Source organism: Xanthomonas bonasiae (genome assembly GCF_017163705.1).
GTDB classification, from domain to species: Bacteria; Pseudomonadota; Gammaproteobacteria; order Xanthomonadales; family Xanthomonadaceae; genus Xanthomonas_A; species Xanthomonas_A bonasiae.
On the sequence record NZ_JAFIWB010000029.1, the window covers coordinates 1 to 56,549 of the forward strand.

Consider the following 56,549-nt stretch of genomic DNA (forward strand, 5'->3'; position numbering starts at 1 on the left):
GCCTTCTTGCCGGGCAGCTGCGCCAGCGGCGCGTCGAAGTTGCCGCGGCCGAACTCGGCGACCACGCCCATCGCCAGCTTCTTGACCGCGATGTGCCCGCCGACCATGCGGTTGATGCCGTCGGCCATGCCGCGGAAATCGCCCTGGAACTGCGCGCTGTCGATGACCGCGTCGATCTCGCCGGCCTCGTGCTGGTCGGACATGCGCCGCATCTCCGCGTTCAGGCCGGTCAAGTTGCGGCGCACCTGCTCGATGGTGTCGTTGATGAAGGCCTTCTTGCCCGGGAACGCGGCCAGCGGCGCGGCGAAGTTGCCGCGGCCGAATTCGGCCACGCAGTCGATCGCCTGCTTGTTCACACCGATGTGCCCGGCGACCATCTTGTTGATGTTGTCGGCCAGGTCGCGGTGGGTACCGGGCCAGCGCGCCAGGTCCAGCGCCACCTCGCACTCGCCGGCGGCATGCGCGCTGGCCATGTGGACGACGTCGGTGTGGAACTGGCGCAGGTCGGTCTGCGCGGTGCGCAGCAGTTGCGTCACTTCGTTTTCGGTGGCGCCGGCTGCCGGCACGATGCGCTCCAGGTCGCCGCGCACCAGCGCGTCCAGCCCGGCGGTGGCCACATTCAGCGTGCGCGCCGCGGCGAGCGCGGCCCAGCCCAGCACGCCGGCGCAGGCCAGCGTCGCGGCCGCGACCAGGGCCAGTGCGGTGCCCTGCGCGAGCGGCAGCAGCAGCGCCGTGGCGGCGGCAGCGGCGGGCAGGGCGACGGCGATGGCCGTCGTAGTCAACAAGGTGGTCGCGATCCGTGAGCGATGAGACATGGCAGCGGTTCCTGGCTAGCGTCTATGAGTGGCGTGGGTGCGCAAGCGCACCCGCGGGGCGGCGTCAGGCCGCCAGCGAATCGGTGGAAGGTTCGACTTGCGACAGCAGCGAGGGCACGTCCAGGATCAGCGCGACACCGCCGCTGCCGAGGATGCTCGACCCGCTGATGCCCTTGACCCCGGCGAACACCTTGGCCAGCGGCTTGATCACGGTCTGCCATTCGCCCAGCAGCGTGTCCACGACCAGGCCGAAGCGCTGCGCGCCCTGGCGGATCACCACGATGCTCTCGCGCGCCGGCGGCGCGCCGGCGATGCCGAACAGCGAACGCAGGCGCACGTACGGCAGCACCCCGCCGCGCAGGTCGATGTAGTCGCTCTGGTAGTTCGGCGCGAATTCCACGCATTCCTCGACCACGTCCAGCGGCACCACGAACACCGACTTGCCGACGCCGACCTGGAAGCCGTTGATGATCGCCAGGGTCAGCGGCAGGCGCACCGAGATGGTGGTGCCCACGTCCTGCTGGCTGCTGATGTCCACGCTGCCGCGCAGCGCGGCGATGTTGCGCTTGACCACGTCCATGCCCACGCCGCGGCCGGACAGGTTGGTGACCTTCTCGGCGGTGGAGAAGCCCGGCTCGAAGATCAGCGCGAACACCTCGCGGTCGGACAGGCTGCGGCCGGGCTCGATCAACCCGCGCTCCAGCGCCTTGGCCAGGATCCTGTCGCGGTTCAGGCCGCCGCCGTCGTCGCTGATCTGGATGACCACGCTGCCCGAATCGTGGAACGCGTTGAGCCGTACCGTGCCGCGCACCGGCTTGCCGCGCGCCTGGCGCAGTTCGGCCGGCTCGATGCCGTGGTCCATCGCGTTGCGCACCAGGTGGGTCAACGGATCGGCGATCTTCTCCACCACCGACTTGTCCAGCTCGGTGTCCTCGCCGTTGACCACCAGCACGATGTCCTTGCCCAGTTCGCGCGCCACGTCGTGGACCACGCGGTGGAAGCGGCTGAAGGTGCCGCCGATCTTGACCATGCGCAGCTGCAGCGCGCTCTCGCGCACTTCCTCGACCAGCCCGGCCAGGATCGAGGTGGATTCGAGCAGTTGCGCGTCGCCGGTGCGCTGCGCGTTGGCGCCGGTGCTGGCGACGGCGATGATCAGCTCGCCGACCAGGTCGATCATGCGGTCGAGCTTGTCGGCATCGACGCGGATCGAGCCGCCCTCGCTGCGTGCGGCGGCGGGTGCCGCCGCGGCCGCGGCGGCCTTGGCCGGCGGCGCCGGCGCGGGAGCAGCCGCGGGTGCGGGCGCGGCCGGCACCGCCGCCGGCTCCGGACTGCCGAAGTTGGCGAAGTCGTCGGCGTGGCCATGGCCGCCGGCCTCGGCGACCAGCAGCGGCAGCTCCAGATTGGCGGCGTCGCCGTGCGGATCCACCGCCAGCACCTGCAGGTCGCAGTCGTCGCGAACGAATTCGAAGATGTCCTCGATCGCCGATTGCTGCGCGTCGGAGCGCAGCAGGATGTCGAAGCCCAGGTAGCAGGCTTCCGGATCCAGGTCCGGCAGCGCCGGCACGCGCTCGTGGCGGGTGCGGACCGCCTCCAGCGTGCCCAGGCTGCGCAGGCAGCGGATCAGGTGCAGCGGCGAGTTGCCGAAGCGCAGCGCATCGCTGAACAGCTGCAGCGAGATCCGCCAGTAGCCGGTCTGCGCCGCGGTGGTGGCCACGGCTGCGGCGGCGGCGGCCGGCGCGGCGGCCGGCTGCAGATAGGTCTGCAGGCGCGCCAGCAGCGGCTCGCCCTCGGCGGCGAGCACCGCTTCGTCGGCCTCGGCACCGGCCGCCGCTTCCACCAGTGCGCGGATGTGGTCGCAGCAGGCCAGCATCAACTGGATCAGCTCCGAATCCAGCGCCACCGCGTTCTCGCGCACCAGGTCCAGCACGCTCTCCACGACGTGGGTGAAGCCCACCAGTTGCGCCAGGTCGAACAGTCCGCCGGAGCCCTTGATGGTGTGCGCGGCGCGGAAGATGGCGTTGACCGCGTCCGGGCCGGCTTCGCCGCGTTCGGCTTCCAGCAGGTTGCGTTCCATGTCCTCGAGCAGGTCGCGGCTCTCGGCGATGAAGGTCTGCAGCAGTTGAGCGAAATTCATGAGCTGGCGCCGATCAGTGGAAGGTGTCGCTGGCGCCGGGCGCGAGCGTGTCGCGCAGGCCGAGCAGGTCGAGCGCGTCGTTGACCGGCGCGCTGCAGCCGTCGAGCTGGAACGGCCGGCCCAGCGCGCGCAACGCGGCCTGGGTGGCGAGCAGCAGCTGGATGCCGGTGGCGTCGATTTCGGTGACCGCCTGCAACTGCAGCTGCAGGCCGCCGGGGTGTTCCAGCGCCGGCAACAGCAGCGGCTTCAGTTCGCCGGCGCGGCGGATGGTCATGTCGCCGTCCAGGCTCAGTTGCAGCGGCGGGGGCGGGGAGTCCGGGAGTTTCGAGCGCATGGCATGTCTCCGATTCGAGCAGGGGAACGTCGCGAAATCCCGGTCGCGGCGCGGGTGCGAACAAGCCGGTCGGGCTTGCTGTAAGCAGATATCGGCGCCTTTTCGGAATATTTAGGCCGAAAGACGCATTTGTCTCGCAAATCCTTGACACGGATGAGCGGTTCAGGCTGGTGAGCGGTAACCCATTCCAGTTGTGGGCGAGCGCCATCCGCTGACAGGTAACGGATGCATGCGCCGTGCCAACGTCGCGGTAGCGCTACCACAACAGAAAACGGCCGGGAAACCGGCCGTTTTCGCAACGTTCGCATTGTGTGCAGCCTCGGTGCGCGACTGCCTGGAGGGCATGCCGCCCTTGGCGCAGGCGTCCTGCGCGCAGCTCAGTGCCTGGCGGTCAGCGCGGCGACAGCGCCGCCAGCAGGCCGCGCGCGGCGTTGAAGCGGTCCGCCGCTTCCGGCAGCGGCAGCTTCACCTTCAGCTTGTCCGGGCCGTCCATCGCGTACAGCTTGGGCTGCTTCTGGATCATCTGGATGATGGTCATCGGATCGACGTCGGGCTTGGCCTCGAACACGATGCGGCCGCCGTTCTCGCCCAGTTCCAGCTTGCGGATGCCCAGCGTGTTGGCCTGCAGCTTGAGCTCGGCGATCGCGAACAGGTGCTTCACCGCATCCGGCAACAGGCCGAAGCGGTCGATCATCTCCACCTGCAGTTCGCGCAGCTGGTCGCTGTCGCGCGCGCTGGAGATGCGCTTGTACAGGGTCAGGCGGGTGTGCACGTCGGGCAGGTAGTCGTCCGGGATCAGCGCCGGCACATGCAGTTCCACCTCGGCGCCGCGCGCTTCCTCGCCGGCGTCCAGGTCCGGCAGCTTGCCCTGGCGGATGCTGCGCACCGCGCGTTCCAGCAGCTCGGTGTACAGGCTGAAACCGACCTCGGCCATCTGCCCGCTCTGGTCCTCGCCGAGCAGTTCGCCGGCGCCGCGGATTTCCAGATCGTGGGTGGCCAGGGTGAAGCCGGCGCCGAGTTCGTCCATCGAGGCGATCGCGTCCAGCCGCTTCTGCGCATCGCCGGTGATGCTGCGCCGGTCCGGTACCAGCAGGTAGGCGTAGGCGCGGTGGTGCGAGCGGCCGACGCGGCCGCGCAACTGGTGCAGCTGGGCCAGGCCGAAGCGGTCGGCGCGGTTGATGACGATGGTGTTGGCGTTGGGGATGTCGATGCCCGATTCGATGATCGTGGTCGACAGCAGCACGTTGAAGCGCTGCTTCTGGAAATCCAGCATCACCCGTTCCAGCTCGCGCTCGGGCATCTGCCCGTGGGCGATGCCGATGCGCGCTTCGGGCACCAGCTCGCTGAGCTCGCGCTGCATGCGGCCGATGCTTTCCACGTCGTTGTGCAGGAAGTACAGCTGGCCGCCGCGCGCCAGCTCGCGCTGGAACGCTTCGCGCAGCAGCGCGTTGTCCCAGGCGGTGACGAAGGTCTGTACCGCCAGCCGGTTCGGCGGCGGGGTGGCGATGATCGACAGGTCGCGCAACCCGGCCATGGCCATGTTCAGCGTGCGCGGGATCGGCGTGGCGGTGAGCGTGAGCAGGTGCACGTTGGCGCGTAGCGCCTTCAGCGCTTCCTTCTGGCGCACGCCGAAGCGCTGTTCCTCGTCGACCACGACCAGGCCCAGGTCCTTGAACTTCACGTCCGGCTGCAGCAGGCGGTGCGTGCCGATGATCACGTCGATGCCGCCGTCGGCGACCTTCTCCAGCTCGGCCTTGATCTCCTTGGCGCTCTTGAAGCGCGACAGCACTTCCACGCGCAGCGGCCAGTCGGCGAAGCGGTCGCGGAAGTTCCGGTAGTGCTGTTCGGCCAGCAGCGTGGTCGGCACCAGCACCGCCACCTGCTTGCCGGCGCTGGCCGCGGCGAACGCGGCGCGCACCGCGACCTCGGTCTTGCCGAAGCCGACGTCGCCGCAGACCACGCGGTCCATCGGCTGGCTGCTGCCCAGGTCGCGCAGGGTGGCCTCGATCGCGGCCAGCTGGTCGGTGGTTTCCTCGAACGGGAAGCCGGCGGCGAACGGTTCGTACATGGCCCGGTCCACCTGCAAGGCCAGGCCGGCGCGGGCGCGGCGCCGCGCCTGGATCTCCAGCAGTTCGGCCGCCACGTCGCGCACCTTCTCGGCGGCGCGGCGCTTGGCCTTGGTCCATTGCTCGCCGCCCAGCGAATGCAGCGGCGCGGTTTCGGCCGAGGCGCCGGAGTAGCGGCTGATCAGGTGCAGCTGCGCGACCGGCACGTACAGGCGGTCGCCCTTGGCGTATTCGATCTCCAGGAACTCGCCGGGCATGCCGCCGGCATCGAGCACGATCAGCCCGCGGTAGCGGCCGACGCCGTGATCCTCATGCACGATCGGCGCGCCTTCGGTCAGTTCGCCGAGGTCGCGGATGATCGCTTCCGGCTCGCGCCCGGCGCGACGCGTGCGCCGCGGCTGGCCGGCGCGTTCGGGGAACAGCTGGCGCTCGGTGAGCACCGCGATGTGCGGCTCGTCGAGGGCGAAGCCGTCGTCCAGCGGTGCCACGGCGATGGCGAACGTAGCCGGCATGGCCTCGACGCCGGCAGAGTTGAGCCCCTCTCCCCCCGGCGACCGAAGGGAGTCCCCGTGGGAGAGAGGGGTTGGGGTGAGGGTACGGCCGCTCGCGGTCTGCTTCCGCGCGGCTGTTGAGGACGCGGACGAAGCAGCAGCCTTCTTCGATGGGGATGGCGCGCGCGCCGTCCCCTCATCCGGCGCTTCGCGCCACCTTCTCCCGGTGGGAGAAGGGAGGAATGTCGCGAAGTTTGGGATCACCTCGGGCTTCAGCCCCGCCGCGGCCAGCACTTCCAGCAGCGCTTCGCGGCGGCCCGGCGAATCGGCGGCGATCAGTACCCGGCCCGGGTAGCTGCCGAGGAAGCTCTTCAGCGCCTCGGCCGGGGCGGCGTCCTTGGCCGCCACCGGCAGCGGCGGCAGCGGCTGGTCGCCCAGCGCCTGCGCCTCGTCGATGCGCGCATGGTCGGCCGCCCACACCTCGATGCGCGGCAGGCCGTTGAGCTTTTCGCGCAGCGTGTCCGGCGCCTGGTACAGCTCTTCGGGCGCCAGCAGCGGGCGCTCCACGTCGTGGCGGCGCTGCTCGTAGCGGTTTTGGGTCTGCGCCCAGAACGCATCGGCGGCGGCGCCCACGCCCGGCGCGAGCAGCGGCAGCACCGACTCGCCCAGATAGTCGAACAGGGTGGCGGTGGCATCGCGCGCCGCGGCGCCGGCGCCGCGCGCTTCCTGGAAGAACAGCGGCAGGTAGTATTCGATGCCCGACGGCGCCAGCCGCGCCTTCAGGTCCTGGTACAGCGCGCTGCGCCGGGTGTCCACGTCGAAGCGTTCGCGCAGCGTGGCCAGCACCCGCTCCACGCTGGCATCGTCCATCGGCACTTCGCGGCCGGGCAGCATCTTCACCGCCTGCACGTGGTCCAGCGAGCGCTGCGATTCCGGGTCGAAGGCGCGGATCGAGTCGATGTCCTCGTCCAGCAGTTCGATCCGCAACGGCGTGTCCGAGCCCATCGGGTACACGTCGAGCAGGCCGCCGCGCACGGCGAAATCGCCCGGGTCCATCACCTGCGGCACGTTGCGGTAGCCGGCGCTTTCCAGGCGGCGCTTTTCCGCCTCCAGGTCCAGGCGCTGGCCCACGTGCAGGTCGAAACTGCCGCCGACGATGTAGCGCAACGGCGCCACCCGCTGCATCAGCGTCTGCACCGGCACCACCACGATGCCTTGTTGCAGCGTCGGCAGCCGGTGCAGCGCCGACAGGCGCTGGCTGACGATGTCCGGGTGCGGGCTGAACTGGTCGTAGGGCAGGGTTTCCCAATCCGGGAACGGCACCACCGGCAGGCTGTCGTCGCCGGCCAGCAGCGTGTGCAGGTCGGCCTCGATCTGGTGCGCGCTCTGGTTGTCGCGCGCGACCACCAGCAGCGGCCCGCGATGCGCCGCGGCGGCGCAGGCGATGTGCCAGGCCAGTGCGGTCGGGGACGCAGGGGCGCGCCAGAAGGCGCGGAGCTGGCCGGATTTGGGCAGCGGCGGAACGGGGAAGGAAAGAGGCGCCATTGACCGCTTAGTCTAGCAAGCCGGGATTGGGGAGTTGGGATTGGGGAGTGGCTGCAAGCCTGTGCGCGGTGTGACGTGTCGCATGGCCTGGCGGGGAAGGCCAGCGGGGCAGGCTGTTGATGTCCCCGCTGCGCTGCGCAAGCCGCCGGGCATTGCGCACCTGCGGCGGTTCGCGGTGCGCCGCTCGGGCGCGCGCCGCGCCGCAGTCCGCGCGCGGCCGGCTTCGCTCAGTTGCCCAGTTCCAGCACCACGCGCACCAGCCCCGGGGTGTCCGGATGCGGCATCGGCTGGAAGCCCAGCGATTCGGCCAGCTGCAGCATCGGCAGATTGCTTTCGAGCACGTCGCCGTACAACCGGTCCAGGTACTTGCGCCGCGCCCACTTCACCAGCTTGCGCATCAGCTGCCGGCCCAGGCCCTGGCCGGCGACGAAGCTGCTGACCAGGATCGCGTACTCGGCCTCGCGGGTGCCGGGCGTGATCGCCGCGCGCGCCACCGCGCCGACCACCGCTTCGCCCGGCGGCAACGGTTCGGCCGCGACCAGGGTCAGTTCGGTCTTTGGATTGGGATGGGTCAGGCGCTGCGCCATGTCCTCGGTCAGTTCCTGCACCGAATGCAGGAACCGCTCGCGGATCTCGGTCGGCCCTAGCAGGCTGAAGGCGCCTTGCAGCGGCGCACTGTCTTCCGGCCGGATCGGCCGGATCAGCAGCTCGCGGCCGCTGGGCAAGGTGAAGTTTTCATGCCACGGAGGCATGCGGTTGCGGGTAGCCATGGCCGGATGATCCTCGACGAAGCCTCGATTCTCGCATTACCCGGGGCCGCTGCCGTGAACGCTGCGCTCACCGCGTTTGCCTACGCTAGGCGACGGTTTTCGATCAGGAGAGGCCATGTCCGGCAGCGGCGATTCGCGACGCGCCATTTTCTTCGCGCTCGGCGCCAACCTGGCCATCGCCCTGGCCAAGGGCGCGGCCGCGCTGGCCACCGGCTCGGGCGCGATGCTCGCCGAGACCGTGCACTCGCTGGCCGACTGCGGCAACCAGCTGCTTCTGCTGCTGGGCATGCGCCAGGCCAAGCGCCCGGCCAGCGCCGAATATCCGCTGGGCTATGGCCGTGCGATCTACTTCTGGTCGTTCCTGGTGGCGGTGATGCTGTTCTGCATCGGCGGCATGTTCTCGGTGTACGAAGGCGTGCACAAGCTGCTGCAGCCCGAGCCGCTGAGCAGCTGGGGCTGGGCGGTGGGCGTGCTGGGGTTCGCGCTGGTCGCCGAGGGCGTGTCGCTGCGCACCTGCCTGCAGGAGATCGCAAAGGTGCGCGGCGGGCGTTCGCTGTGGACCTGGTTCCGCGAAAGCCGCCAGGCCGAGCTGATCGTGATCTTCGGCGAGGATCTGGCGGCGTTGCTCGGCCTGGCGCTGGCGCTGGCCGCGGTGCTGCTGACGGTGCTGACCGGCAACCCGCTGTGGGACGCGCTGGGCACCATCGCCATCGGCGCGCTGCTGATCGTGGTCGCGGTGCTGGTGGCGATCGAGATCAAGGCGATGCTGATCGGGCAGAGCGTGGACCCGGCGCTGCAGCGGCAGTTGCATGCGTTCTTCCAGGGGCAGCCGGAGATCGAGCGGGTGATCCACCTGATCGCGGTGCAGCTCGGCGAGGACGTGATGGTGTCGGTGCAGGCGACGCTGCGCCAGAAGCACGACGCGGCGGCGTTGCTCGCCGATATCACCCGCATCGAGCGCGGCCTGAAGCGGCAGTTCCCGGCGGTGCGCTGGAGCTTCTTCGAGCCGGAGGCGGGCGCCGCCGCGGTCGCTTCCGGCAACTGAGCGGCATTGCTACAGTGGCGCCCGGTCCATCGCGGGCGACAACGGAATGAAGACCTCGAACGCTGTGCTGCTGTCCACCGTGATCACCCTGGCGCTGGTCGCGGTGCTGGGCGGGCTGGTGCTGGGCGGGGGTTGGTGGCTAAAGCGCAATGCGCAGGTGTCGCTGCCGCCGGTCGCGCCATCGCCCCACGCAGCGCCCGCCGCGAAGGCGGAGGTGAAGGCCGACGCGGTACTGGCGCCGTACCGGCAACGCCTGGACGCCACGCGCAAGCCGGTGGCGCAACTGCGCCTGCAGCCGATGGCGCAGGACGATCGCCTGGCCAGCAAGGTCGGCGGGCGGCCGTACTGGACCGCGGACAAGGCCTACCCGCGCGACGCTGGCGGCCAGCCGCTGGCGCTGCTGGCGCAGCTCGACCTGGCCAAGATGCCGCCGCTGCCTGGCTATCCCACGCACGGCATGCTGCAGTTCTTCATCGGCAGCGACGATTTCTATGGCGCCAACTTCGACGGCGCCACCGACCTGGCCGCATTGAGCGCGCAACGCAATTTCCGCGTGGTGTATTGGCCGCGGCCCGAGGCCTCGGCGCGGCAGGTCGAGGTGCCGTTGCCGGCCGCCGACACGCTGCCGTTCGATCCGGCGCATCCGCGGGCGATGCATTTCGCTGTCGGCGAAGAAACCATCGGCAGCAGCGACGTGCACTTCGAACAGGCGCTTGGCCGGCCATTGGACGAGGTTACCGCCGCCTACGCCGGCCGCCATGCGCTGCCGCAGGACGACGTGGACGAGGCGCTGTACGACGCATTGAATCGCAGCGGGCACAAGCTCGGCGGCTACCCGGAGTTCACCCAGGAGGATCCGCGCAAGCCGCAGGATCGGCAGGTGCTGCTGCTGCAGCTGGACAGCGACGACGACATGATGTGGGGCGACAGCGGCATCGCCAACTTCTTCATCGATCCGGCCGACCTGCAGCGCGGCGATTTCAGCCGGGTCGCCTACAACTGGGATTGCTATTGACCCAGCGCGGTGCGCGGTTGCCAGGTGGCGGGAGCCCCACGCGCCGCCTTACTCCTCGCGCTTGAGCCACTCCAGGCGGGTCGATGCGCCCGCTTCGCCCAGGTGCGTCTTCAGCGCCGGCAACGCGCTCGCCAAGGCCTGCTCGAACTGCCATGGCGGATTGAGCAGCAGCATGCCGCTGCCGTTGAGCCGCAGCGGCGAATCGTCGGGGCGCACCTGCAGTTCGGCCAGCAGCACCGACTTGGCCGGCATCGCCGCGGCCTTGCGGAAGAACGGCTGCAGGCTGCGGCGCTGCTTGATCGGATACCACACCGCGCACATCGCCTGCGGCCAGCGGGTCAGGGTCTCGCGCAGCGCCGCGGCGATCAGCGGGTACTCGGCGTCCTGCGATTCGTAGGGCGGATCGATCAGCACCAGGCCGCGGCCGATCTTGGCCGCGCCGGCCTTGGGCGGCACGAACGCCTTGATCGCCGCATAACCGTCGCCGGCATGCACCTGCACGCGGCGGTCGCTGGCGAACAGCGCCTTCAGTTCGGCCGCTTCCTCCGGCTGCAGTTCGCAGGCGGCGAGCCGGTCCTGTTCGCGCATGGCCTGGGCGACCAGCAGCGGCGAGCCGGGGTAGGCGAGCAGCGCGCCCACGGGGTTGTCGGCCTGCACCGCGCGCAGGTAGCGCTCCAGCACTTCGGGCAAGGTGGGCTGGCCCATCAGCTTCAGCACCCCGGCCGCGGCCTCGCCGGTCTTGCGCGCCTCGCTGCCGGCGAACAGGTAGCGGCCGCGCCCGGCATGGGTGTCGAGCACGAAGAACGGGCTGTCCTTGCGCTTGAGCGCATCGATCAGCGCAAGCAGCACGGTGTGCTTGAGCGCGTCGGCATGGTTGCCGGCATGGTAGGCGTGGCGATAGTTCATCGGCGCAGTGTACGGGGCGCATCGGCGCGGAGCCATGCCGGCACGCGCCGGGCGCTGCGGCGGTCGAGCTGGCATGGCGGGTGTCGGTCCGCCAGGAACGCGCCGCGGCTCGCCTGCGCGGGTCCTCGCGGCAGCACCGCCGCGCATCGCGTATGGTCGCGGCCATCAGATTCCCTTAAGCCCGGCCCGCTATTTTTCCCCGATGCGCATCCTCCTGGTAGAAGACGATCTCTCGCTCGGCGACACCCTGCGCGCGTGGCTGAAGCTGGACGGCTACACCGTGGACTGGCTGACCCGCGGCGACGAGGCGCGCACCGCGCTGCAGGCGCAGCCCTACCAGTGCGTGCTGCTCGACCGCGGCCTGCCCGGGCTCGACGGCGACGCCCTGCTGCGCACGCTGCGCGCGGCGCGGGTGACCACGCCGGTGCTGATGATCACCGCGCGCGATGCGCTGGAAGACCGGGTGCAGGGCCTGGACCTGGGCGCCGACGACTATCTGGTCAAGCCGTTCGACCTGGAAGAGCTGTCGGCGCGCATCCGCGCCGCGTTGCGCCGGGGCGGCGGCGATCCCGCGGTGTTGCTGTCGCACGGCGAGGTGACGCTGGACCCGGTGGCCAAGCGCGTCACCCGCAACGGCGAGCCGGTGGCGCTGACCGCGCGCGAGTACGCGGTGCTGCATGCGCTGCTGGCGCGCAAGGGCCATATCGTCGGCCGCGACCAGCTCGAGGACGCGCTGTACGGCTGGGGCGAGGAAGTGGAGAGCAACGCGATCGAGGTGCACATCTCGCACCTGCGCAAGAAGCTGGGCAGTGCGTTGATCACCACCATCCGGCGCCAGGGCTACTGCCTCGGAGCGCCGCGATGAGGTGGCCGCGCTGGCGGCGCGCCGCGGCGGCAGCGCCGCAGCCGGCGGATGCGCGCTATTCGCTGCGCCGGCGGCTGATCGCCACCACGCTGGGCTCGAGCATCGCCTGCTGGCTGGTCAGCCTGGCGGTCATCGTCGGCGTGGCCTGGACCGAAACCAGCGACGTGTTCGACGATGCGCTGGAAGAAAGCGCGCGCCTGGTCGCGACCTTCGGCCCCGGCCTGTTGCACGGCGCCGCGCCATCGGAGGACGGCGACGTGGCGGCGGATACCGACGGCGGCGTGCGCCTGTACTACCAGATCGTCGATCGCCACGGCACGGTGCTGCGCAGCTCGGCGGACGTGCCGCGGCAGCCGTTCGTGCCGCCGGGCCAGGTGCACGACGACGACATCACCACCAGCGTGCGCCACGCGCAGCGGCTGTGGCGCGTGCACGTGCTGCACGCCCGCGCGCAGGATCTCTATGTGCAGGTCGCGCAGCCGCTGGAGGAGCGCACCGAACTGCTCGAGGACATGGCCGAGAACCTGGTGTGGCCCGCGTTGGCGCTGCTGGTGTTGCTGGCCGCGCTCAACTGGTGGGTGATCCGCCGCCAGCTGCGGCCGCTGGAGCGCCTGGCCGAGGACATCGGCCGGCAATCGCCGCAGGCGTTGAACGCGGTGTCCGCGGCCGGCCAGGCCGACGAGCTGCGCCCGATCGTGCAGGCGCTCAACGGCGTGCTGGCGCGGCTGGGCGAGGCGCTGCAGTCCGAGCGCCGCTTCACCGCCGATGCGGCGCACGAACTGCGCACGCCGCTGGCCGGCCTGCGCATGAAGATCCAGCTGATGCAGCGCAGCCACGCGGCGACCCTGGACCTGGCGCAACGCCAGGACCTGGCGACGCTGCGCGCCGACGTGGACCGCGCCACCGCGTTGGTGGACAACCTGCTGATGCTGGCGCGGCTGGATCCGCAGCAACCCGGCAGCCTGGCCTGCGCGGCCGTGGCGTTGCCGGCGCTGGTCGATGCGGTACTGGCCGACATCGCGCCCGCGGCGTCGGCCAAGCGCATCGGCCTGCATGTGGACATCGGCGTGGACACGGTCTGGGCGCATGGCGAATTGCTGCGCAGCGCGCTGCGCAACCTGCTCGACAACGCGGTGCGCTACGGCAGGGCGGAAGGCCAGGTCCGCATCGACGCCACCGCGGTGCGCGGCGCCGCGGGAGCGCCATCGGCAGTGCGCATCGTCGTGCGCGACGACGGCCCCGGCGTGGCGCCGGGCGATCTTCCCCGGCTCACCCAGCGGTTCTTTCGCGTGCTCGGCAATGCCGGGCAGGGCAGCGGGCTGGGCCTGTCGCTGGTGGAGCGCATCGTCGCCCTGCACGGCGGGCAACTGCGCCTGGACTCCGGCGGCGAGGGCATGGGCCTGGCGGTGCGCATCGAGCTGCCGCAGCGTGCGTCGCCGGCGGCCGGCTAGGACGCGGCGTGTCGCAAGACGCAGTGCTGATCGCGCGCGCGTCGCGGGCGTGGTCTCGTTAGGCGGGCGATCGCGAACGGTGGCGTGTGCGATGCGCAACGCGAACCCGCCGGCCCAGGCGGCGCGTCGCGTTTTGCGCCATGCCAAGTCCGGGCGCGACACACGCCGCCGCGGGCGAACGTGTTCCAGGAACGCCAGAGGCCATGCGTGCCGTCGACGCTGCGCCACGAGCATGCCGGTCGCCGCCGCTTCGATCCAGGCGGCGTGCCTGAATCGCGGCCCGAGGCATCAGATCCACTTCAGGTTCGCCCGTTCCAATGGCGTCCATGGCGATCGGCCATGACATCGAACCCGAGGAGCACTCCATGCGCAAGACCCTTCTTTCCACGTTTGCCGCCGCCATCGCCGTTCTCGCCAGCGGCCAGGCAGCGGCGCAATACACCGGCCCCAGCAGCGTGCCGGTGATCACGGTCAAGCAGTTGCTGGAGCAGGGCAAGGACGAGCAGCAGGTGGTGCTGCGCGGGAACATCGTGTCCCACGATGGCGGCGACCGCTACACCTTCCGCGATGCGACCGGCAGCGTGAAGGTGGAGATCGATGCGCACCGGTTGCCGGCCGGGCGTGCGTTCGACGACAAGGCCCAGGTCGAGCTGCTGGGCGAATTCGACAAGGACTTCCGTTCCGCCGAAGTGGAAGTGGACGAGGTGCGCTTCCTGCGCTGAAGCGGCGCAGCGTCGCGGCCTTGGCCGCTGCGCTGCGCGGCGGCGGCCATGGCTGCCCGCGCATCGGCGCCGGCGGCATGCGCCTGACCCGGATCGCACGCGATGCCGCGTTTTCGCGCGGCGGCCGCTGCACGCCGCGCCCCGCTGCGGCTATGCTGCGCGCCATGTCCGCGTCCGCCGCCCCGTGTGTCCTCGTCGTCGAGGACGAATCCGCCATCGCCGATACCGTGCTGTACGCCTTGCGCAGCGAGGGCTACCAGGTGCGGCACTGCCTGCTCGGGCGCGAGGCCTTGGCGCAGGCGCGCGCCGGCGGCATCGACGTGGTGGTGCTGGATGTCGGCCTGCCGGACCTGGGCGGCTTCGAGGTGTGCCGCGAACTGCGCAGTTTCAGCCAGGTGCCTGTGATCTTCCTGACCGCGCGCAACGACGAGATCGACCGCGTGCTCGGCCTGGAACTGGGCGCCGACGACTACATGGCCAAACCGTTTTCGCCACGCGAACTGGTGGCGCGGGTGCGTGCGCGGCTGCGGCGGCCGGCGGCCGCGGCGAGCGCGGAAGCGGAGCCGGGCTGGCAACGGCACGGCGCGTTCGCGATCGACCGCGACGGCCGCCGCATCCACTACGGCGACGCCGCCCTGGACCTGACCCGCTACGAATACGCGTTGCTGGCCGCGCTGCTGCAGCGGCCGGGCGCCATCCTCAGCCGCGCGCAACTGATGGACCGCGGCTGGGACAGCAGCGCCGACAGCGCCGACCGCACCGTGGATACCCACATCAAGACGCTGCGCGCCAAGCTGCGCGCGGCCGGCGCCGCGCACGACCCGATCCGCACCCATCGCGGCCTCGGCTACGCGCTGGAGCAGTGAGATGCGGCTGGGGCTGAAGCTGTTCCTGGGCTTCTTCCTGATCGTCGGCGTCGCCGCGTTCTTCGTGATGCGGGTGTTCGTCAACGAGGTCAAGCCGGGCGTGCGCCAGGCGATGGAATCGACCCTGGTGGACGCGGCCAACGTGCTGGCGCAGATGGCCGCCACCGACCTGAAGGCCGGGCGCATCGACAGCGGCGCGTTCGCCCGCGACCTCGGCGCGGCGCAGCGGCGCAATCCGCGCGCGATGGTGTGGCGCTTCCCCAAGCGCAGCGTCGACTACCGGGTCACCATCACCGATGCGGCCGGCGTGGTGGTGTTCGATTCGCGCGGCCAGGACCTGGGTCGCGACAACTCGCGCTGGAACGACGTCTATCGCACCCTGCGCGGCGAATACGGCGCGCGCTCCAGCGCCGAGGGCGACGGCGACCCCAACCACACGGTGATGCACGTGGCCGCGCCGATCTACGACCCGGACGACGCCCGGCGCCTGATCGGCGTGCTGACCCTGTCGCAGCCCAACCGCAGCATCGAGCCGTTCATCGTCGCCAGCCAGCGCAGCATCCTGTTGCGCGGCGCCTGGCTGATCGGCATCTCCGCGCTGATCGGGCTGCTGATGACCTGGGGCCTGTTGCGCGGCATCGGCCGCCTCAACCGCTACGCGCAGGCGGTCAGCGCCGGCGAGCCGGTACCGCCGCCGCCGCCGCGCCGCGACGAGATCGGCGATCTGGGCCGCGCGCTGGAGACGATGCGGCGCAAGCTCGAGGGCAAGGCCTATGTCGAGCAGTACGTGCAGTCGCTGACACACGAGATGAAGAGTCCGCTGGCGGCGATCCGCGGCGCCGCCGAACTGCTGCAGGAACCGCTGCCGGACGCGGAGCGGCAACGCTTCGTGCGCAACATCGCCGAGCAGCAGCAGCGCCTCACCGAGACCATCGACAAGCTGCTGGCGCTGGCCGAGGTGGAACAGCACGGCTGGCTGCAGCGGCGCGAGCGCATTGCGCTGGCGCCGCTGTTCGCGCAGCTGCAGGAGGCCCTGGCGCCGCAGCTGCGTGCCAGTGGCGTGCAACTGCAGGTGCAGGCGCCGGAGGAGCAGCTGGCGCTGGTCGGGGATCCCTATCTGCTGCGCCAGGCCCTGCACAACCTGCTCGACAACGCGATCGCGTTCTCGCCGGACGGCGGGGTCGTGGTGCTGCGTGCCGAGCGCGACGCGGACGCGCGCATCGCGCTGCTGGTGGAGGATGCCGGCCCCGGGGTTCCCGATTACGCGCTGGAGCGGGTGTTCGAACGCTTCTATTCGCTGGCGCGGCCGGCCACCGGGCGGCGCAGTTCCGGCCTGGGCCTGCCGTTCGTGCGCGAAGTGGCGCGGCTGCATGGCGGCGAAGCCAGCCTGCGCAACCGCGCGGTTGGCGGCGCGGTGGCGCGGCTGTCGCTGCCGGCCGCCTGAGCGGGGCCTGGATCCAGCGCAGGATCGGCTCCGGCGTGGTCCCAAGCCATCGGTTCCGATGGTGTGCGTGACCGCTGTGGCGCAAGGCTTCGCTCGTCGCGACTGAAGTCGCTCCCACAAGGGACTCGCGGCCAACTGGATGGGTGCACTGTAGGAGGGGCTTCAGCCCCGACAGATAGCCGGCAGCATTGGTATGCCTGACTCCGCTCGTCGCGGGTGAAGCCGCTCCTACAAGGGGCTTGCGGCCAGCTTCCTGGGTGCACTGTAGGAGGGGCTTCAGCCCCGACAGACAGCCGGCAGCATTGGGATGCCTGGCTTCGCTCGTCGCGGCTGAAGCCGCTCCTACAGGGGGCTTGCGGCCAGCTTCCTGGGTGCATTGTAGGAGGGGCTTCAGCCCCGACAGATAGCCGGCAGCATTGGGATGCCTGACTCCGCTCGTCGCGGCTGAAGCCGCTCCTACAGGGGGCTTGCGGCCAGCTTCCTGCGTGCACTGTAGGAGGGGCTTCAGCCCCGACGCTGTTCGCCGCCGATGCTGGTCCCGACATCGCTCGCAAGCGAACGCCTTGCGCGATGGCGTTTGCGGCCCGCCTCAGGCACGCACGTCACCCACTTCACACTCGCTTCAAATTCGCCTCAAACCCCGCACACGCAGGCGCGGCACCCTGGCGTCCTCCATCACCGAGGACCGCCGATGAAATCCCTCAAGCTCGTTCTGCGATTCGCCACCATCGGCGGATTGATCCTGTTGCTGCTGATCCCATTGTTGATGATCCGCGGCACCGTGCAAGACCGCCAGCGCTACCGCGACCAGGCGGTGGAACGCGTGTCGCAAAGCAAGGCCGGCGAACAGCGCCTGCTCGGTCCGCTGCGCGTGGTGCCGTGGACGCAGGTGCGCGATGTCGCGGTGGTCGATGCCGACGGCAAGCGCAGCGTCAAGCGCGAAACCGAAAGCGGCTACGACCTGCAGACGCCGAGGCACCTGGCGATCAGCGGCGAGCTGAAGCCGTCGCAGCGCAGCATCGGCCTGTTCAAGGTGCAGGTGTACAGCTGGCATGCGCGGCTCAAGGCGCAGTTCGACGATCTCGACTATCAGGCGGTCGAAGGCCGCAGCTATGGCCAGCCGTATCTGGTGGTCGGCATCCAGGACGTGCGCGGCCTGGTCGGCACGCCCAACCTGCGCACCGACGGCAAGGCGCTGGCGCTGCAGCCGGGGGCGCTGGCGCTCGCCGGCCAGTCCAAGGGCGTGCATGCGCTGCTGCCGGCGCTGGCGGATACGCGTCAGGGCACGCTCACCGACCTGCACAGCGTGGAAATGGAATTCGTGCTCGACGGCACCCAGGGCCTGTCGATCGTGCCGGTCGGCGACGACAACCAGATCGCGCTGACCTCGCCGTGGCCGCATCCGCTGTTCGGCGGCCGCTTCCTGCCCAACGAGCGCCGCATCACCGAGCAGGGCTTCCAGGCCAGCTGGGCGCTGTCGTCGCTGGCCACCGGCGCGCAGGCGCAGCTGTTCTCCGGCGGCGACATCGATGCGCTGCGCGTGGACCTGGTCGATCCGGTCGACGTCTACACCCAGGCCGATCGCGCCAGCAAGTACGGCATCCTGTTCGTGGTGCTGACCTTCGTCGCCTTCGCCCTGTTCGAACTGATCAAGCGCCTGCCGATCCATCCGCTGCAATACCTGCTGGTCGGCCTGGCGCTGGCGATCTTCTTCCTGCTGCTGCTCAGCCTGTCCGAGCACATCCCGTTCTGGCAGGCCTACCTGGTCTCGGCGGTGGCGTGCATCGGCCTGCAGTTCTTCTACCTGTCCGGGGTGTTGCGCAGCCGCGGCCGCGCGGCCGGCTTCGCCAGCATGCTCACCGTGCTGTACGGCGCGCTGTACGGATTGCTGGCGTCGGAAGACAACGCCTTGCTGATGGGCTCGCTGCTGCTGTTCGGCATCCTCGCCGCGATCATGTGGATCACCCGCAAGATCGACTGGTACGAACTCGGCGCGGCGTTGCGCTGAGCCGGCACGCGACCAGGACTCCGCCATGTCGGCACATACCCATCTGCATCGTCGCGTCCAGGCCCTGCTGCCGGACGCGCTGGACACGCGCGGCCTGCATCGCGGCAACGCCGGCGCGAGCCTGGCGCGCAGCGCGCAGGCGGCGCTGGTCACCGCTGCCGACCGCGGCGGCGCCCTGTGGTTGCGGCTGAGCGAGCGCAGCCGCGATGCGCTGGTCGCGCAGGGCCTGGCGTTCCTGGCGGCGGCGCAGCAGGCCCGCGCCGCCTTGCCCGGCGAGGCCGAACCCTGGCGCTACTGCGCCTGGCGCGCGCTGCGCCGCGATTCGGCCTGGGCGCAGGCCGCCGGGCAGGCCGCGCAGGCCAGCCATGGCCCCGGCTTCGTGACCTGGGAAGCGCAGGGACGCGCGCGGCTGCTGGTACTGCCGGCGCACGCGGCGCTGCTGTGCCGCTGGTGGCGGTGAAGCGATCACCGATGCGGGCCAAGCGCGGCTTCGCGTGCCGCCCTCGTTCCCGGCATCGCGAGCGTCGGTCGTGGTCGGGCTGGCGAGCGGAGGCACAGGCAGGCGCAATCGCGACGGCGTAGCGGCCACGGACGCCGCGACGGGACGCAGCAACGGACAGGAAGCACGACGCCAGGGACGGCGGCATGGATGGATCGAGCAGGAAGGCGCGATCGTGCGCGGCAATCGCGGCCAAGGACGCCGCCGCAGGACGCAGCAACGGGCAGGAGGCCCGGCGCCAGGGAAGGCGCCATGGATGGCATGGGCAATCGCGATCGCGCGACGCCATCGCGGCCATGGAGGCCGCGGCAGGACGCAGGACCGGGCAGGGACGCCCAGCGCCACGGATGGCGACAGGAGTGAATCGACCAGGGCATCGCCAAGCCGGCAGCGCCACGGAAACGCCTGCGGTAGAGTTCACGGATGGACTCTCCGCTTCCCATCCAGCGCCTGCGCGGCGCGCAGATCGCCCCGTTCCTGGACGATGTCGCGCGGCTGCGCATCGCCGTGTTCCGCGACTGGCCGTACCTGTACGCAGGCGACCTGGACTACGAGCGCGAGTATCTGTCCGCCTACGCCGCCTCGCCCGACAGCGTGTTCGTGCTGGCGCGCGACGGCGACCGCGTGATCGGCGCCTCCACCGGGCTGCCGCTCGCCGACGATGCCGAGGCGTTCGGCGCGGCCTTCGCCGGCAGCGACATCGCGGTATCGGAGGTGTTCTATTTCGGCGAATCGGTGCTGTTGCCCGCGTATCGCGGCCGCGGCGTCGGCCATGCCTTCTTCGATCATCGCGAGGCGCATGCGCGCGCGCTCGGCCGCTTCGCGCTGACCGCGTTCTGCGCGGTGGACCGCGATTCCGACGATCCGCGCCGCCCGCCCGGCTACCGCGGCAACGACGCGTTCTGGCACAAGCGCGGCTACGTGCGGCAGCCGTCGCTGCGCATGCAGCTGGCGTGGGACGAACTGGAGCGCGGCGAGATCCTGCATACCCTGAGTTTCTGGACCCGCCCGCTGGAGCCCGCCGCATGAAGATCGCCGTCGCCAAGTACCCGATCGGCGCGCCGGTCGATTTCGCCGCCTTCGCCGACAAGCAGGCGGCCCTGATCGGCCAGGCCGCGCAGGCCGGCGCGCAGCTGGCGGTGCTGCCGGAATACCTGTCGCTGGAACTGGCCGCGACCTTCGCCAGCGCCGTGTCCGAGGACCTGCCGGCCTCGCTGGCGGCGATCCAGGCACTGCATCCGCAGTACCTCGCGCTGTTCGCGCAGCTGGCGCAGCGGCATCGCCTGCATCTGGTCGCCGGCAGCTTCCTGCTGGCCAGCGGCGAGGGCCGTTACCGCAACCGCGCCTACTGGTTCGCGCCCGACGGCAGCCACGGCTGGCAGGACAAGCTGCAGCTGACCGGCTTCGAGAAGGCCACCGGCCTGATCGACGGCGGCGACGCGCTGAAGGTGTTCGCGGCGGGCGACGGCGTGCGCGCCGGCGTGGCGGTCTGCTACGACAGCGAGTTCCCGCTGCCGGTGCGCGCCCAGTACGAGGCCGGCGCGCGGCTGCTGGTGGTGCCCAGCTGCACCGATACCGAGGCCGGCGCCACCCGCGTGCGCATCGGCTGCCTGGCGCGTGCGCTGGAGAACCGCATCTTCGTCGCCCAGTCGGTCACCGCCGGCCTGGCCGAATGGAGCCCGGCGCTGGACGTGAATACCGGCGAGGCGGCGATCTACGCGCCGATGGACGCCGGCTTCCCGGCCGACGGCATCGTCGCGCAGACCCGGGGCGAGCAGGTCTGGGCGCTCGCCGAGCTGGATTTCGCCGCGTTCGAGGCCAGCCGCGCCCGCGCCCAGGTCGCCAACGACCGCGACTGGCGCGGTCAGCTGGCGCCGGCCATCGTGCGCGCGGAGCTGGGCGGCTTCGAGTAGCCGGCTGGTCGGCGCCAGGCTCGGCAGGCCGTCGCCGCTGCCGCGCCAGCGCGCCATCCGCCTGGCGCGGGACCGGTCGGCCGCCGCCGCTGGCGTGGCTTTGCGCCCAAAGCAGTCACCGACAGCGCCGAGCCAGCGGCCGCGCGCCGAGGCCATGGCGAAGGCCGCGGCGCGCGAACTGCCGCTGCCAGCCGCCGCGGCACGCGTTGCGCAGCACACGCCATCCGAACGCACGATGCGCTCTGCTGTCGCTTCCGCTCCGCTACCGGCCTACCGCTCCGATGCCCAAGACCCTGCTGCCGCACGCCGTGCGCCTGGAATTCGCGCCCGGCGCGCTGGTCCACGCCAACCTCTCCGGCGCCGCCTTCACCGACGACTGGCTGTGGGTGGCCGGCGACGAAGCCTGCGCGGTCGATCGCCTGCATGCGCTGGCGCCGGTGGGCGGCGAGGCGCTGCGTTTCGGCGAAGGCCGCAGCTTCGCCCTCGGCGAGCTGCTCGACCTGCCCGGCGACCACGACGAGGAGGCCGACCTGGAAGGCATGGCGCTGTCGCCGGGCTATCTGTGGGTGGTCGGCTCACATGGCATGAAGCGCAAGAACGCCAAGCCCGACCGCGACGACGCCGACAACGGCAAGCGCCTGGCCAAGCTCAAGCTCGACGCCAACCGGCGCCTGCTCGCCTGCCTGCCGATCGAGCGCGATGCCGACGGCGCGCCGCAGCTGGTGCGCGACACCGCCGATGGCCGTCGCGCGCTGCGGCTGAAAGGCGACGCCAAACACAACCAGCTCACCGAACTGCTGCAAGACGATCCGCACTTCGGCGCCTACCTGAAGATCCCCGGCAAGGACAACGGCTTCGATATCGAAGGCATGGCGGTGGACGGCCAGCGCCTGCTGCTGGGCCTGCGCGGCCCGGTGCTGCGCGGTTGGGCCGGATTGCTGGAGATCGCGGTGGAGGCGCACCACGACCATCTGCGGCTGGTGCCGCTGGACGCGCAGGGCACCTTGCTGCGCAAGCATTTCCTGCAACTGGGCGGGCTGGGCGTGCGCGACCTGCACTTCCACGGCGAGGACCTGTACCTGCTGGCCGGCCCGACCATGGTGCTGAACGGCGAGATCCGCCTGTTCCGCTGGCCCGGCGCGCGCGCGGCGCTGGCCGCCAACCGCGAACCGGTGCGGTTCCAGCGCGAGCTGGTCAAGTCGCTGGTGCTGCCGCACGGCGAGGACAGCGACCGCGCCGAAGCCCTGTGCAACCTGCCGCCGGCGCTGTCCGGCGGCGTGCCGAGCTGGCTGGTGCTGTACGACGCGCCGGGGCCGGCGCGCAGCGACGGCGAGTGCGTCGTGCATGGCGATCTGCTGCGTTAGCGCCTGTCCCAATCGTGGTGGCAGGCCCTGCCAGAGTCTTTTGTAGGAGCGGCTTCAGCCGCGACAGGTACTCTCCGGTAAGGTCATGTCGCGGCTGAAGCCGCTCCTACAATGGAAACGCCCAGGCACGGCGCCGCACCGCCGCTCCGGGCAATGCAGGGCACGGCGGGGTAAAATCGCCCGATTCCCGTTTGCTCCGAGCGTTCCATGGCCTGCCGCACCCGTTTCGCCCCCAGTCCCACCGGTTATCTGCACATCGGCGGCGCGCGCACCGCGCTGTACTGCTGGCTGGAGGCGCGCCACCGCGGCGGCGAGTTCGTGCTGCGCATCGAGGACACCGACCGCGAGCGCAGCACCCAGGCGGCGATCGACGCCATCCTCGAAGCGATGGACTGGCTCGGCCTGGACTACGACGAGGGCCCGGTCTACCAGACCCAGCGCATCGCCCGCTACCAGGAAGTGGCCGAACAGCTGCTCGCCGCCGGCAAGGCCTACTACGCCTACGAGACCCGCGCCGAACTCGACGCGATGCGCGAGGCGGCGATGGCCAAGCAGGAAAAGCCGCGCTACAACGGCGCCGCGCGCGAGCAGGGCCTGCCATACCGCGACGATCCGAACCGGGTGATCCGCTTCAAGAACCCGGTCGGCGGCAGCGTGGTGTTCGACGACCTGATCAAGGGCCGCATCGAGATCGCCAACAGCGAGCTCGACGACATGGTGATCTTCCGCCCCGACGGCTACCCCACCTACAACTTCGCGGTGGTGGTGGACGACTGGGACATGGGCATCACCGAGGTCATCCGCGGCGACGACCACATCAACAACACCCCGCGCCAGATCAACATCTACGAAGCGCTGGGCGCGCCGGTGCCGAAGTTCGCGCACATGCCGATGATCCTGGACGAGCAGGGCGCCAAGCTGTCCAAGCGCACCGGCGCGGCCGACGTGATGCAGTACAAGGATGCCGGCTACCTGCCGCACGCGCTGATCAACTACCTGGCGCGGCTGGGCTGGTCGCACGGCGACCAGGAACTGTTCGGCCGCCAGGAGCTGATCGACCTGTTCGACGTCAAGGACGTCAACTCCAAGGCCGCGCGGCTGGACATGGCCAAGCTCGGCTGGGTCAACCAGCATTACCTGAAGACCGACGACCCGGCCACGATCGCGCCGCAGCTGGAGGATCAGCTGGCCAAGCTCGGCATCGACCCGGCGGCCGGCCCGGCCGCCGCCGACGTGGTGGTGGCGCTGCGCGAGCGCGTGCAGACGCTGAAGGAAATGGCCGAGAAGGCGGTGGTCTGGTACCGGCCGCTGGAGGTCTACGACGAGGCCGCGGTGGCCAAGCACCTGAAACCGGGCGCCGAACTGGCGCTGGGCAAGGCGCGCGAGCTGCTGGCCGCGCTGGGGCAGTGGAGCGTGGACGGTGTGTCCGCCGCGCTGCACGACGCCGCTGCGGCGCTGGAGATCGGCATGGGCAAGGTGGCGCAGCCGCTGCGCGTGGCCATCACCGGCACCCAGGTCAGCCCGGACATCTCCTACACGGTGTACCTGGCCGGGCGCGACCAGGCCTTGAAACGCATCGACGCCGCGCTCATCAAGATCCCAGCGGGAAGCTGATTCCCCGGAGAAGCCCATGTCCAGCAAGAAGACCGCCTGCACCGAGCCGCACCACCACGTCCACGACGCCGACGACTTCGTCAAGGTGGTGGAGCGGGTGAGCCGCGAACGCGGGCTGCGGCTGACCCCGATCCGCGCCAACGTGCTGCGCCTGATCGCCGAGGCGGGGCGCCCGGTGAAGGCCTACGACCTGCTGGAATGGGTGCGCGAGGGCAAGAGCGTGGGCGCCGATGCGCCGCCCACCGTGTACCGCGCGCTGGATTTCCTGATGGCCAACGGCTTCGTGCACAAGCTCGAGTCGGTCAACGCCTTCGTCGCCTGCCACCATCCCAGCAGCGCGCAGCACTCGGTGCCGTTCCTGATCTGCGACCGCTGCCACAGCGCGGTCGAACTGGAAGACCGCGACGTGGTCGCGCAACTGGAACAGCGCGCCAAGGCGCTGGGCTTCCAGCCGCAGGCGCAGACCCTGGAAGTGCACGGGCTGTGCGCGCGCTGCGCGGGGTAGGGCGCTGCGCTGTCGGCGGCGCGGATGTCCATGGGTTGCAGGGCGGCGCCGGCATGATGCGATTGCCGCGCACGCGCGGCGGCGACGCTCCGGCCGCCGATCGCCGTCGCTGACCCCAGCCACCGCCGTCGCATCGACAGCCGATGGCGGCGGCCGAGGCCGGCACTCCGCTAGGAAGGTCGGCTAGGCGTAGCCTGCGGCGCATGCCGGTGCGGCCACCGGCATCAGCCACGCTCCAGCACATCGCCGAAGCGAAGCCGTGTCCACGCTTCAGCCGCCGCCTGTGCGAGCGCAGACGAACTGCTGCTGCCCTCGGCCAGGGTGGTATCGCCGCGCGGATCGATGACTTCCCATTCCCAGGTCCGTGTTCGCTTGGGCAGCCATACCGCGAGCAGCAACGCAGGCAGTTCCGGTTTCCCGGTGCTCACGTCGCAGCGCCAGATCAGCAGGTCCGCCAGCGTGTCGCGCCGCCAGTCGGCCTCGGCTAGCGCCGTGTCGCCCGCAGCGGCATTGCGCATTGCGGCAGGGCGGGCGCGCTCCAGCGACGCGGCGAACGCGTGCGTACCGTGCGGGGTGGGACTCGGGTCGTTGGTCTTGTGCATGCTCGCTCCTTCTGGGTCCTAGAAGGCGTGCCGGGAGACCTGCGAGACCCCATCGGACACACCTGCATCGACCGGCGCTGCCGGTGGCTGGTGTCGCGGGTGCCCGATTGGCTGAGATGTCGCCGCTGATGCGGCGACGGCCGGGCTACCATCCGGCCTGCTCTCTTTCGACCGCCGCAGCGTACCCATTCCAGGGTGCCGCGACAAGCGCTTTTTCTCATTTCAAACTATTGTTTTTGAAGGAAATGTGTGCGCAATCCGGGCCTGCTGCGCCTGTCCGCCAGGGCCGTTCGCCTCCGCGTTGAGGCTGTCGGCTCGGCACGCGCCGACGCGATCGCTTGCGTGCTTGCGCCGAGGGTGCGCGCCGCACGGCCGCGCAGCCAGCACGCCCGATGGAACCGCTCTCGCTGCGCGTGCGCGCGCACGCTGACCATCGGCCTCCCTTGGCTGCGGGCGACGCGCGCCGCCGCCGCAAGAGCCGCACCGTGACCCGCACCATGCCGTGCAGCGGCGCGCTGCGCCGCTGCGCACTCTCCTGGACAGCGTCGCGGGGCCGAGCCTAGTGCTTGTCCTTCGATTTGGGGGGAGCGGCATCGGCGCCGGCAGCGTTGCCGCGGCCGGGAGCGTCGGCGATCTTCCTGACCTCGTAGTTGCCCTCCGGCAAGGCGAATCCCCTCTTGCTGCGTGCCGACACGATGACGGTGCAGGTGACCGAGCCGTCCGGGTTGCTGGACATGCCGCCGCCGGCATGTTTGCACCACGCGTCGCAGACCGCTTCCGAGCCAGGTTGGCAGTCGACTTGCGTGCCTTTGGCGCCGGCCGGTGCGGCGAAGGTCGAGGCGGCGAACAAGAGGGTAGAGAGTGCGGCAAAGCGTGCGTCCATGGTGTCGGCTCCGGATGTAGGCGAGGTGGCAGAGGCGTGGCGCTTCTGGTTGTCTGCCACCAGGACCAACGCGCGCAACGCAGGCGAGCGGACAGCCATGCTGCGTTTGTCTACCGAACGGCGACGGCTAGGCCGCCCACACCATTGCGGCCTGGGCGAAGAGCGGCGAGTTGTCGGCGTAGCCCCGCCGATGTAGAGCGCGATCCGGCGCAGTACCGGATCGCTGTAGCGCGCCTGGTGGCGGTGCTCCCTGTCGGTCTCGCCGACCGTCGCAGCTAGGCGCTTGCCTGCGGCGGCGTCCTCGCGCCCCACAGCGCATAGAACAGCACGTACAACTCGCACGCGGCGGTGAGCAGGAAGGCCTGCTGCAGCCCGACGTGATCGGCCAGCCAGCCTTGCACCACCACCAGCGCGCCGCCGGCGATGGCCATGATCAGCAGGCCGGAGCCCTCCTCGGTGAGCGGACCCAGGCCCTTGATGCCGAGGGTGAAGATGGTCGGGAACATGATCGAGTGGAACAGGCCCACCGCGATCAGCGACCACATCGCGACGTGGCCGCTGGTGAACACGGTCAGCAGCATCACCGCGAACGCGCCGATCGAGAACAGCGTCAGTACCGTTTCCGGCGCGATGCGGCGCATCAGCGCGCTGCCGGCGAAGCGGCCCACCATCATCCCGCCCCACAGCAGGAACAGATAATGCGACGCCTGTTCGTGGGTGAGGTTGCCGATGTGCGGCTGCGACACGAAATTGATGAACAGGTTGGACACGCCGATCTCGGCGATCAGGTAGATGAAGATCGCCGGGATGCCGAGCACCAGGTTGCGATGCCGCCACAGCGAATGGATGGCCCGCTGCGCGCCGGTGGCGCGCTGCGTGGCCTGGCCGAGCGCGGGCAGCTTGAAGCGGGCGATGACCACGGCCAGCAGCACCAGCACCACGGCGACGATGAGATAGGGCAACTGCACCGATTGCGCGTCGGCCAGGCGTTCGGCCTGGGTCAGCACCGCATCGCCCTTGGCGGTGCCCGAGGCCGAGCGGCCGAGGATCAGGTAACCGCCGAACAGCGGTGCCAGCGTGGTGCCGACCGAGTTGAACGCCTGCACCAGATTGAGCCGCGCCGAGGCGGTGTCCGGGCTGCCGATCACCGCGACGTAGGGATTGGCCGCGACCTGCAGCAAGGTGATGCCGCTGGCGATCACGAACAGCGAGCCGAGGGTGATGCCGTACGAGACCAGGCGCGCGGCCGCGATCATGCCCAGCGCGCCCAGCGCCATGATGCCCAGGCCGATCACCAGCGCGCGCTGGTAGCCGATCCGTTCGATCAGCTTGGCCGACGGCAGCGAGGCGAAGAAGTAGGCGATGAACCACACCGACTCGATCAGCGTGGCCTGGGTATAGCTCAGTTCGAACACGCTGCGCAGGTGCGGCAGCAGCGTGTTGTTGATGACCGTGATGAAGCCCCACATGAAGAACAGAGAGGCCAGCAGCGACAGCGCGGTGCGGTAGGACGGCGCGTTGCCGGCGAGCGGTGCGGAGTGCGAGAGCGGAGCCGCCGGCCCCATCGGTCCTGCCATCGTGGGTGTGTCCTCTGCGCTGTTGCGGGGTCTGTCGTTGGGGCATGCGCGGAGCGTCTGCCTGCGCTGCAGCGCCGCAGCTGTCGCGCGGGTTGCGGCGGTGTCGCGCAGCGCCGCAAACGATGTCGCGGCGCCAGCGCATGGGCGAGGATAGGCGCCGCGCTTCGCGCGCGACCAATGATTTAAATCGCGGCGGTTATACGGTTATTGCAATGCTGCACTGCAGCGGCGCGTCGTTCTGGCTGCGCTGTGGCGATACCTTCGGCCGCCATCGGCACCCGCTGTTCCGGCCGCTGCAACAGGTCGTCGCGTTCCATCTCGCAGCCAGCCTATGCGCAGCGCGGTCGCGGTTGCGCGTTCGCGTAGAACAGGAGCACAGCGGCGTGCGCATTGTCGCCGTGACGCGCGCGAAGAATGCTCCGCCCCCGAGCGACGAGCACAGTGCCGGCGAACCGCTGCACCCGTCGGCCATGGTCGCGGATGCCGAAGCAGGGCATCCCATTCATGCGTGGCCATCAGCGGCGATCGCGCGGCTGTGCCGCAACGACGTCGGACGATTGATGAGCGGCGCTTATCGCGGCATGTACCGGGCGCGGGCTAGTGCCGCCGGCGCAGCGCGCCTACAGTCGGTACGGACGTCCATGCAAGGAGATTCCGATGAGCCTGTTCGCCACTGCCATGTCGCTGTCGATGATGGCCGCTGCGGTTCCCGACGATGACGCCAAGCCGATCAGGATCGCCCGTGCCGGCAGCGTCGCGTCGGCGGTCGGTCCGGCGGCGTATTTCACCGGCACGGTGCGCATCGATGCGCCGTTCCAGGGCGAGGCGCCGGCGCGCGTCGGCGGCGCCACGGTCAGTTTCGAACCGGGCGCGCGCACCGCCTGGCACACCCATCCGCTGGGCCAGACCCTGATCGTCACCGCCGGCGTCGGCCGCGTGCAGGAGTGGGGCAAGCCGGCGCAGGAGATCCGCCCCGGCGACATCGTGTGGATCCCGCCGGGGGTCAAGCACTGGCACGGCGCCAGCGCGCAGGTGGCGATGACCCACATCGCCATCGCCGAAGCGGTGGACGGCTCGCCGGTGACCTGGCTGGAGCCGGTGTCGGAAAGCCAGTATCGCGGGGAGTGAGGGTCGCGGTTGCGGGGAGCGGCCTGCGATTGCGCTTGACCTGTAGGAGCGGCTTCAGCCGCGACGGGCGTTACCGATAGCGCCTGTCGCGGCTGAAGCCGCTCCTACGGAGGCGCTGTCCAGCGTCCCCGGCTAAGCCGCATAGCCACCAAGAAACACCTGCAACGCGCGCTGCGTCGCCGCGCGCAGGTACTCGGGCGACGGATGCTTCAGCGCGCCGAACAGGCAGGGCATCAGCGTTTCGGCCTCGAGCAGCCCGGCCAGGTGGCGGGCGGCGATGGTCGGGTCGGCGCGGCGCAGGCGGCCCTGGTCCATCTGCGTCTGCAGGAACACGCCCAGGCGGTGCATGCCCTGGTCGGGACCGCTCTCGAAGAACAGCAGGCCGATGTCCGAACGGCCGGACACGCCGATGATGGTCTGCCACACCTGCACCGACTGCGCCGAGCACAGGAACGCCAGGGTGTCCTCGCCCATCCGCTGCAACGCGGTCGGCAGGTCGTCCGTGGACTGGGTCAGCGCGGCCAGGATCGGATCCATGAACTGGATCGCGACGCTGTGCGCCACCGCCACGAACAGCTCCTCCTTGGACGGGAAATAGCCGTACAGGGTGCGTTTGGAGCTGCCGGCGCGGGTGGCGATCTGGGTCATCGAGGCGCCCTCGAAGCCGGCCTCCAGGAACACCTCGGCGGCCGCCTCGACGATCGCCTCGCGTTTGGCTTCGGTCCTGACGCGCATCGCGTGGCCTTGGGCGAGGGCGCTTAAGTATACCGGGAGGGCAGAAATGATTGACGGCGCCAAATCGCAGGAATAGTATACCGAACCGTACCGTTTACCTTTCTTCCCGTCTGCCTGCGTCCCCATCCGGAGATCCTCCCGTGCGCCCTGTCCCGTCTTCTCGTCTCTCGCTGGCCCTGGCCGTGGCGGCCACCGTGCTGTTGAGCGCCTGCGGTTCGCCTCCAGGCGGCCCGCCGCCGCAGGAGGGCACGCCGGAGATGGGCGTGATCACCGTCGCCACCCGGCCGGTCGCGCTGACCACCGAATTGCCCGGGCGCACCGTGGCGTACCTGATCGCCGACGTGCGGCCGCAGGTGAACGGCATCATCCAGGCGCGCAAGTTCCGCGAAGGCGGCGAGGTCAAGGCCGGCGAGACGCTGTACCAGATCGATCCGGCCAGCTATCGCGCCACCTACGACAGCTACGTGGCCGCGCTGGGCAAGGCCCAGGCCACGCTGCGCACCGCGCGGCTGAAGGCCGAGCGCTACCGGGAACTGGTCAAGGTGTCGGCGATCAGCAAGCAGGACGACGACGATGCCGACGCCGCGCTGGGCCAGGCCGAGGCCGACGTCGCCGCGGCCAAGGCCAACGTGGAGAGCGCGCGCATCAACCTGGCCTATGCGCGGGTGGATGCGCCGATCTCCGGGCGCATCGGCAAGTCCAGCGTGACCGCCGGCGCGCTGGTCACCGCCAGCCAATCCACGGCGCTGGCCACGATCCAGCAGCTGGACCCGGTCTACGTCGACGTCACCCAGCCCAGCGCCTCGCTGCTGCGGCTCAAGCGCGCGCTGGCCAGCGGCGAACTGGAGAAGGCCGACGCCACGGCGGCCAAGGTGAACCTGCTGCTGGAAGACGGCAGCCCGTATCCGCTGCAGGGGCGGCTGGAGTTCTCCGACGTCACCGTCGACCAGAACACCGGCTCGATCACCGTGCGCGCGGTGTTCCCCAATCCGAACGCGGACCTGTTGCCCGGCATGTACGTGCGCGCGGTGCTGCAGGAGGGGACCAAGGACCAGGCGATCCTGGTGCCGCAGCAGGCGGTGTCGCGCAACGGCGCGGGCAAGCCGACCGCGTACGTGGTCGGCGCCGACCACAAGCTGCAGTTGCGCGTGCTGGAGACCGATCGCACGGTCGGCGACCAGTGGCTGGTGCGCAGCGGGCTCAAGCCCGGCGAGCTGCTGGTGGTCGATGGCCTGTCGCGGGCGCAGCCCGGAGCGACGGTCAAGACCGTGCCGTGGCAGCCGAAGGCCGCGACCGTTGCTCCTGCGGCGGCGGCGCCTGCCGCGCCCGCTGCCGCCGCGGCCACGCCGCGCGCGGCGAACTGAGGGCGTAGACCGTCATGGCACGCTTCTTCATCGACCGCCCGATCTTCGCCTGGGTGCTGGCCATCATCGTGATGCTGGCCGGCATCCTTTCCGTCGCCACCCTGCCCATCGCGCAATACCCGAGCATCGCCCCGCCCGCCGTGGCGATCACCGCCAACTATCCCGGCGCCTCGGCCAAGACCCTCGAAGACACCGTCACCCAGGTCATCGAGCAGAAGATGAAGGGCCTGGACCACCTGAGCTACATGGCCTCCACCAGCGAGTCCAGCGGCCAGGTCACCATCACCCTGACCTTCGACAACGGCACCGATCCGGACACCGCGCAGGTGCAGGTGCAGAACAAGCTGTCGCTGGCCACGCCGCTGCTGCCGCAAGAGGTGCAGCAGCAGGGCGTGACCGTGACCAAGTCGGCGACCAACTTCCTCAACGTGCTGGCCTTCACCTCCGAAGACGGCAGCATGAGCGGCTCGGACCTGTCCGACTACGTGGCCGCCAACGTGCAGGAAGCGATCAGCCGCGTCGAAGGCGTCGGCGACACCACCCTGTTCGGCTCGCAGTACGCGATGCGGATCTGGCTGGACCCGAACAAGCTGAGCAACTTCAGCCTGACCCCGCTGGATGTGAAGACCGCGATCCAGGCGCAGAACGCGCAGGTCTCGGCCGGCCAGCTCGGCGCCTTGCCGGCCGCCGCCAACCAGCAGCTCAACGCCACCATCACCGCGCAGACGCGGCTGAAGACCGCCGCCGAGTTCGAGGACATCCTGCTGCGCACGCAGTCCGACGGGTCGCAGGTGCGGCTGCGCGACGTGGCCCGGATCGAGCTGGGCAGCGAGAGCTACAACAGCGTCGGCCGCTACAACGGCAAGCCCGCCGCCGGCCTGGCGATCAAGCTGGCCACCGGCGCCAACGCGCTGGACACGGTCAAGGCGATCGACGCCAGCATGGCCGAGCAGGAGAAGTTCTTCCCGCCCGGCATGAAGGTGCAGAAGCCGTACGACACCACGCCGTTCGTGCGCATCTCGATCGAAGAGGTGGTGCGCACCCTGGTCGAGGCGGTGGTGCTGGTGTTCCTGGTGATGTACCTGTTCCTGCAGAACTTCCGCGCCACGCTGATCCCGACCATCGCCGTGCCGGTGGTGCTGCTGGGCACCTTCGGCGTGCTGGCCGTGTTCGGCTTCACCATCAACACGCTGACCATGTTCGCGATGGTGCTGGCGATCGGCCTGCTGGTGGACGACGCCATCGTGGTGGTGGAGAACGTCGAGCGGGTGATGAGCGAAGAGCATCTGTCGCCCAAGGAGGCCACGCGCAAGTCGATGGGGCAGATCACCGGCGCGCTGGTCGGCGTGGCCCTGGTGCTGGCCGCGGTGTTCGTGCCGATGGCGTTCTTCGGCGGCTCCACCGGGGTGATCTACCGGCAGTTCTCGATCACCATCGTCGCGGCGATGACGCTGTCGGTGCTGGTGGCGATGGTGCTGACCCCGGCGCTGTGCGCCACCTTGCTCAAGCCGGCCAAGCAGCACGGCATGGCCACGACCGGCTTCTTCGGCTGGTTCAACCGCGTGTTCGACCGCGGCAACGGCCGTTACCAGGGCATCGTGCGGCACATGCTGGGCAAGGGCTGGCGCTACATGATCGCCTACGCGCTGCTGCTGGCGCTGGTGGTGGTCGGCTTCATGAAGCTGCCGGTCGGGTTCCTGCCGGACGAGGACCAGGGCACGCTGTTCGCCCTGGTGCAGCTGCCGCCGGGCGCCACCGCCGCGCGCACCGATGCGGTGATCCGCCAGCTCGAGCAGCATTTCCTGGTCGATCAGAAGGACTCGGTCGCCGGCCTGTTCGCCGTGTCCGGTTTCAGTTTCGCCGGCAGCGGGCAGAACCTGGGCCTGGCCTTCGTCAAGCTGCGGCCCTGGGACGAACGCACCGGCAAGGGCCAGAGCGTGACCGAGGTGGCGGCCAAGGCCGGCAAGTTCTTCGCCGGCATCCGCGACGCCAAGGTGTTCGCGTTCGCGCCGCCGGCGGTGTCGGAACTGGGCAACGCCACCGGCTTCGACCTGATGCTGCAGGACCGCGCCAACCTCGGCCACGACGCGCTGATGCAGGCGCGCAACCAGTTGCTGGCCGAGCTGTCGCAGGACAAGCGGCTGGTCGCGGTGCGCCCGAACGGGCAGGAGGACACGCCCGAGTTCAAGCTGGACATCGATCCGCACAAGGCCGAGACGCTGGGCCTGTCGATCTCCGACATCAACAGCACGTTCTCCAGCGCCTGGGGCAGCACCTACGTCAACGACTTCATCGACAAGGGCCGGGTCAAGAAGGTGATGCTGCAGGCCGATGCGCCGTACCGCATGCTGCCGGAGGACATCGACCGCTGGTACGTGCGCAACAGCGCCGGGACCATGGTCGCGTTCAATTCCTTCGCCAAGGCCAGCTGGAGCATGGGCTCGCCGCGGCTGGAGCGCTACAACAGCGTGCCGTCGGTGGAGATCCTGGGCATGGCGATGCCGGGCGCGGCGTCCAGCGGCGAAGCCCTGGCCATCGTCGAGGCCGCCGCGGCCAAGCTGCCGCCGGGCATCGGCTACGAGTGGACCGGCCTGTCGCGGCAGGAAAAGGCGTCCAGCGGCCAGACCGGCCTGCTGTACGGCCTGTCGATCCTGATCGTGTTCCTGTGCCTGGCCGCGCTGTACGAAAGCTGGGCGATCCCGTTCGCGGTGATCCTGGTGGTGCCGCTGGGCGTGCTCGGCGCGCTGCTCGGCGCGGTGCTGACCTGGAAGATGAACGACGTGTACTTCCAGGTCGGCCTGCTGACCACGATCGGCCTGGCGTCGAAGAACGCGATCCTGATCGTGGAATTCGCCCGCGAACTGCACGAGAGCGGCAAGAGCCTGGTGGAGTCGGCGCTGGAAGCGGCGCGGATGCGCCTGCGGCCGATCCTGATGACCTCGCTGGCGTTCATCCTCGGCGTGGTGCCGCTGGTCCTGGGCAGCGGCGCCGGCGCTGGCGCGCAGCACGCGCTGGGCACCGCGGTGATCGGCGGCATGCTGTCGGGCACGGTCCTGGCGATCTTCTTCGTGCCGCTGTTCTTCGTGCTGGTGTGCGGCCTGTTCAAGCGCCGCGCCGGCCATCCCGACGACCCGTCCGCCGCGCGCGTCGCGGAAGGAGCCTGACATGTCCCGTTCCCTGTTCTCCGCGCTGGCGCTGGCGGTGTCCGCCGCGCTCGCCGGCTGCAGCCTGATGCCGGCCTACGAACGCCCGGCGGCGCCGGTGCCGGCGCAGTTCGACGGCGCCGCGCAGGCCGATGCGCAGGCCGATGCGCAGGCCGATGCGCAGGCCGGCCGCGTGCCCGTCGCCGACATCGGCTGGCGCGCGGTGTTCACCGATCCCAAGCTGCAGCAGGTGATCGAGCTGGCGCTGGACAACAACCGCGACCTGCGCGTCGCCGCGCTCAACATCGACCAGGCCTGGGCGCAGTACCGCGTGCAGCGCGCCGACCTGGCGCCGAGCGTGGACCTGGGCGGCAGCGGCAGCGGCTCGCGCACCCCGGGCGACCTGTCCGGCACCGGGCAACCGCTGGTGGCGCACAGCTACAGCGCCACGCTCGGCATCAGCGCCTACGAGCTGGACCTGTTCGGCCGCGTGCGCAGTCTCAAGGAACAGGCGCTGCAGCAGTTCCTGTCCACCACCGAGGCGCAGCGCAGCACCCACATCAGCCTCGTCGCGCAGGTGGCCACCGCCTACCTGACCCTGGCCGCCGACCAGGACCTGCTGCGCCTGGCGCAGGACACGCTGACCAGCCAGGGCGAGAGCTATCGCCTGCAGCAGCGCAGCTTCGAGCTCGGCGCGGCCTCGGCGCTGACCCTGCGCCAGGCGCAGACCACGGTGGAAAGCGCGCGGGTGGACGTGGAGCGCTACACCTCGCAGGTGGCGCAGGACCGAAACGCGCTGCGTCTGCTGGCGGGCACGGACGTGCCGGCCGAACTGCTGCCGACCGCGCTGCCGGACAGCGCCAGCGCCGACGCCAACGTGTTGGCCGGCATTCCGGCCGGCTTGCCGTCGGAACTGCTGCAACGGCGCCCGGACATCCTGGAGGCCGAGCGCACCCTGCAGGCGGCCAACGCCAACATCGGCGCCGCGCGCGCCGCGTTCTATCCGAGCATCAGCCTCACCGCGTCGGCCGGCAGCGCCAGCGCCGGCCTGTCCGGCCTGTTCAAGGGCGGCTCCGGCAGCTGGAGCTTCGCGCCCAGCATCTCGCTGCCGATCTTCGACGGCGGCCGCAACCGCGCCAATCTCGACGTGGCCAAGGTGCAGCGCGACATCGACGTGGCCAACTACGAGAAGGCGATCCAGACCGCGTTCCGCGAGGTCTCCGACGCGCTTGCCGAGCGCAATACGCTGGGCCGCCAGCTGCAGGCGCAACAGGCGCTGGTGGATGCGTCCGCCGACAGCTACCGGCTGTCGCAGGCGCGCTTCGAGCGCGGCGTGGACAGCTACCTCGGCGCGCTGGATGCGCAGCGCACGCTGTACAGCGCCGAGCAGACCCTGATCAACACGCGGCTGTCGCGCTTCACCAACCTGGTGACCTTCTACAAGGCGCTGGGCGGCGGCTGGGTGGAGATGGCCGCGTCCGCGGATGCGACGGCATCGGTGGATCGCTAGCGATGCCGCGGCAGACGGCCGTGCCCGTGCGGGCGCGGCGGCGCGCACACGGCGCCGCGCGCGAAAAGCGCGCCGCGATCCTGCACGCCGCGCGGCAACTGTTTTCCCGCAACGGCTTCGACCACACCAACATGGACGCCATCGCCGCCTTTGCGGACGTGTCAAAGGCCACTGTCTACGCGCATTTCGCCAACAAGGACGCGTTGTTCCGCGCCACCGTGGATGCGATGGTGGAGGAGATGCCGGACCGCTGGGATGCGCTGCTCGCCACCCGCGGGCCGCTGCCGCTGCGGCTGACGGCGGTGGCGCACGACCTGATGGAGATGACCGCCGCGCCGATGCTGCAGGCCATCCATCGCATGCTCGCGCTGTCCACGCAGTTGTCGCAGCAACGCGCCGATACCTATTGGGACCTGTGTTTCGCGCGCTACGATCGCGCCATGCAACGGTTCCTGCACGCCGAGATCCGGCACGGCACGTTGGCGATCGCCGACGTGGCGCAGGCGTCCGCGCAGTTCTTCGGCCTGATCGCCAGCGCGTCGGTGCTGCGCGGATTGCTGACCGGCGCGCCGTCCGCGCCGCCGCGGCCGGGCGCCAATTGCGTGGAAAGCGCGGTGGCCCTGTTCGTGCGCGGCTATCGCGCCGAGGCGAATCCGGCGCCGGCGACGCGCAGGCGCAGCGCCGCCAGCACGCCCTAGACGGGCTGCGCCGCCGCCAGCGGCCGCTGTTCCCGGATCGGCAGATTGACCAGCGCTGCGGCCACGGCCAGGGCCATGTCGGCGTACCACATCCACTGGTAGTTGCCGAAGCGCTCCAGCGCCACGCCGCCGAGCCAGGCGCCGAAGAAGCCGCCGATCTGGTGCGACAGCAGGGTCAGGCCGAACAGCGTGCCCAGGTAGCGCGGCCCGAACAGCTTGCCGATCAGGCCGGCGGTGGGCGGGACCGTCGCCAGCCAGGTGAAGCCGAGCGCGGCCGCGAACAGGTAGAAGGTCAGCGGCGTCGGCGGCGCGAGCAGGTACAGCGCGATCAGCACCGCGCGGCTGGCGTACATCGCCAGCAGCAGCCACTTCATGCGCATGCGCTCGCCGAGCTTGCCGGCGATCAGGCTGCCGGCGACGTTGCACAGGCCGATCAGCGCGATGGCGATGGCCGACACGCTGGGCGCCAGCCCGCACAACGCGATTTCCCCGGGCAGGTGGGTCACCAGGAAGGCAATGTGCACGCCGCAGGTGAAAAAGCCCAGGTGCAGGCACCAATAGCTGCGGTCGCGCAGGGCGATGCGCAGCTGCGCGCGCAAGCCGCCGTCGGGCGCAGCCGCCGTCGCGGTTGTGGTCGCGACCTGCGCCTGGCCCTTGCGGCGCAGCGGCCAGGCCAGCGGCAGGGTCAGCAGCGACAACGCGGCCATGCCGGTCATGGCCATCGCCCAGCCGGCGGCGCCGATCATCCATTGCACCAGCGGCGCGAACAGGAACTGGCCGAGCGAGCCGCCGGCGTTGATCAGGCCGGCGGCGAACGAGCGCTGTTCCGGCGCGAGGCGATGCGCGGTGGCGCCGATCAGCACCGAGAAGCTGCCGGCGCCGGCGCCCGCCGCGGCGAGCAGGCCCAGGCTGACGATCAGGCCCCACTCGGTCGGCAGCCACGGCGCCAGGGCCAGGCCCAGCGCCAGCAGCATCCCGCCCAGCCACAGCACCGGCAGCGGGCCGCGCTGGTCGGCGATGGCGCCGAACACAGGCTGGACCGCGCCCCATACGAACTGGCCGACCGCCAGCGCGAAGCTGATCGCGGCGATGCCGACGCCGCTGCTGCGGTGGATCGGCTCGACGAACAGGCCGGTGGTCTGGCGCGCGCCCATGGTCAGCATCAGCGTTGCCGAGGCGATGATCAGCAAGCCCCAGTGACGGCCGGCCTGCGCGTGCGGCGCCGCGACGCTCATGCGGCGGCGTCCTCGCGGTCGGCGCACAGCGCGCGTTCCAGCTGCCGCAGCTGGCGGTGCAGGGCGTCGATGGCGGCATTGCCGGCCAGCGCATCGATCCGCGCCTGCGCGCGTTCCCAATGCGGCAGTGCGCGCTTGAGCAGGCGCCGGCCGGCGGCGCTGACCACCACCAGCTTCTGCCGTGCATCGTCGCCGCGGCGTTGCTCGATCCAGCCGGCCGCCTGCATCGGCTTGAGATTGCGCGACAGCGTGCTGCGGTCCATGCCCAGCCGCTCGGCCAGCGCGCCCAGCTGCTGCGCGGTGCCGGCGCGGCGCAGGATCGAATATTCGTTCAGGCTCAGCCCCACCGCGCTCAGTTCGCGGTCGTAGACCTGCGAGGTACGCCGCGCGGCGCGGCGCAGCAGGAAACAGGTGCAGCGGCAGGGTGCGGTGTCGTCCATGTCCGGCAAAGTACGTGCATATGCATGCAATTGGCAAGCGCCGGACGGACGGGCAGGGCGGCGTGCCGTCGCCGTTCGCGGGCGGCGCGGGCGGGGCATGTCCTGGCCGGTCGACGCCATGCAGACGGATGGTGCGGCTCGCGCGCAGCTGCAGCGATGCAACGCTTCGCCCAGGCGCAGCGACGCACGCGGGCGCTTGCGCGCACGCTCGCGGATCGCCGGCATTGCTATGCTCTGCGGCGCCTTGCGCTTGCCGGAGTGCCGTCCCGATGCCGAACACACGCACCGTCTCTGTGCCGATCGCCGCCGCGCGGGCGCGCGCGCTGTGGCTGGATGCGCAGCGGCTGACCACTCCGGCGCCGTTCGGCGCCGGGGCCGAGGCGGTGCGGCAGGCCACCGCGCACCTGGGCTACGTGCAGATCGACACCATCCACGTGATCGAACGCAGCCACCACCATGTGCTGTACAGCCGCATTCCCGCCTATCGCAAGCAGGATCTGGAGCAGGCGCAGGCGCAGGACAAGTCGGTGTTCGAGTACTGGACGCATGCGCTGGCCTATGTGCCGATCGCCGACTACCGCATGTACGTGGCGCAGATGGCGCGCTACCGTGCCCAGGCGGACGCGGCCGGCAAGATCGATCCGGCCGATTACGCCAGGCTGCTGCGGCGCATCCGCAACGACGGGCCGTTGTCGATCCGCGATATCGACGACGACGTGCTGGTCGAGAAGACCCATCCGTGGGGCAGCCGCAAACCGTCGCGCGCGGCGTTGCGCTACGGCTTCTTCAGCGGCGACCTGGTGGTCGCCCAGCGCAGCGGCATGCTCAAGACCTACGAGCTGGCCGCGCGCCATTTCGGCTGGAGCCGGCGCCCGCGCCCGGTCAGTGACCTGCAGTACGCGCGCTATCTGCTGGAGCGCGCGCTGCGCGCGCAGGGCCTGGTCGGCGTGGACTCGATCTGCTACGGCGATGCCGGCGCCAAGCCCGCGGTGCGCGCGCTGATCGCCGCCGCCGTCGCCGCCAGGCGCCTGCTGCCGGTACATCTGCAGGGCCAGGAGCAGGCCGCGCTGTGGGCTGCGCCGGCGTTGCTGGAGCATGCGCCGCCGCTGCCGGACGATTCCTTCGCGCAGCTGCTGTCGCCGTTCGATCCGTTGCTGATCCAGCGCAAGCGGCTGCAGCAGTTCTTCGGCTACGAACATCGCTTCGAGGCTTATGTGCCGGCGCCGCAGCGGGTGCTCGGCTACTTCGCGCTGCCGGTGCTGGTCGGCGACCGCATCGTCGCCGCGCTGGATCTGAAGATGGATCGCCAGGCGGGCAGGCTGCTGATCCAGAAATGGACCTGGCTGGTGCCGCAGCGGCCGGCGCTGAAGGCGGCGATCGACGCGGCGCTGCAGCGCTTCGAGCGGTTTCATCTGCAGTAGCGAGACAGGCGCGCCGTGCCAGGCGCAGCGACACGGCGCGGTTGCGCACAAACGAAAAGTCCCTGCAATACGCGCCTGGGCGGTACGCTTCAGGCCCCCGCGGCGAGAGGCGACTGCGATGAAGCACTGGCTTTTCCTGCTGATCGCGATCGTCGGCGAAGTCGCCGGGACGTCGTCGTTGAAGGCGAGCGAGGGGTTCACCCGCCTGTGGCCGTCGCTGCTGGCGATCCTCGGCTACGGTGTCGCGTTCTATTTCCTGTCGCTGACCTTGCGCAGCATTCCCATGGGCATCGCCTATGCGCTGTGGTCGGGGATCGGCATCGTGCTGATCTCGCTGATGGCATGGCTGCAGTTCGGGCAGAAGCTCGATGCGCCGGCGCTCGCCGGCATGGCGCTCATCGTTGCCGGGGTGATCGTCATCAACGTGTTTTCCAGCACGGCGCAGCACTAGGCCTGGCGTCCGCCCGGCGCGGCATGCGGCCGGGCCGGCCGCCATGCCGTGCCGGCCGCGCTTGCGCGCGGCGGCGGTCGACGGAGCGGATCAGGCCTTGAAGAAGGCCAGCAGATCCTGGTTGATCTGTTCCGGGTGGGTGGTGCACATGCCGTGCGGGTAGCCCTTGTAGACCTTCAGCGTGGCGTGCTTGACCAGCTTGGCCGACAGCAGCGCCGAGTCGGCGATCGGCACGATCTGGTCGTCGTCGCCGTGCAGCACCAGCACCGGCACCTCGATCTGCTTCAGGTCCTCGGTGAAGTCGGTTTCCGAGAACGCCTTGATGCAGTCGTAGTGGGCCTTGGCGCCGCCCATCATGCCCTGCCGCCACCAGTTGTCCATGGCGCCCTGCGAGACCTTGGCGCCGTCGCGGTTGTAGCCGTAGAACGGCACCGGCACCTCTTTGTAGAACTGCGCGCGGTTGGCGGCCAGCTGGGTACGGAAGCCGTCGAACACGTCGATCGGCAGGCCGCCCGGGTTGTTCTCGGTCTTGAGCATGATCGGCGGCACCGCGCCGATCAGCACCGCCTTGGCCACGCGGCCGGCGCCGTGCCTGGCGACATAGCGCGCCACTTCGCCGCCGCCGGTGGAATGGCCGACGTGGATGGCGTTCTTCAGGTCCAGGTGCTTGGCCAGCGCGGCCACGTCGGCGGCGTAGGTGTCCATGTCGTTGCCGGTCGCGGTCTGCGTGGAACGGCCATGGCCGCGGCGGTCGTGGGCGATGACGCGGTAGCCCTGGGCGACGAAGAACAGCATCTGCGCGTCCCAGTCGTCGGCGCTGAGCGGCCAGCCGTGATGGAACACGATGGGTTGGCCGGTGCCCCAGTCCTTGTAGAAGATTTCGGTTCCGTCTTGCGTGGTGATGCTGGGCATGGTGGTCTCCTGATGGGCGTGCGGGCTGGCCGCAGGCGTGGGGGAAAGGCCGGTTCGGCCCGGTGCGGCGATGCCTGCCAGGGGCAGGGCGGTCAATGCGGCGGCGCCGAGCAGCAGGCGGCGCCTGACAGGATCGGCGATGTCGGTGTGCGTCGTGTGAGCGTCCATTGCAGTTCCCGCGTCGAAAGCAGCGCAGCAGATGATGCGCGGCGCGGCACGATGCCGATTGCATAATCCTGCTGGTTTGCCGCGCTGCGCGGCGAGCCTGCGCGTTCGCGCCGTGACGCGTTCGTCGCCGCCAAGTCACCTCGTCACCACAGACCGCTGCTTAGGCTGTGTTCCAACCCCCAGCCTGTGCCGCCGCATGTCCGCTGCCAGACACTGTTTCCACGATGCCATCGCCGCCTGCCGGCAGCGCACGCCCGCGGTGCTGGCGGTGGCGATGGCCACCGAAGGCTCCACCTACGCGCATGCCGGCGCGGTGGCGCTGTTCGGCGCCGACGGCGCGCAGCAGGGCTGGCTCAGCGGCGGTTGCCTGGAGCCGGAGATCGCGCGGTGCGCGGCGGCCGCGGCGGCCGCGGGCGAACTGGCCTGGATGGACATCGACACGCGCGACGACGAGGACCTGCTGTCCGGTTCGGCGGTGGGCTGCCGTGGCCGCCTGCATCTGGCCTTGCTGCCGTTGCGCGCCCTGCCCGGGTTCGAACGCCTGGCGCAGGCATGGCTGCAGCGGCGCGGTGCGTTGCGCCTGACGCTGGACGCCGACGGCGGCATCGTCGCGGCGGTGGCCGGCGAGACCTTGCAGTGGCGTTTGCGATGCCAGGGATGGGCAGGCGCGGCGGCTTGCGGCGGCCAGGTGCAGGTGCCGCCGCCGCCGCGGGTCAGCGTGTTCGGTGCCGGCCCGGAAACCGCCGTGCTGTTGCCGCTGCTGCGGCAACTGGGCTGGATGACCACGCTGGTGGAACAGCGTCCGCGCTGGGCGGGACAGGCGGCGTTGGCCGACCAGGCCTTGGCGTGCACGCCGACCCGCGCGCTGGACGAATGCGCCGACAGCGACGCGGCACTGGTGATGCACCATCATTTCGAACTGGACCGCGAGGCGCTGGCGGCGCTGGCGGCGAGCGCGATCCCGTTCGTGGGCCTGCTGGGGCCCGCGCGCCGGCGCGAGGACCTGTTCCGGCTGTTGCGCCCGCAGCAGCACGCGCAACTGCTGCCGCGGCTGCATTCGCCGATCGGGCTGCGCCTCGGCGGCAGCGGCGCGGAGGCGATCGCGCTGAGCATCGCCGCGCAATTGCAGGGCACCCGCAGCATGCAGCGAGCCGGCGCCATCCCGGAGCCGAACCGGTGCAGCGTGACCCGCTTGCACGGCGGCGATGTCGCATCGGCCCCGCCCGCGCCGTTGCGCGCCGACAGCGGCGCGCGGGGTGCGGCGCGATGAGCAACGCGCATGCCGCCCTGGTGCTCGCCGCCGGTGCCAGCCGCCGCCTCGGCCACGCCAAGCAGGCGCTGACCCGCGACGGCGAGCCCTTGCTGCGGCGCACGGCGCGGCTGGCGCTGGCATCGTCGCCGGCGCGCTGCGTGGTGGTGCTGGGGGCGCAGGCCGAGACGCTGCGCCCGGCGCTGGACGACCTTTCGGTGGAGATCGTGGTCAATCGCGATTGGTCGACCGGCATGGGCGGAAGCCTGGCCTGCCTGCGCGCGGCGCTGCAGGGAGATGCGTCGATCACCCACAGCCTGGTGCTCGGCTGCGATCAGCCGGCGCTGGAGGCGGCGCACTTGCAGGATCTGCTGGCCGCATCGCGCCGCGCCGCCTCCGGTTGCGCGGTCAGCGCCTACGCCGGCGTGCGCGGCATGCCGGCAGTGGTGGCGCAGGCGTGCTGGCGTGCGTTGCCGTTGGGCGGCGACCAGGGACTGCGTGGCCTGTTCGATGCGATGGCGCCGGACAGCCTCGGCTGCATCGTCGCCCCGGCGCTGGCGCTGGACCTGGACACGCCGCAGGACGTGCAGGCCGCGGTGGAACGCGGCTGGTTGGATCCGTAGGCGCTAGGTTACGCTCGATCGACAGGTGTTGTAGGAGCGGCTTCAGCCGCGACCCGTCTCCATTGGCAAAGCGTCGCGGCTGAAGCCGCTCCTACAGGTGGGTGAGGTGCGCGCGATGGCCTGCCGCCGAACGCGCGCGGTCAATCGGTGGCAGGCATGGCGGCTCAGCCGATCAGCTTGTCCGGGGTGATCGGCAGTTCGCGGATGCGCTTGCCGGTGGCGTGGAACACGGCGTTGGCGATGGCCGCGGGGATGCCGACCATGCCCAGCTCGCCCATGCCCTTGACCCCGAGCGGGTTGACGATGGTGTCGTTCTCCTCGACGAACATGGTCTCGATCAGGTGCACGTCGGCATTGACCGGCACGTGGTAATCGGCCAGCGAGGCGTTGAGCATGCGCCCGTAGCGATGATCGACCTCGGTGCCTTCGCTGAGCGCCATGCCGATGCCCATCACCACGCCGCCGATCTCCTGGCTGTGCGAGGTCAGCGGATTCATGATCTTGCCGCAGGCGGTGGCCTCGATGACCCGGGTCACCTGCACCATGCCGGTGTCCGGATCGACCTTGACCTCGATGAACTGCGCGCCGTGCGCGGCGGTGGCGTACTTCTTGCGCTCGGCCGAGGGCTTGGACTCGTGCACCACGTCCAGTTGCTGCAAACCGTGCTGGCGCATCAGCTTGGCCACGTCCAGGCCGGCATCGGGTTTGCCGATCGGCTGCAGGCGGCCGTCGGCCAGTTCCACCTTGTCCACGTCCAGCCCGGCGAACGCGGCTTGCCCGTCCTGCCTGGCTAGTTCCAGCAGCTTGCCGCGAATCTCGCGTGCGGCGCCGTGGATCGCGCTGCCGACGCTGGCGGTGGTCCACGAGCCGCCCTGCGACGGCGCTTTCGGCAGGCGCGTGTCGCCGAGTTCGAACTGCACGCGCTTGGCGTCCAGCCCCAGGTATTCGGCGGCGATCAGGGTCATCACCGTGTAGGTGCCGGGGCCGATGTCGGCGGTGGCGCTGCCGACCTGCGCGCTGCCATCGGCCTTGAGCACCACCCGCGCCAGCGCCGGCATCTGCATCGCCGCCCAGGTGCCGGTGGCCATGCCCCAGCCGACCAGCAGGCGGCCGTCGCGCATCGAGCGCGGCTCGGGCGTGCGCTTGCTCCAGCCGAAGGTCTCGGCAGCGAGCGAATAGCATTCGCGCAGCGCCTTGCTCGAGAACGGCTTGCCGGTTTCCGGATCGGTGTCGGCGTAGTTGGCCAGGCGCAATTGCAGCGGGTCCATCTTCAGCGCGTAGGCAAGCTCGTCCATCGCACACTCGATGCCGAACATCTGGCTGATGGTGCCGGGCGCGCGCATCGCCTGCGGCGTCGGCAGGTCGGTCTCCACCACCTCGAAGCGGTCCTCGACGTTGGGGCAGGCGTACAGCGAGCGCGCGTTGCGGAAGAAGGCCTCGTTGAACGCCTCGATGCGCGAGGTGTTGAGCACGTGCCGGTAGCGGATCGCCTGCAGCTTGCCGGCGGCGTCGGCGCCCAGCCCCAGTTCCACCCGGTAGTAGGGGCGGTAGCCGTGGCCGCTGAACATCTGTCGCCGCGTGTAGACGATCTTGACCGGGCGGCCGACCGCCTTGGACACCGCGCCGAGCAGAAAGGTGTAGTAGTTCGGGCGCAGGCACGAGCCGAACGCGCCGCCGACGAACAGCGACACCACGTTGACCCGCTCGATCGGAATGCCGAAGTAGCCGGCCAGCTGCTCGCGGTCCTGGTGCACGTTCTGGCTCTTGTTGACCACGGTCAGCGTGTCGCCGATCCAGTAGCCGATGCCGCCATGCGGTTCCATCGGGTTGTGGTGCTCGATCGGCATGGTGTACGCGGCTTCCACCTTGACCTTGGCCGCGGCGAACGCGGCGGCCGGGTTGCCGCGCGGCTTCGGCGATTCCTCCGGGGTCGGATCGTGCGCCTGGCCGAGCAGCGCATCGAAATCGGTGTGCGCGGTTTCGGCGGCGTAGTCCACCTGGATCAGCCGCGACGCATGCCGCGCCTGCTCGAAGGTGCTGGCGACCACCACCGCGATCGGTTGCGCGCTGAAATGGATGCGGTCGTCGACCAGCGCGCGGAACGACAGGTCTTCGCCTTTCTTCTTCACCTCGTCGGACACCGGCTTGACCGAATTCAGATGGGTCAGCACCTTGATCACTCCCGGCGCGGCCTCGGCGGCGCGGGTGTCGATGCGCACGATGCGGCCCTTGGCGATGGTGCTGGTGAGGATGTAGCCGTGGGCCAGGTGCGGGATCTGGAATTCCGCCGCATAGCGCGCCTTGCCGGTGACCTTGGCGTAGCCGTCGACGCGGCGCATTTCCTTGCCGATGTAGTTCATTGCGGGTTCTCCGGTTCGGTGCTCACGCGGCGTCGCTGCCGCTGGCGCGGTGCAGGGCGCGGATCATCGCGTGCGTGCCCATCGGCACCTTGTAGGCGTTGTGCGCCAGCGGGCGCGCGGCGGCCATCTCCGCCTGCGCGGCGGCGGCGAAGGCGGCTTCGCCGACGCGCTGCCCGACCAGCGCGCGTTCGGCGGCGTGCGCGCGCCATGGCTTGTGCGCCACCCCGCCCATCGCGATGCGCGCCTCGCGGATGCGCCCGTCCGGCTCCAGCGCCAGCGCCGCGGCCACCGAGATCAGTGCGAACGCGTAGCTAGCGCGGTCGCGTACCTTCAGGTAGTGGCTGTGCGCGGCGAAGCGCTGCGCGGGCAGGGTGATCGACTCGATCAACTCGCCGTGCGCCAGCTGGTTGTCCAGGTCGGCGCGGGCGTCGGGCAGCAGGTGGAAGTCGGCGAAGGGAATCTCGCGGCGGGTGCCGGCCGGCGTGCGCACCTGCACCGTCGCCTCCAGCGCGGCCAGGGCCACGCACATGTCCGACGGATGCACCGCCACGCAGTGTTCGCTGTGGCCGAAGATCGCATGGGTGCGGTTGAGCCCCTCGCGCGCGCCGCAGCCGCTGCCGGGAGTGCGCTTGTTGCAGGGCAGGGCGGTGTCGTAGAAATACCCGCAGCGGGTGCGCTGCAGCAGGTTGCCGCCGTTGGTCGCCATGTTGCGCAACTGCATCGTCGCCCCGGCCAGGATCGCCTGGCTCAGCAGCGGATAGCGCTGGCGCACCAGCGGGTGGTTGGCGGTGTGGGTGTTGTTGGCCAGCGCGCCCAGGCGCAGGCCGCCGTCGGCGGTTTCGGCGATCTCGGCCAGGCCCTTGAGCCGGGTCAGGTCGACGATCTCGTCGGCGCCGGTCACCCCTTCCTTCATCAGGTCGAGCAGGTTGGTGCCGCCGCCGAGGAAGCGCGCGTTCGGATTGGCGGCGACGCGGCGCACCGCGTCTTCGGCGGAGCTGGCGCGCCGGTAGTCAAACGGCGTCATCGGCCACCTCCTTCGCCAGCTTCAGCGCGGTCAGCTGGGACTGGTCGACGTAGCGCCAGGTCAGCGGGCGCGGCGCGCCGCCGCTGTGCACGTCCTGGATCGCGGCGACGATCTTCGGATAGGCGCCGCAGCGGCAGATGTTGCCGCTCATGCGTTCGCGCACCTCGGCGTCGCTGAGTTCGGTGACCGGCTGGCTGACGTCGGCGCTGACATGGCTGGCGTCGCCGCGCGTGATCTCATTGAGCAGCGCCACCGCCGAGCAGATCTGCCCGGGCGTGCAGTAGCCGCACTGGAAACCGTCGTGCTGCACGAACGCGGCCTGCATCGGATGCAGCCGTTCGCCGTCGGCCAGGCCTTCGATGGTGGTGATCTGCGCGTCCTCGGCCTGCGCGGCCAGGGTCAGGCAGGACAGGCGCCGCTCGCCGTCGACGATCACCGTGCAGGCGCCGCACTGGCCGTGGTCGCAGCCTTTCTTGGTGCCGGTCAGCGCCAGGTGTTCGCGCAGCGCGTCCAGCAGCGTGGTGCGCGGGTCCAGCTGCAGGGCGTGGCGCTGGCCGTTGACCTGCAGCACCACCGGCATCGCGTTCTGCGGCGTGGCCGCACTGGGGGCCGGCGCGGCGAAGGCGGCGTCGCTGAAGACGATCTGCCCGCCCGCGCTGCTGAGGCCGGCGGCCGACAGCAGGGCGAGGAATTCGCGCCGCGACAGGCCGCTGATCCCGAGCCGGCGCGCGAGCGCGGCCTCGTCGTCGCTCAGCCCGGCATCGTGCGTGGGGTCGGCGGCGCCGGGCGCGGCCTGGGAAGGGTGGGGATCGTGCTGCATCGGTCTCTCCTGCCTGGGGGACCGCCGCATCGCTGCGTTGGCGCAGCAACGGATCGGCGGTTCGACCTGGGTAGCGGTGCCGCCATCGCGGCACCGGCGCACGGGCGCGCTGAGACGCCCATGCCCGAGCATTGCAGCGGCGTCGCGAAGAGATTGCGAAGGGAGGGTGGTGGGGTGGTGATGTCGCCGGGATTCGGGGCTTCGCAAGGGTGCAGCGTTTTGCGTTCCTGTAGGAGCGGCTTCAGTCGCGACAGGCGCTACGGATAGCGCCTGTCGCGGCTGAAGCCGCTCCTACGACAGCGTGCCGATCGTAAATTTCGGCGGTGGCAATGCGCAAGCGCTACCAGCGATACGCCACCGACACCTGGTACTGGCGGCCGGCGATCGGGCGGCCCATGAACACGCCGCCGGTGGCCGCGCCGGGCACGCGCACGTTGCCTTCGGTCAGGCCCAGCTCGTCGGTCACGTTGCTGCCGCTGGCGGTGACTTCCCAGTGCTCGCCGGCATGCAGGCTGGCGCCGACGTCGAGCATGTCGTAGGACGGCAGGCGCTGGCTGTTGGCCAGGTCGGCGTAGCGCTCGCCGATGTAGGAGTAGGTGGCGAACACGCGCAGGTCGCCGAACGGCAGCATCCAGTAGTAGCTCGGGGTCAGCCTAAACTGGCGCTTGGGCTGGCGCATCACCTGGTTGCCGGTGTACTCGCGGTAGTTGCGGTACTTGGCGTCCAGCCATACCCCGGTGCCGGCCAGTTCGAAGCCGCCGAACGGACGGATCGCGCCTTCCACCTCCAGGCCGTAGGCGCGCGAATCGCCGACCGTGGTGAAGTTGCTGCCATTGGCCAGGAAGGCCTGGAACGGCGAGTTCTTGAAGGTGTTGTAGAACGCGGTCAGGTACAGGTCGTAGGCGGCCGCACCGGACTTCAATCCCAGTTCGTACTGGTCGATGTCCTGCACCTTGGTCTGTCCGTCGCGCAGGTTGTCGAAGCCGGGGAACTTGACCCCGGAATTGACCCGCGCGAACAGGCTGTTGTGGTCGTCGAGCTTGAAGTTCAGGCCGGCGGTCCACGACAGCGCATTGTCGTCCTGGTCGATGCGGCGCGCGCTCGGCAGCGAGACCGAGGTGGCGTTGTCGTACAGCGTGGCCGGGTTGCCGTCCAGGTCCACCGTGGCGGTGTCGTGCACGGTACCGGTGACGCGCTGGCGCTCGTAGCGCACGCCCAGGTCCAGGCGCAGGCGTTCGTCCAGTTCCCATTCGTCGGCGACGAACACCGCGGTGTTCTCGCCGTCGTAGTGCGCGCGCAGGGCGAAGAAGGCGGTGCTGGTGAAGCCGTCGCGGGTCAGCTGGCGGCCGTCGTCCAGGCTGACGTCGATGCGCCGCGCGTGGTTCTGCGCGGTCAGCAGCATGGTGTTGCCCAGGTACCAGGTGTCGTTGGATGAGTATTTGGCGTAGTAGCTGCCGATGGTGAGCGTGTTGCCGGCGAACAGCTCGCGGCTCAGGCGCAGGTCGTTGGTGAAGGAGTTCAGGCGCTTGTCCACCGACCACCAGCCGGCTTCCAGCACCTGCTGGTCGGGATCGACCGCGCCGCCGCCGTTGGTATAGCTGGCGCTGCCGGTGCTGCCGTAGCCGGCGATGACGTCGCCCAGGCGCTGTGGCGCATCGCCGGTGAACAACGCATAGGTCGGCGCGGTGCCGCCCATGACGCTGAAACGGTCGGCGAGGGTCCAATCGCCGAGTTGCCAGTTCAGTTCGCCGCCGAACACGTCGATGTTGACCCCGCGGCCATCGGCCAGGTCGCGCTGCACGGTCTCGCCATTCGGGCCGACCGGCAGGCTGACATTGCGGAAGTCGTTACTGAGCAGGGTGCCGGTCTGCGCGTTGAGCCCGGGGAAGCTGGACAGGTCGCTGCCGTTGTTGCGCGACAGCAGCGGGATCGCGGTGTAGAAGGCGTTGTTGTCGTCGGTGTGGCGCGCGTAGAAGGTCAGGTCGCCGCTGTCCCAGCGCTTGCTCAGGGTGGCGCTGAACTGGCCGCCCTTGTCGGCGGAGAACTGCGGGTCGCGCACGCCGTCGGTCTCGCGGAAGAAACCGCCGATGCTGTAGTACCAGCCGTTGCCCATCGGCCCGCTGTTGAACAGGTCGATGCGGCGCAGATTGTCGCTGCCGCCGGTGAGGCGCACGCTGCCCGCCGGCTCGTCCTGGCCCTGCTTCTGGATGAAGTTGGCGGTGATGCCGGCCTGGCCGTTGGAGAAGATCGGGCTGGAGCCGCCGCGCAGCACTTCCAGGCGCTCGACGGTGTCGTCGGTGCGGAACAGGGTGGAATTTTCCAGGAACGACAGCGTCGGCGGCGGGAACAGCGGCGAGCCGTCGAGCTGGAAGGTGACGAACGGCGCATCGCCTTCTGACGGCATGCCGCGCACGAAGATGTTGGCGCCGGTGCCGCCACCGCTGGGCTCGGCCCACACGCCGGGCACGATCTTCAGCAGGTCGGCGCTGCTCTGCGGCACCGCCTGCTGGATTTGTTCGGGCGTGGCGGTGGTGATCGAGAAGCTGGCGTCGCGCTTGCGTAGGCCCTTGAAGCGCGCGGTGCCGCTGACCACCACGGTATCCAGGGTGGTGGCGTCGGACTGCGTTGTGGGCGCGGCGGGCGCAGTGGCGGTCTGCGCCAACGCCGTTGGTGCAAGCAGGGTGACGGCGATGGACAGCGGCAGCAGGCGCAGGGGCATGGCAGGTTTCATGAAGAATCTCTCCTTTCTTCATTCGCAACGGTGCGCCGGTGCGCATGGCGGCCCGCGCGCGCAGCGCAGGTCAACGCGGGATCGGCCGGCACAGCGCGACGCAGGGGGCATCGCGCGGGACTCTTTGTAACGCCGTTGCGCGGCCAGGCCATTGTGCAGCGCGGTAGAGGCAGCGTTTGCGTGACAGGCTGCGCAGGCCGATCGCCGCCGCCGGGCGTCGCGTGCGAGGCGCTGCGCAGGCGCTGCCGCGCCGATCGCTTCGTCGCAGCGCTGCAGCGTCTCCTGCTGCGAATGGCCGGTGGACCGGCGCGCGCCTTGTCGCCAATACCTGGCACCATCGATACGCAGAGCGGACACGACAGCGGGCCGTTCGTTTTCGGCAGTGCCACAGCGGCGATGCGACGCTTTGCCCCTGTGCCGGTCGCATCCTCCTGGTTGGAGAGGATCGCTGCGCCCGATCACTCCTGGATGAGATCGAACGTGTTGCCTTCCGGGTCGGCCAGAGTCGTGAAGCGGATCTGCGGCAGTTCGTATTTCTGTACTACGCTCGCACCGAGCGCGGACAGGCGCTCGGTCTCCTTGTCCAGGTCCGGCGTCCTGAAATCCGGATGCACCCTGTTGCGCCCCGTTGTCGCCCGTTCGGTTTTGAAGAACTGCAAAGGGAGGAGGTGCGGTGGCGTGTCCAGGGTGACGAGCACGCCGTGATCGGTGCCGATCGCGACGCCCAGGGCTTGCGACCACCACGCTGCCAGTGCCTGCGGGTCGATCGTGTCGATGGTGAGTGCATGCGTTTTCATGGGCGTTTTCCTTGTTGAAGGGCACGCGGCGCAGCGGTGCGGCGCCGCAGCGTCTCAGCGGGCGCTGTCGATGATGAGTCCGCCGTCGGGGGTCAGGCTGGATCCCGTGATGAACTGTGAATCCGCTGTCGCGAGGAACAGCACGACAGGGGCGATATCCGGCTCCGGTTGCCCGAAGCGGCCCAACGCATTGGTCGGCGGCGGCACGTCGTGTTCCGGACCCCAGGTCTCGGCCACGGGCAGGACGTTGTTCACGGTGATCCGGTCGGCGCCCCATTCGCGCGCAGCGGTGCGGGTCAGGGCGCGGACCGCCTCCTTCGCCATGTTATAGGGCGTATAGCCAGCCAAGCCGACCACGCCGGCCGATGAGCCGAAATTGATGACGCGGCCTTCGCCGCTGGCCTTCAGATACGGATAGGCGGCCTGCATGGTGCGCAGATAGGCGATCGGCCCCGTGTCGAAATTGCGCTGCAACTGCTCCGCCGACAGTTCGATGACGGAAGAGAACGGCGCCGACGGATCGAAGGCGTTGTTGACGAGGATGTCGAGCCCGCCGAACGCTTCCACGGCCCTGTTCACCGCCGCCTTGATCTGTTGCGCGTCGCTGATGTCGGCGGCGATACCGATCGCGGTGCCGCCGGCGGCCTCGATCTCGGCCACGACGGCGTCGACAGTGGCCGCGGTGCGCGACAGCACGGCCACCTTGGCGCCTTCGGCCGCCAACAGCCTGGCGGTGGCGCGGCCGATCCCGCGCGTGGCGCCGGTGACGAGCGCGATCTTTCCATTCAGTCGTGCCATTTCGTTGCTCCGTTCAGTGGGGGTGTTGTGTGGTGGATCGCAGCGGTCGCGGCATAGGGCGAGGGCACCTCGCGCGCGGCGTTCTGCGTGGTGAAGGACGCGGCCAGCAGGGCCAGGCCGACGACGGCCGGCAGCGCGCCTTTCGGCTTGCGCACGCCAAGGTGCGCAGACCCGGACAGCAGCAGGTGGAAGAAGATGCCGGCATAGGCCAGGTCGCTCAGCGGCACGCTGAAACGCGACAGGATCGCGAGCGGCGCGAGCAGCTTCACCACGATCATGAGCGGCACGAGGTAGGCGGCAGGATAATGCAGCTCGGCAAGGATCCGCCGGACCCACGCTGCTTTGCTCGCGTATACAAATGCGGAGCTCAGATAGAGCAGCGACAATAGCGCCGTGCTGATCCAATAGATAATGATCGGGGTCATGGTTGTTTCCGGTCGCCTCGCGCCTGGGCAAGGCCTTTTGTCGATTTTCGTTTCGCTCGTTCGCTCGTTCGCTCGTTTGCGCTGCGGCAAAGAGCATGTATAAGAATTTACGCGCTTGATGAATCCGCACAAGTAGGATGAATTATCGACACCAAGTATGGAAAAGCAGACCAATGAAATCGAAAGGTGATTTCACCATGCAGGATGAGATGCGCCGTGCGTTCTCCATGCTCTCGGGCAAATGGAAGCTCGAGATCATGTGGCTGCTCAATCAGCGGGTGTATCGCTTCGGCGAATTGCGCAAGTCGATCCCGGGCATCACCCAGCACATGCTGACGTCGCAGTTGCGCGAGCTGGAACTGGACGGCCTGATCTCACGCACCGTCTATGCGGAGGTTCCGCCGCGCGTGGAGTACGCGATGACCGACAAGGCGCGAGGCCTTGGTCCCACGATGCAGGCGCTCACCGCCTGGTGGAATGAGCATGGAAAGACGGTGCCGACCAAGGCGAACGCGCGGGGCCGAAAACCGAAATGACCGAGGCCGCTTCCTTGGCCCGCATCGCATCTGGCACGGGAGCCCGCGCACCCCGGCTTTGGCGGCCGGAATGGTTCCGGTGCGGCCTGTGCATATGCGCGACGACAGCGGATCCGGGCGTCGGATAATCAATCCGGGAGCGCGCGCGATCGCGCGCCGAAGCGCTGGCTGTGCGCCGCTTTCGTTTTCCGAACGGACCTGCTGCGCGCGGCGCCTTTTGGGAGCGCTGCCCCATCATGGCGGGGACACAAAAAAAGAGGCCGCCCTGAGGCGGCCTCGCTTCCGGCGCGGGCGGGAGGGGAGCCGCGTCAGAAGAACAGGCGCACGCCGAACGAGGCATTGCGGCCCGGCAGCATCACGTCGTCCTTCAGGAACGAGGTGTGCACGCGCGCGTCCTGGTCGGTCAGGTTGTTGCCGTCCAGGAACACTTCCCACGCGGTGGCGCCGGCATCGACGTGGTAGGCCAGGTGCGCATCGACCAGCGTGTAGCCGTCGGTCGGGGTCTCGTTGACCGCCACCTTGTCCTGCTTCTGGTAGCGTGTCGCACCGAGCGACGCGCGCCAGTTGCTCGCGTCCCAGCGCAGCTGCGCGCCGTAGCGTGCCGGGGCGATGCGCGGCAGGTTGCCGCCGTCCTTCAGCCGCGCGCGCACGGTGTCGCCGAACACGCGCAGGTCCCAGGCGCCGCTGTCGTTGTCGGCCAGGTGGAAGGTGGCCTCGCCCTCGAAGCCATGGAAGATCGCGTCGGCCTGGGTCCACTGGCGGATCGGCAGGAAGTCGTTGTCTTCCTCATGGAACCATTGCGCGCCGGTATCGACGATGTAGATGAAATCGTCGTAGCGGTTGTAGTACGCCGCCACCTTGGCATCCACCCAGGTGTTCTTGAAGTTCAGTCCCAGCTCGGCCTGGTTGGCCTTCTCCGGCTTGAGGTCGGCGTCGCCGATCTCGTAGGCGAGGGTGGCGATGTGCGGGCCGTCGGCGAACAGTTCCTCCTCGGCCGGCGCGCGCTCGGCGTGATCCAGGTTGGCGGTCAGGCGCCATTGCTCGTTGAAGCGGAAGCCGCCGCTGAGCGAGAAGCTCTTCGGGGTGAAGTCGCGGTCCACGCCGGTGTCGGTCTCGTACTTGACCTTGTCCACGCGCGCGCCGACTTCGGCGGTGACGCGGTCCCAGTTGTTGCGGGCCACGGCGAACACGCCGATGGCGCGGGTGTCGGTCTTCGGCACGAACGCCTCTTCGCCGATCGCCTGGAAGGTGGAATCGCTGCCCTGCACGCCGAACGCGGTCTGCCAGCCGCCGCCGACGGTGAAGGAGGCTTCGACGCGGCCTTCGTTGGCGCGCTTGTCGAACACCGTGCCCACTTCCTCGCCTTCGAACTCGGTGTGGGTGTAGGCGGTGTGGCCGAAGCTGTAGCGCAGCGCGCTGCCGTCGCCCCACGGATCGGTCAGCCCGCCCTTGAGCTCGTAGCGGTCCTGGTGCATGCGCAGCGACACGCCGCGCTCGCCGGCGGCCAGGTCGCCGGGTTCGCCCGGGTTGCCGTAGTTGTCGCGGAAGCGCGAGGCCGACACGCCGACGAAGCCCCAGTCGCCGGCCAGCGAGGCGCCGATCGAGCCGGTCTTGGTGTCCAGGAAGGAATTGGCCTGGCGGCCCTGCGGGGTGTCGTAGTCCTTCTGGTTGCGGTACACGCCGTCGGCATGGATCGACAGGCCGCTGCCGTTGCCGGCATCGACCCGGAACATGTCGGTGTTGCCGTCCTTGTCGCCGCCGTCGAAGCGCACTTCGGCGCGGCCGTGCACGCCGTCCACCGGGGTCTCGGCGATGCGCCCGTCGACCACGTTGACCACGCCGCCGATCGCGCCGGAGCCGTACAGCAGCGTGGACGGTCCCTTCAGCACTTCGATCTGGTCGGCCAGGAACGATTCCACGGCCGGCGAGTGGTCCTGGCTGACGGTGGACACGTCCTGGGTGGACAGGCCGTCGCTGAGCACCGCCACGCGCGGGCCGTCCAGGCCGCGGATGATCGGCCGGCCCACGCCGGGGCCGAAGTTGGAACTCTGCACGCCGGGCAGGCTGGCCACGGTCTCGCCGACGCTGGCGCCGCGGTTCTCGTCCAGGCGCTCGCCGGCCAGCACCTCCACCGGCTGGCTCAGGTCGCCGGCGGCGTCGCGCAGCGGGCTGGCGGTGACCACCACCGCGTCCATGTCCTTCACGTGGCGGTCCTGCTTGCGGCCCTCGGCATGGCGGCTGTCGCTGGCCGGCGGCGTGGCGGCGTCCGCGGCGGACGCATCGGCGGCCAGGGCCAGGGCGGGACTGAGCAGGCCGCCCAGCGCCAGGAACAGGGCGGTGCGACGGAGCGAGCGGGAGCGGGAGGAGGACATAGGCATACCGAATGGGAGGGAAAAAAGGCGCCGCCAGGCGAGCGCGGGCGCTCGCGTGCGCCGCGCGGAGGCGACGGCAGGCATGGCATGGGGGGCGTGGCGACCCCCTGGTCGCCGGCCGGGTAATGTTATATTATTCTATAACGCAATCACCACTGTGCTGGAAGTCATGTCGCCCACCTCCGATCTGCGCGCACTGCTCGACCGCCTCGGCGCCACCGGTTCGCTGCTGTGCGCGGTGCATTGCGCGCTGCTGCCGCTGGCATTGGCCGTATTGCCCTCGCTGGGCCTGTCGGTGTGGCTGGGCGATGGCGTGGAACGCACGCTGGTGCTGTTCGTGACCTGCCTGGGCCTGTTCAGCCTGGTGCTCGGCTACCGCCGGCATCGCGCCTGGCAGGCGCTGGGCCTGCTGCTGCTGGGTCTGCTGTCGTTGTGGGCGGGCATGCTGGTGCCGGCGCTGCACCATGCGGTGGCGCCGCACGCGGCGATCATGACCTTCGGCGGCACCCTGGTCGGGCTCGCGCACCTGCTCAACCTGCGCCTGAACCACGGCCACGTGCACGACGCCAGCTGCGCCCACTGAGCGCACGTGATAGGCTTGCCGCCCTTGCGCGAGGGCGCTGACCGCGTTGGCCTCGCCAAACCCGTGCACCGCGCGGGGATTTTCGCACACACATTCAGGAGTCGATGAGCATGGGTAAGGGTGACCGCAAGACCGCCAAGGGCAAGCGCTACAACGCCAGCTATGGCAATTCGCGCTCGCACAGCGTGAGCAAGGTGGCCGTGGGCGCCGCGTCGCCGGTCGCCAAGAAGTCGGTGGTCAAGGCCCCGGCGGCGAAGAAGGCCGTGGCCAAGAAGACGGTCGCCAAGGCCGGCTGAGCCTCGGCTCCAGCAGTACGGAAGAACGCGGCGCTTGCGCCGCGTTTTTTTTGCCTCGAAAAAACGCGGCAGGGTGCAGCTTAAGCCCCTCTCCCCCCGGCGACCGAAGGAAGTCCCCGTGGGAGAGAGGGGTTGGGGTGAGGGGCCGGCGCGAAGCGACTCGCGGAGTCGGCGCTCAGCGCGGCGGATCGTCCTCGCCGCTGTCGCCGGCCAGGTCGGTGGTCAGCGGCGTCGGCTCGGGTTCGGGCTCGGCGACGCTCGGCACCGCCAGCAGGTGTTCGGCCAGGCCGCGATAGATCGGCGTGCGGCACACCAGCGCCGAGGCGCCGCGCGCGATCAGCACCGTGGCCAGGATCGGCAGCAGCATGTCGCTGCTGTCGGTCAGTTCCAGCGAGATCACCGCCGAGGTCAATGGCGCCTGGGTGACGCCGGTCAGATAGGCGCACATGCCGAGCAGCACGAAGGTGCGCGGATCCACGTCCGGCATCAGCACCGCCAGGTTGTGGCCGACGCCGGCACCGACCGCCAGCGCCGGCGAGAACAGGCCGCCGGGAATGCCGGCCACGTACGACACCAGGTTCGCCAGCAGCTTCATCAGCCCGAACTCGTGGCCGACGCTGGCGTGGCCCTGCACCAGGCTGCGCGCCTGCTCGTAGCCGGTGCCGAACGCGCCGTTGCCGAAGATCAGGCCCAGCGCGACCAGGGCCAGGCCGCAGGCCGCGGCCAGCAGTACCGGATGGCGGGCGCGCAGCGCGCCCAGCCAGCGCGGCTTGCCGGCGACGGTGGCCAGCACCATGCGGCTGAACGCGCCGCCGAGCAGGCCAGCGACCACCCCGCACAGCACGATCGCCAGCCACGCCCGGCCCAGCGGCAGCGCCGCCGACACCTTGCCGAAGTAGGTGTAGTTGCCGAGCAGGCCCAGCGAGATCACGCCGCCGACGATCACCGCGGTCAGCAAGGTGCCGGAGAAACGGTGTTCGAAGCGGCCGCTCAGTTCCTCGATCGCGAACACCACCCCGGCCAGCGGCGTGTTGAACGCCGCGGCGATGCCGGCGGCGCCGCCGGCGAGCAGGAAATGCGAGGCCTGGCGCGGATCGCGGAAGCCGAACCAGCGCCCGAGCACGTACATCAGGCTGGCGCCGACGTGCACGGTCGGGCCTTCGCGCCCGACCGAGGCGCCGCCCAGCAAGGCCAGCGTGGTCAGCAGCAGCTTGCCGGCGGACACGCGCAGCGACAGGTTGGTCTGCCGGAAGGCGTCGTCGGGCCGTTCCAGCGCGGCGATCACCTGCGGGATGC

General features: G+C 70.1%; 46 protein-coding genes and 2 pseudogenes (1 of these 48 running past the window's edge). 26 read left to right on the forward strand and 22 right to left on the reverse strand.

All coding sequences use genetic code 11. The annotated features are described in order from the left end of the window. The 5 genes and pseudogenes from JR064_RS19510 to JR064_RS19530 form a co-directional block, all read right to left on the reverse strand. Positions 1 to 815 (reverse strand): annotated as a pseudogene (locus tag JR064_RS19510) (methyl-accepting chemotaxis protein); the annotation flags it as partial. Positions 816 to 879: 64 nt separating this feature from the next. Continuing rightward, positions 880 to 2,949 carry a chemotaxis protein CheA gene (locus tag JR064_RS19515; protein WP_206230819.1) on the reverse strand — a complete coding sequence of 690 codons (2,070 nt, stop codon included), beginning with the start codon at positions 2,947 to 2,949 and terminating at the stop codon, positions 880 to 882. Positions 2,950 to 2,962: 13 nt separating this feature from the next. Next, entirely contained in the window at positions 2,963 to 3,283 is a 321-nt protein-coding gene (locus JR064_RS19520) for an STAS domain-containing protein (protein ID WP_179566064.1), read from the reverse strand. A 391-nt stretch (positions 3,284 to 3,674) separates the two neighbouring features. After that, positions 3,675 to 7,385, reverse strand: a complete 3,711-nt coding sequence (gene mfd / locus JR064_RS19525) for a transcription-repair coupling factor (RefSeq protein ID WP_206230820.1) — start codon at positions 7,383 to 7,385, stop codon at positions 3,675 to 3,677. A 227-nt stretch (positions 7,386 to 7,612) separates the two neighbouring features. After that, positions 7,613 to 8,155, reverse strand: coding sequence for a GNAT family N-acetyltransferase (locus JR064_RS19530; RefSeq protein ID WP_145707860.1), 543 nt, complete (start codon positions 8,153 to 8,155; stop codon positions 7,613 to 7,615). A gap of 115 nt (positions 8,156 to 8,270) precedes the next feature. Between JR064_RS19530 and JR064_RS19535 the strand changes: the two genes are divergently transcribed. Next, positions 8,271 to 9,200, forward strand: coding sequence for a cation diffusion facilitator family transporter (locus JR064_RS19535; RefSeq protein ID WP_206230821.1), 930 nt, complete (start codon positions 8,271 to 8,273; stop codon positions 9,198 to 9,200). Positions 9,201 to 9,246: 46 nt separating this feature from the next. Next, on the forward strand, positions 9,247 to 10,215 hold the full coding sequence (locus tag JR064_RS19540) for a YwqG family protein (protein ID WP_206230822.1): 969 nt from the start codon (positions 9,247 to 9,249) through the stop codon (positions 10,213 to 10,215). A 48-nt stretch (positions 10,216 to 10,263) separates the two neighbouring features. On the opposite strand, the gene JR064_RS19545 is transcribed toward JR064_RS19540, so the two are convergent. Next, entirely contained in the window at positions 10,264 to 11,121 is an 858-nt protein-coding gene (locus JR064_RS19545) for a 23S rRNA (adenine(2030)-N(6))-methyltransferase RlmJ (RefSeq protein WP_179566057.1), read from the reverse strand. A 202-nt stretch (positions 11,122 to 11,323) separates the two neighbouring features. Here JR064_RS19545 and JR064_RS19550 point away from each other — a divergent pair, with 202 nt between their 5' ends. The 12 genes from JR064_RS19550 to JR064_RS19605 all read left to right on the forward strand — a co-directional run bounded on the left by JR064_RS19550 (position 11,324) and on the right by JR064_RS19605 (position 24,372). Further along, entirely contained in the window at positions 11,324 to 11,986 is a 663-nt protein-coding gene (locus JR064_RS19550; protein ID WP_179566055.1) for a response regulator transcription factor, read from the forward strand. Beyond that, positions 11,983 to 13,437 (forward strand): ATP-binding protein, encoded by a 1,455-nt coding sequence (locus tag JR064_RS19555; RefSeq protein WP_206230823.1) that lies wholly within the window; start codon positions 11,983 to 11,985, stop codon positions 13,435 to 13,437. Before JR064_RS19550 ends, JR064_RS19555 begins: the two co-directional genes overlap by 4 nt. A 365-nt stretch (positions 13,438 to 13,802) precedes the next feature. Next, positions 13,803 to 14,159, forward strand: a complete 357-nt coding sequence (locus tag JR064_RS19560; protein WP_206230824.1) for a YgiW/YdeI family stress tolerance OB fold protein — start codon at positions 13,803 to 13,805, stop codon at positions 14,157 to 14,159. A 152-nt stretch (positions 14,160 to 14,311) separates the two neighbouring features. Beyond that, complete coding sequence (gene creB, locus JR064_RS19565) at positions 14,312 to 15,025, forward strand: two-component system response regulator CreB (protein ID WP_191825767.1); 714 nt, start codon at positions 14,312 to 14,314, stop codon at positions 15,023 to 15,025. Between the two features lies 1 nt (position 15,026). Continuing rightward, entirely contained in the window at positions 15,027 to 16,469 is a 1,443-nt protein-coding gene (creC, locus tag JR064_RS19570) for a two-component system sensor histidine kinase CreC (protein WP_206230825.1), read from the forward strand. A gap of 691 nt (positions 16,470 to 17,160) precedes the next feature. Next, positions 17,161 to 18,477 (forward strand): cell envelope integrity protein CreD, encoded by a 1,317-nt coding sequence (creD, locus tag JR064_RS19575; RefSeq protein ID WP_206230826.1) that lies wholly within the window; start codon positions 17,161 to 17,163, stop codon positions 18,475 to 18,477. Between the two features lie 25 nt (positions 18,478 to 18,502). Beyond that, the gene (locus JR064_RS19580; protein WP_206230827.1) at positions 18,503 to 18,937 is read left to right on the forward strand and encodes a hypothetical protein; all 435 of its coding nucleotides are present in this window, start codon (positions 18,503 to 18,505) and stop codon (positions 18,935 to 18,937) included. A 462-nt stretch (positions 18,938 to 19,399) separates the two neighbouring features. Beyond that, entirely contained in the window at positions 19,400 to 20,005 is a 606-nt protein-coding gene (locus JR064_RS19585; protein WP_206230828.1) for a GNAT family N-acetyltransferase, read from the forward strand. After that, the gene (locus JR064_RS19590; RefSeq protein ID WP_179566040.1) at positions 20,002 to 20,889 is read left to right on the forward strand and encodes a carbon-nitrogen hydrolase family protein; all 888 of its coding nucleotides are present in this window, start codon (positions 20,002 to 20,004) and stop codon (positions 20,887 to 20,889) included. The genes JR064_RS19585 and JR064_RS19590 overlap by 4 nt, the downstream gene beginning before the upstream one ends. Before the next feature lie 281 nt (positions 20,890 to 21,170). Further along, a complete protein-coding gene (locus JR064_RS19595) occupies positions 21,171 to 22,253 on the forward strand; it encodes a DUF3616 domain-containing protein (protein ID WP_206230829.1) in 1,083 nt (360 codons plus the stop codon). Between the two features lie 207 nt (positions 22,254 to 22,460). Continuing rightward, positions 22,461 to 23,867, forward strand: coding sequence for a glutamate--tRNA ligase (gltX, locus tag JR064_RS19600; RefSeq protein ID WP_206230830.1), 1,407 nt, complete (start codon positions 22,461 to 22,463; stop codon positions 23,865 to 23,867). 16 nt (positions 23,868 to 23,883) lie between these two features. Further along, the gene (locus JR064_RS19605; protein ID WP_003472952.1) at positions 23,884 to 24,372 is read left to right on the forward strand and encodes a transcriptional repressor; all 489 of its coding nucleotides are present in this window, start codon (positions 23,884 to 23,886) and stop codon (positions 24,370 to 24,372) included. A 224-nt stretch (positions 24,373 to 24,596) separates the two neighbouring features. Here the strand turns inward: JR064_RS19605 and JR064_RS19610 are convergent, their stop codons facing one another. The 3 genes from JR064_RS19610 to JR064_RS19620 all read right to left on the reverse strand — a co-directional run bounded on the left by JR064_RS19610 (position 24,597) and on the right by JR064_RS19620 (position 27,434). Beyond that, entirely contained in the window at positions 24,597 to 24,974 is a 378-nt protein-coding gene (locus JR064_RS19610; RefSeq protein WP_179566034.1) for a hypothetical protein, read from the reverse strand. Positions 24,975 to 25,533: 559 nt separating this feature from the next. After that, positions 25,534 to 25,857: a hypothetical protein gene (locus tag JR064_RS19615; RefSeq protein ID WP_206230831.1), complete on the reverse strand. Its 324-nt coding sequence runs from the start codon at positions 25,855 to 25,857 to the stop codon at positions 25,534 to 25,536. A 275-nt stretch (positions 25,858 to 26,132) separates the two neighbouring features. Next, positions 26,133 to 27,434, reverse strand: coding sequence for a sugar MFS transporter (locus JR064_RS19620; RefSeq protein ID WP_206230832.1), 1,302 nt, complete (start codon positions 27,432 to 27,434; stop codon positions 26,133 to 26,135). 657 nt (positions 27,435 to 28,091) lie between these two features. Between JR064_RS19620 and JR064_RS19625 the strand changes: the two genes are divergently transcribed. Next, on the forward strand, positions 28,092 to 28,562 hold the full coding sequence (locus JR064_RS19625; RefSeq protein ID WP_206230833.1) for a (R)-mandelonitrile lyase: 471 nt from the start codon (positions 28,092 to 28,094) through the stop codon (positions 28,560 to 28,562). Positions 28,563 to 28,694: 132 nt separating this feature from the next. Here JR064_RS19625 and JR064_RS19630 read toward each other — a convergent pair whose 3' ends face one another. Beyond that, positions 28,695 to 29,297 (reverse strand): TetR/AcrR family transcriptional regulator, encoded by a 603-nt coding sequence (locus tag JR064_RS19630; RefSeq protein ID WP_206230834.1) that lies wholly within the window; start codon positions 29,295 to 29,297, stop codon positions 28,695 to 28,697. A 140-nt stretch (positions 29,298 to 29,437) separates the two neighbouring features. Between JR064_RS19630 and JR064_RS19635 the strand changes: the two genes are divergently transcribed. From JR064_RS19635 to JR064_RS19650, 4 genes are read left to right on the forward strand one after another with little or no spacing between them, the layout of a single operon-like run. After that, positions 29,438 to 30,661: an efflux RND transporter periplasmic adaptor subunit gene (locus tag JR064_RS19635; RefSeq protein ID WP_206230835.1), complete on the forward strand. Its 1,224-nt coding sequence runs from the start codon at positions 29,438 to 29,440 to the stop codon at positions 30,659 to 30,661. Between the two features lie 14 nt (positions 30,662 to 30,675). Next, positions 30,676 to 33,825, forward strand: coding sequence for an efflux RND transporter permease subunit (locus tag JR064_RS19640; RefSeq protein ID WP_206230836.1), 3,150 nt, complete (start codon positions 30,676 to 30,678; stop codon positions 33,823 to 33,825). Position 33,826: 1 nt separating this feature from the next. Further along, positions 33,827 to 35,314, forward strand: a complete 1,488-nt coding sequence (adeC, locus tag JR064_RS19645; protein WP_206230837.1) for an AdeC/AdeK/OprM family multidrug efflux complex outer membrane factor — start codon at positions 33,827 to 33,829, stop codon at positions 35,312 to 35,314. Positions 35,315 to 35,316: 2 nt separating this feature from the next. Next, positions 35,317 to 36,012, forward strand: coding sequence for a TetR/AcrR family transcriptional regulator (locus JR064_RS19650; protein ID WP_206230838.1), 696 nt, complete (start codon positions 35,317 to 35,319; stop codon positions 36,010 to 36,012). Here JR064_RS19650 and JR064_RS19655 read toward each other — a convergent pair. Continuing rightward, complete coding sequence (locus JR064_RS19655) at positions 36,009 to 37,247, reverse strand: MFS transporter (protein ID WP_206230839.1); 1,239 nt, start codon at positions 37,245 to 37,247, stop codon at positions 36,009 to 36,011. The two genes, JR064_RS19650 and JR064_RS19655, sit on opposite strands and share 4 nt — an antisense overlap. Next, the gene (locus JR064_RS19660) at positions 37,244 to 37,687 is read right to left on the reverse strand and encodes a MarR family winged helix-turn-helix transcriptional regulator (protein WP_179566010.1); all 444 of its coding nucleotides are present in this window, start codon (positions 37,685 to 37,687) and stop codon (positions 37,244 to 37,246) included. The genes JR064_RS19655 and JR064_RS19660 overlap by 4 nt, the downstream gene beginning before the upstream one ends. Positions 37,688 to 37,956: 269 nt before the next feature. On the opposite strand from JR064_RS19660, the gene JR064_RS19665 reads away from it, so the two are divergent. Together JR064_RS19665 and JR064_RS19670 are read left to right on the forward strand one after the other, a co-directional pair. Then, complete coding sequence (locus tag JR064_RS19665) at positions 37,957 to 39,108, forward strand: winged helix-turn-helix domain-containing protein (RefSeq protein WP_206230840.1); 1,152 nt, start codon at positions 37,957 to 37,959, stop codon at positions 39,106 to 39,108. A 118-nt stretch (positions 39,109 to 39,226) separates the two neighbouring features. Next, entirely contained in the window at positions 39,227 to 39,559 is a 333-nt protein-coding gene (locus JR064_RS19670) for a DMT family transporter (protein ID WP_206230841.1), read from the forward strand. Positions 39,560 to 39,649: 90 nt separating this feature from the next. On the opposite strand, the gene JR064_RS19675 is transcribed toward JR064_RS19670, so the two are convergent. Further along, a complete protein-coding gene (locus tag JR064_RS19675) occupies positions 39,650 to 40,471 on the reverse strand; it encodes an alpha/beta fold hydrolase (RefSeq protein WP_206230842.1) in 822 nt (273 codons plus the stop codon). Positions 40,472 to 40,835: 364 nt separating this feature from the next. On the opposite strand from JR064_RS19675, the gene JR064_RS19680 reads away from it, so the two are divergent. Beyond that, the gene (locus tag JR064_RS19680; RefSeq protein ID WP_206230843.1) at positions 40,836 to 41,909 is read left to right on the forward strand and encodes an XdhC family protein; all 1,074 of its coding nucleotides are present in this window, start codon (positions 40,836 to 40,838) and stop codon (positions 41,907 to 41,909) included. Beyond that, a complete protein-coding gene (locus tag JR064_RS19685; RefSeq protein WP_206230844.1) occupies positions 41,906 to 42,511 on the forward strand; it encodes a nucleotidyltransferase family protein in 606 nt (201 codons plus the stop codon). The genes JR064_RS19680 and JR064_RS19685 overlap by 4 nt, the downstream gene beginning before the upstream one ends. A gap of 164 nt (positions 42,512 to 42,675) precedes the next feature. Here JR064_RS19685 and JR064_RS19690 read toward each other — a convergent pair whose 3' ends face one another. The 7 genes and pseudogenes from JR064_RS19690 to JR064_RS19720 all read right to left on the reverse strand — a co-directional run bounded on the left by JR064_RS19690 (position 42,676) and on the right by JR064_RS19720 (position 51,466). Further along, entirely contained in the window at positions 42,676 to 44,871 is a 2,196-nt protein-coding gene (locus JR064_RS19690; protein WP_206230845.1) for a xanthine dehydrogenase family protein molybdopterin-binding subunit, read from the reverse strand. 22 nt (positions 44,872 to 44,893) lie between these two features. Next, the gene (locus tag JR064_RS19695; RefSeq protein WP_179566000.1) at positions 44,894 to 45,895 is read right to left on the reverse strand and encodes an FAD binding domain-containing protein; all 1,002 of its coding nucleotides are present in this window, start codon (positions 45,893 to 45,895) and stop codon (positions 44,894 to 44,896) included. Further along, entirely contained in the window at positions 45,882 to 46,715 is an 834-nt protein-coding gene (locus JR064_RS19700; RefSeq protein ID WP_206230846.1) for a 2Fe-2S iron-sulfur cluster-binding protein, read from the reverse strand. Before JR064_RS19700 ends, JR064_RS19695 begins: the two co-directional genes overlap by 14 nt. A 340-nt stretch (positions 46,716 to 47,055) precedes the next feature. Continuing rightward, positions 47,056 to 49,446 (reverse strand): TonB-dependent receptor, encoded by a 2,391-nt coding sequence (locus tag JR064_RS19705; protein ID WP_206230847.1) that lies wholly within the window; start codon positions 49,444 to 49,446, stop codon positions 47,056 to 47,058. A 458-nt stretch (positions 49,447 to 49,904) separates the two neighbouring features. Beyond that, positions 49,905 to 50,261 (reverse strand): annotated as a pseudogene (locus JR064_RS19710) (VOC family protein); the annotation flags it as partial. Positions 50,262 to 50,297: 36 nt separating this feature from the next. Then, the gene (locus JR064_RS19715; RefSeq protein WP_191825648.1) at positions 50,298 to 51,041 is read right to left on the reverse strand and encodes an SDR family NAD(P)-dependent oxidoreductase; all 744 of its coding nucleotides are present in this window, start codon (positions 51,039 to 51,041) and stop codon (positions 50,298 to 50,300) included. Continuing rightward, positions 51,029 to 51,466, reverse strand: a complete 438-nt coding sequence (locus JR064_RS19720; protein WP_206230848.1) for a DoxX family protein — start codon at positions 51,464 to 51,466, stop codon at positions 51,029 to 51,031. Before JR064_RS19720 ends, JR064_RS19715 begins: the two co-directional genes overlap by 13 nt. 173 nt (positions 51,467 to 51,639) lie before the next feature. Here JR064_RS19720 and JR064_RS19725 point away from each other — a divergent pair, with 173 nt between their 5' ends. Beyond that, complete coding sequence (locus tag JR064_RS19725) at positions 51,640 to 52,002, forward strand: winged helix-turn-helix transcriptional regulator (protein ID WP_206230849.1); 363 nt, start codon at positions 51,640 to 51,642, stop codon at positions 52,000 to 52,002. Positions 52,003 to 52,310: 308 nt separating this feature from the next. Here JR064_RS19725 and JR064_RS19730 read toward each other — a convergent pair whose 3' ends face one another. Then, positions 52,311 to 54,374: a TonB-dependent receptor gene (locus tag JR064_RS19730; RefSeq protein ID WP_241093183.1), complete on the reverse strand. Its 2,064-nt coding sequence runs from the start codon at positions 54,372 to 54,374 to the stop codon at positions 52,311 to 52,313. Between the two features lie 169 nt (positions 54,375 to 54,543). On the opposite strand from JR064_RS19730, the gene JR064_RS19735 reads away from it, so the two are divergent. Together JR064_RS19735 and JR064_RS19740 are read left to right on the forward strand one after the other, a co-directional pair. Continuing rightward, entirely contained in the window at positions 54,544 to 54,957 is a 414-nt protein-coding gene (locus tag JR064_RS19735) for a MerC domain-containing protein (protein WP_145707752.1), read from the forward strand. A 110-nt stretch (positions 54,958 to 55,067) separates the two neighbouring features. After that, positions 55,068 to 55,253: a 30S ribosomal protein THX gene (locus JR064_RS19740; RefSeq protein WP_003468076.1), complete on the forward strand. Its 186-nt coding sequence runs from the start codon at positions 55,068 to 55,070 to the stop codon at positions 55,251 to 55,253. A 175-nt stretch (positions 55,254 to 55,428) separates the two neighbouring features. On the opposite strand, the gene JR064_RS19745 is transcribed toward JR064_RS19740, so the two are convergent. Beyond that, positions 55,429 to 56,549: the 3' portion of a chloride channel protein gene (locus JR064_RS19745; protein WP_206230851.1), read on the reverse strand. It continues 277 nt past the right edge of the window; only the last 1,121 of its 1,398 coding nucleotides appear in the window; its start codon lies off the right edge, out of view — the gene reads right to left on this strand; its stop codon occupies positions 55,429 to 55,431.

Excerpts from the sequence above, each read along its gene's own strand:
- JR064_RS19615 (WP_206230831.1), bottom strand. The coding sequence starts at position 25,857 with ATGGACGCACGCTTTGCCGCACTCTCTACCCTCTTGTTCGCCGCCTCG.
- JR064_RS19550 (WP_179566055.1), top strand. The coding sequence starts at position 11,324 with ATGCGCATCCTCCTGGTAGAAGACGATCTCTCGCTCGGCGACACCCTG.
- JR064_RS19690 (WP_206230845.1), bottom strand. The coding sequence starts at position 44,871 with ATGAACTACATCGGCAAGGAAATGCGCCGCGTCGACGGCTACGCCAAG.
- adeC (WP_206230837.1), top strand. The coding sequence starts at position 33,827 with ATGTCCCGTTCCCTGTTCTCCGCGCTGGCGCTGGCGGTGTCCGCCGCG.
- JR064_RS19725 (WP_206230849.1), top strand. The coding sequence starts at position 51,640 with ATGAAATCGAAAGGTGATTTCACCATGCAGGATGAGATGCGCCGTGCG.
- JR064_RS19670 (WP_206230841.1), top strand. The coding sequence starts at position 39,227 with ATGAAGCACTGGCTTTTCCTGCTGATCGCGATCGTCGGCGAAGTCGCC.
- JR064_RS19625 (WP_206230833.1), top strand. The coding sequence starts at position 28,092 with ATGAGCCTGTTCGCCACTGCCATGTCGCTGTCGATGATGGCCGCTGCG.
- JR064_RS19580 (WP_206230827.1), top strand. The coding sequence starts at position 18,503 with ATGTCGGCACATACCCATCTGCATCGTCGCGTCCAGGCCCTGCTGCCG.
- JR064_RS19610 (WP_179566034.1), bottom strand. The coding sequence starts at position 24,974 with ATGCACAAGACCAACGACCCGAGTCCCACCCCGCACGGTACGCACGCG.
- JR064_RS19545 (WP_179566057.1), bottom strand. The coding sequence starts at position 11,121 with ATGAACTATCGCCACGCCTACCATGCCGGCAACCATGCCGACGCGCTC.
- JR064_RS19695 (WP_179566000.1), bottom strand. The coding sequence starts at position 45,895 with ATGACGCCGTTTGACTACCGGCGCGCCAGCTCCGCCGAAGACGCGGTG.
- JR064_RS19680 (WP_206230843.1), top strand. The coding sequence starts at position 40,836 with ATGTCCGCTGCCAGACACTGTTTCCACGATGCCATCGCCGCCTGCCGG.
- JR064_RS19605 (WP_003472952.1), top strand. The coding sequence starts at position 23,884 with ATGTCCAGCAAGAAGACCGCCTGCACCGAGCCGCACCACCACGTCCAC.
- JR064_RS19595 (WP_206230829.1), top strand. The coding sequence starts at position 21,171 with ATGCCCAAGACCCTGCTGCCGCACGCCGTGCGCCTGGAATTCGCGCCC.
- JR064_RS19555 (WP_206230823.1), top strand. The coding sequence starts at position 11,983 with ATGAGGTGGCCGCGCTGGCGGCGCGCCGCGGCGGCAGCGCCGCAGCCG.
- JR064_RS19590 (WP_179566040.1), top strand. The coding sequence starts at position 20,002 with ATGAAGATCGCCGTCGCCAAGTACCCGATCGGCGCGCCGGTCGATTTC.
- JR064_RS19530 (WP_145707860.1), bottom strand. The coding sequence starts at position 8,155 with ATGGCTACCCGCAACCGCATGCCTCCGTGGCATGAAAACTTCACCTTG.
- JR064_RS19735 (WP_145707752.1), top strand. The coding sequence starts at position 54,544 with ATGTCGCCCACCTCCGATCTGCGCGCACTGCTCGACCGCCTCGGCGCC.
- JR064_RS19535 (WP_206230821.1), top strand. The coding sequence starts at position 8,271 with ATGTCCGGCAGCGGCGATTCGCGACGCGCCATTTTCTTCGCGCTCGGC.
- mfd (WP_206230820.1), bottom strand. The coding sequence starts at position 7,385 with ATGGCGCCTCTTTCCTTCCCCGTTCCGCCGCTGCCCAAATCCGGCCAG.
- JR064_RS19650 (WP_206230838.1), top strand. The coding sequence starts at position 35,317 with ATGCCGCGGCAGACGGCCGTGCCCGTGCGGGCGCGGCGGCGCGCACAC.
- JR064_RS19520 (WP_179566064.1), bottom strand. The coding sequence starts at position 3,283 with ATGCGCTCGAAACTCCCGGACTCCCCGCCCCCGCCGCTGCAACTGAGC.
- JR064_RS19720 (WP_206230848.1), bottom strand. The coding sequence starts at position 51,466 with ATGACCCCGATCATTATCTATTGGATCAGCACGGCGCTATTGTCGCTG.
- JR064_RS19705 (WP_206230847.1), bottom strand. The coding sequence starts at position 49,446 with ATGAAACCTGCCATGCCCCTGCGCCTGCTGCCGCTGTCCATCGCCGTC.
- JR064_RS19700 (WP_206230846.1), bottom strand. The coding sequence starts at position 46,715 with ATGCAGCACGATCCCCACCCTTCCCAGGCCGCGCCCGGCGCCGCCGAC.
- JR064_RS19640 (WP_206230836.1), top strand. The coding sequence starts at position 30,676 with ATGGCACGCTTCTTCATCGACCGCCCGATCTTCGCCTGGGTGCTGGCC.
- JR064_RS19660 (WP_179566010.1), bottom strand. The coding sequence starts at position 37,687 with ATGGACGACACCGCACCCTGCCGCTGCACCTGTTTCCTGCTGCGCCGC.
- JR064_RS19715 (WP_191825648.1), bottom strand. The coding sequence starts at position 51,041 with ATGGCACGACTGAATGGAAAGATCGCGCTCGTCACCGGCGCCACGCGC.
- JR064_RS19685 (WP_206230844.1), top strand. The coding sequence starts at position 41,906 with ATGAGCAACGCGCATGCCGCCCTGGTGCTCGCCGCCGGTGCCAGCCGC.
- JR064_RS19560 (WP_206230824.1), top strand. The coding sequence starts at position 13,803 with ATGCGCAAGACCCTTCTTTCCACGTTTGCCGCCGCCATCGCCGTTCTC.
- JR064_RS19585 (WP_206230828.1), top strand. The coding sequence starts at position 19,400 with ATGGACTCTCCGCTTCCCATCCAGCGCCTGCGCGGCGCGCAGATCGCC.
- JR064_RS19740 (WP_003468076.1), top strand. The coding sequence starts at position 55,068 with ATGGGTAAGGGTGACCGCAAGACCGCCAAGGGCAAGCGCTACAACGCC.
- creB (WP_191825767.1), top strand. The coding sequence starts at position 14,312 with ATGCTGCGCGCCATGTCCGCGTCCGCCGCCCCGTGTGTCCTCGTCGTC.
- gltX (WP_206230830.1), top strand. The coding sequence starts at position 22,461 with ATGGCCTGCCGCACCCGTTTCGCCCCCAGTCCCACCGGTTATCTGCAC.
- JR064_RS19675 (WP_206230842.1), bottom strand. The coding sequence starts at position 40,471 with ATGCCCAGCATCACCACGCAAGACGGAACCGAAATCTTCTACAAGGAC.
- JR064_RS19730 (WP_241093183.1), bottom strand. The coding sequence starts at position 54,374 with ATGTCCTCCTCCCGCTCCCGCTCGCTCCGTCGCACCGCCCTGTTCCTG.
- JR064_RS19665 (WP_206230840.1), top strand. The coding sequence starts at position 37,957 with ATGCCGAACACACGCACCGTCTCTGTGCCGATCGCCGCCGCGCGGGCG.
- JR064_RS19515 (WP_206230819.1), bottom strand. The coding sequence starts at position 2,949 with ATGAATTTCGCTCAACTGCTGCAGACCTTCATCGCCGAGAGCCGCGAC.
- creD (WP_206230826.1), top strand. The coding sequence starts at position 17,161 with ATGAAATCCCTCAAGCTCGTTCTGCGATTCGCCACCATCGGCGGATTG.
- JR064_RS19620 (WP_206230832.1), bottom strand. The coding sequence starts at position 27,434 with ATGGCAGGACCGATGGGGCCGGCGGCTCCGCTCTCGCACTCCGCACCG.
- JR064_RS19540 (WP_206230822.1), top strand. The coding sequence starts at position 9,247 with ATGAAGACCTCGAACGCTGTGCTGCTGTCCACCGTGATCACCCTGGCG.
- JR064_RS19655 (WP_206230839.1), bottom strand. The coding sequence starts at position 37,247 with ATGAGCGTCGCGGCGCCGCACGCGCAGGCCGGCCGTCACTGGGGCTTG.
- creC (WP_206230825.1), top strand. The coding sequence starts at position 15,027 with ATGCGGCTGGGGCTGAAGCTGTTCCTGGGCTTCTTCCTGATCGTCGGC.
- JR064_RS19630 (WP_206230834.1), bottom strand. The coding sequence starts at position 29,297 with ATGCGCGTCAGGACCGAAGCCAAACGCGAGGCGATCGTCGAGGCGGCC.